This window comes from Microbacterium sp. R1 (assembly GCF_015159725.1).
Taxonomy (GTDB): domain Bacteria; phylum Actinomycetota; class Actinomycetes; order Actinomycetales; family Microbacteriaceae; genus Microbacterium; species Microbacterium oxydans.
The window spans coordinates 836,734-893,998 of sequence record NZ_JADDUD010000001.1; the positions used below are offsets into that span (position 1 = coordinate 836,734).

Below are 57,265 nucleotides of genomic sequence, written 5' to 3' on the forward strand. Positions count from 1 at the left end.
TCGCGGCTGGTACGCGGATTCAGTGGAGTGGGAGCAGCTCTGGGACGAGAGTCGTCATCTGTTGAAGGTGCTCGCCGTGCACCGGGAATCCGCCGGTGGCCGTGCCACATTCTGCTTCGCTTCGGCGGCCGTCATCCACGGGCTTCCGCTCTATCGGACCTCGCCGACCCACGTTCACGCTGTTCTCGGTCCGACGAGTCGCAGCAGAGTGAAGTGGGGTGTCGCGAGGCACGATCTCACTCTCCGCGATAGCGACCTCGTGGAAGTCGAAGGCATCAGATGCACCTCGCTCGAGAGGACCGTGCTCGATCTGGCATGCCGGCTCACGCCCGAAGCGGCGATCTCCGTCGCTGACGCGGCGCTACGGCGCATCGCGGTCCGGCGACACGACCAGGACCATGCGGCTGCCGCAGAGTGGCGGAGTGAACTCGGGAGGCGGGCGCAAACCCTCTCGAACCGTGGCATCCGTCAGGCCCGAGAGGTGATCGCGTTCTCAGATGGCCGCGCTCAGCTGCCCGGAGAGAGCGTGAGTCGTCTGCACCTTCACCGTCTCGGGTTCACCGAGGTCGATCTGCAGTCGCGCGTCACCGGACCGCACGGCGAGGAGTACTCGCTCGACTTCGCCTTTCGGGGAGCGCGGACGTTCGGCGAGTTCGACGGGCGAGGAAAGTACCTCGATCCGACGTTGCGCACAGGGATGTCGGCGGAGGCCGTGGTGCTCGCGGAGAAGCGTCGGGAGGATGCGATCCGCGGAGTCACAGGGTGGCGGATCGTCCGCTGGGGATCCGAGGACATCGTCACGTCGGATGCTCTCGGTGCGCGGCTCCGTGCGTTCGGCCTCCACCCCTGACGCGCGCTGCACCCATGCTCGCCGAGCCCCCTGGTGTCATCGAGACCCGCCAGTCCTCACGCCATCTCATCGCCCAGACCCACGCTCATCGCCCAGACCCACGCTCTAACGCGCATCCGACGGTGGGTCTCGATACGGAACGTGGGTCTCGGCGGAGACGAGGGGGTGAGGAGGGAGAGGGAGGGGGACGGGGGACGGGGGAGGGGGGATTTGGGGGGATTTGGGGGGAGAGACTGGGGTGGGGTAGAGTTGTGGGGAACCGAAGACCGCTGGTCATCGTGTGCGCGTGAGTGCACAGGATCGAAGCTCTGCATCGCAGGGGCCCGCGCAGGACACGAACTTTCGAAAGCTCCGTGCGCTTGCGCCGGAGCTTTTCTCTTTGCAGGTGGTCCAGGTCGGCGCCTCACCACCGTGCGGCGCCTCGTACACACCAAGGAGTGACCATGGCGCAGAAGGATGCATCGGTCGCCGAGCTCACGAAGTCATTCGAGAACTCGACTGCCGTTCTGCTGACCGAGTACCGCGGTCTGACGGTTGCCCAGCTCAAGGAGCTGCGCAACAGCATCCGTCAGGACGCTGAGTACGCCGTGGTGAAGAACACGCTGACCAAGATCGCCGCCAACAAGGCTGGCATCTCCGCGCTGGACGACGACCTCAAGGGTCCGTCGGCCGTCGCGTTCGTGCACGGTGACTTCGTCGCCACCGCCAAGGCTCTGCGTGACTTCGCCAAGGCCAACCCGCTTCTCGTGATCAAGTCCGGCATCTTCGAGGGCAACGCCCTCACCGCGGACGAGGTCAACAAGTACGCCGCGCTGGAGAGCCGTGAGGTTCTGCTGGCGAAGGCTGCGGGCATGATGAAGGCGACGATGGGCAAGGCTGCCGCCACCATCGATGCTCTTCGCGAAAAGCTGGAGACCGCAGAGGCCGCGTAAGCGACCGGCGATCTCGTCTACAAACCCCATCTATCTAGGAGATACATCATGGCGAAGCTTTCCACCGAGGAACTGCTCGAGCAGTTCGCCGGCCTGACCCTCATCGAGCTCAACGAGTTCGTGAAGGCGTTCGAGGAGAAGTTCGAGGTCACCGCTGCTGCTCCCGTCGCCGTCGCCGGTGCTGCGGGTGGCGCAGGCGCTGCTGAGGCTGAGGAAGAGAAGGACTCCTTCGACGTCATCCTCGAGGCCGCTGGTGACAAGAAGATCCAGGTCATCAAGACCGTCCGCGAGCTCACCTCGCTGGGTCTCGGCGAGGCCAAGGCTGTCGTCGACGGTGCCCCGAAGGCCGTCCTTGAGGGCGCCAACAAGGAGACCGCCGACAAGGCCAAGGCTGCTCTCGAAGAGGCAGGCGCAACGGTTACCCTCAAGTAATCGCGACGCTCACGCGTTTCTGATCGAAGGCCCCGGGTTCGCTCGGGGCCTTCGTGCGTGCCCGGGGCGTTCCCGATGTTCCAGGCGTCCCAGACTGCTCGCGCCGACGGCACCGAGGGATGCCGGCAACGGCACCGCCGCCGGCATCCCGGAATGTTGCGAGCTCAGCGCGGGGGAGCAGTAGAGCTGCGAACCACGAGGGCGGATGCGGCGTCGACGCGCTCGAGCGGAGCGTCCGGGTCCTCCATCTGCTGCGTCAGCAGGCGCACGGCCTCATGGCCCTGGTCGCGCGGCGACTGGCCGATCGTGGTCAGCGCGAACATGTCCGCGTGTTCGTGATCGTCGACTCCGACGACGCTGAGCTCCGTCGGAACGGCGATCCCCAGACGTCTGGCCGCGATGATCGCGCCGATCGCGGCCTCGTCGCACACTCCGACGATCGCGGTCGGGCGTCGGCGTCTGTCGCCGAGCAGTCCGGCCGCAGCCGTATAGCCGCCGGGCATGGTCGGGGCCGCGCCGGCGATGCGGGCGTGCGCCGAGAGACCAGCGGCCCGCAGGGCGCCACGATAGCCGTCGAGTCGCTGTGCATCGCCGAAGCTCAGCTCCGCGGCATCCGTCGATCCGCCGACGAAGGCGATGTCGGTGTGCCCGAGCTCGATGAGATGCTCGGTGGCGATACGCGCGGCGGCGGTGTCGTCGATGGACACGGCGCTTGACCCCTCGCTGTAGGGCCCCACGCTGACGAGGGGGCGCCCCGCCTGCTGCAGTCGCTCGAGTTCACGGGCGCTCGGTTGGATGCCGACCGCGATGATGCCGTCGAAGCGGCGCCCGGGGAGGATGCTCTCGAACAGCCGCTCCCTGGTCTTCGAGCCCTCGGGCACGCCGTACAGCGACAGGTCGTAGTCCAGAGCGAAGAGCGACTCCTGCACTCCGGCGAGCAGTTCGGCGAAGAACCATCGGTCCACCGGGGGCATGACCACTCCCACGGTGCGGGTGCGCCCCGTCGCCAGGCTTGTCGCGGACGAATGGGCGACGTAGGAGAGTTCGCGCGCAGCGTCCGCGACGCGCTGCCTGGTTGCTGTCGACACGTATCCGCGGCCGCTCAGGGCGCGGCTCGCGGTGGCCTTCGACACGCCAGCACGTGACGCGACGTCCGCGATCGTGCTCATCGGTCCTCCTCGACCTGATCACGCGGCTGCGTGGACCCGGCGCAGGGTGCGCGCCGCGTCACAGCGTAGCCGCCGGCACGCGAAAAAGGAACCGGTTCCAGGCGTTCGGCGAGGGAGCGCTCCCATGTGTGTGATGCGAGCACCGCGAATGGTTGCGAGCTTGTGACCCTAGCGTGTTGTGCGGTGATGCTGATCGCCAGTAGGTTGGCCTGGAATCGGTTCCCTAACGATGCCCCGGGGTGGCGTCGCACCAGCCGGGAACCTGTACTCGAAGAGGAGAATTCACATGACTCTGTCACAGCGTTCCCGGCGTTACGCGCCGCTCGCCCTGCTGGGGGTCGCGGGCATCGCGCTCGCCGGATGCGGGGCTCCCGGTGGAGCACCGAGCACCGGCGGAGGAGACGGAGGCGACGCCACCGTCACGATCTACGGCACGATCGTCGACGATGAGGCGAAGCTCCTCCAGGAGTCCTGGAAGGACTGGGCCGACGAGAACGGCATCACGATCAAGTACGAGGGCAGCCAGGACTTCGAGACGCAGCTCGGCACCCGCGCACAGGGCGGCAACCCGCCGGACATCGCGATCTTCCCGCAGCCGGGCCTGTTCGCCGACTTCGCCGACCGCGACTACCTGAAGCCCGCTCCGGAAGCGGTCGAGAAGAACGCCAACGAGTACTGGACCGAGGACTGGGTCAACTACGGCACGGTCGACGGCACCTTCTACGGCGCTCCGCTCATGGCCAACGTCAAGGGGTGGATCTGGTACTCGCCCGCGAAGTTCAAGGAATGGGGCGTCGAGGTTCCGACCACGCTCGATGAGATGAGCGCCCTCACCGACAAGATCCAGGCTGCGACGGGCACGCCCGCCTGGTGCGCCGGCTTCGAGTCGGGCACCGCGACCGGATGGCCGGGAACGGACTGGGTCGAGGACTACGTGCTGCGTCAGTCCGGTCCGGAGGTCTACGACCAGTGGGTCACCAACGAGGTCAAGTTCACCGACCCGCAGATCAAGCAGGCGTTCGACTCGGTCGGCGAGGTCCTGCTGAACCCGGCCAACGTCAACGCCGGCTTCGGTGACGTCCGCTCGATCAACTCCACCGCGTTCGGTGACGTCGCTCCCAAGCTCGCCGCCGGCGAGTGCGCGCTGACGCACCAGGCCTCGTTCCTCTCGGGCTTCTTCCCCGACGGCACGACGGTCGCAGAGGACGGCGACGTCTGGGCGTTCATGCTCCCGGGTGAGAGCGCCGACGACAAGGCCGTGACCGGTGCCGGTGAGATCGTCGGAGCGTTCACCGACTCCGAGGCCACCCAGAAGGTGCTCGAGTACCTCTCGAGCCCTGAGTGGGCGAACAGCCGCGTCAGCCTCGGCGGCGTGACCTCGGCCAACAACGGCCTCGACCCGGCGAACGCGAAGGACCCGATCCTGCAGGAGACCATCAAGATCCTTCAGGACCCGGACACCACCTTCCGCTTCGACGCGTCCGACCTGATGCCGGGTGCCGTCGGCGCCGGCACGTTCTGGAAGGGCATCGTGGCCTGGGTCAACGGCACGCCGACGGACGACGTCCTCACGCAGATCCAGACGGGCTGGCCCGCCAGCTGATAGACGAGGAGGGCTGCCCTCTGGGAGGCAGCCCTCCTCATCTCTCGACGCCGCACGCCGATGCGCGGTCGTCGTTACGCTCCGCGTGATGAAGGGGAATCCGTGAACGCGACTATTTTCTTCCAGTGGATCGGCTCGCTCCCGCCGATCCTGCAGGCGGTCGCCGTCGTCATCGCTTTCGCGGTGGTCGTGGCGTTCATCCTGTTCCTCGTGGACATCGCTCCACGCAGGGGAGCGCTCTACACCGGCATCCGGCTGGCGATGTGCCTGCTCATCCCGTTCGCCGTGATGTGGTTCTTCAACTCCTACTACTGGGCGATGGGAGTGGCGGTCGCGGTCGGGGCGCTGTTCTTCTGGCTCGACTATCGATCACGCGACGGCGCCGGCTATCTGATCCAGCTCGTCGCCTTCATGGCACCAGCCATCCTGCTGCTGCTGGTCGGCCTGATCCTGCCGTCCATCCAGACGATGTACTCGTCGTTCCTGAACTCGTCGGGGAAGGACTTCGTCGGGTTCGCCAACTACCTGTGGATCTTCACGCAGTCCGATGGCATCACCTCGGTCGTCAACACGATCATCTGGGTGCTGCTCGTCCCGACCGTGTCGACCATCGTCGGTCTCGCCTACGCGGTGTTCATCGACCGCACCCGCGGCGAGAAGATCTATAAGGTCCTCGTGTTCATGCCCATGGCGATCTCCTTCGTCGGGGCTGGCATCATCTGGCGGTTCATGTACGAGTACCGCGGCCCCCAGTTCGAGCAGATCGGTCTGCTCAACCAGATCATGGTGTGGTTCGGCGGTGAGCCGCAGCAGTGGCTGCTGAACGAGCCGTGGAACACGCTGTTCCTGATCGTGGTGCTCATCTGGGTGCAGACCGGTTTCGCCATGGTGCTGCTGTCCGCGTCGATCAAGGGCGTGCCGCAGGAACTGCTCGAAGCGGCGGAGCTCGACGGTGCGAATGCCTGGGAGCGCTTCATCTCGGTGACGATCCCCTCCATCCGCCCCGCACTGATCGTGGTGCTGACGACGATCTCGATCGCCTCGCTGAAGGTGTTCGACATCGTCAGGACGATGACCGCCGGCAACTACGGCACCTCGGTGCTCGCGAACGAGATGTACACCCAGTTCTCGAAGTTCGAGGCCGGACGCAGTGCCGCGCTCTCCGTGATCCTGTTCATCCTGGTGCTGCCGATCGTCATCTACAACGCACGCCAGATCAAGAAGCAGCGGGAGATCCGATGACCGACACCGTGAAGTCCGAAACCGCTGTCAGCACCCGCGCCATCACGACCGGAGGCGGCATCGAAGGCTCCGCGGGACGCGCTCGCAAGAAGCTGTCGCGCCCCTGGGCGTCCGTCGCCTCCATCGTGATCGCGGTGCTCTGGACGATCCCGACGCTCGGGCTGTTCATCTCCTCGTTCCGGCCGCGCGATCAGATCCAGTCGAGCGGATGGTGGACGTTCTTCGCCGATCCGCAGGTGACGATCGAGAACTATGTCGACGTGCTGCAGTCCGGCACGACGCAGCTCACGATCCTCGAGTCGTTCGTCAACTCGATCGCAATCACGATCCCGGCCACGCTCGTACCGCTGATGATCGCCTCGATGGCGGCCTACGCCTTCGCGTGGATCGACTTCAAGGGCCGCAACGCGCTGTTCATCTTCGTGTTCGCCCTGCAGATCGTGCCGATCCAGATGGCCCTGGTGCCGCTGCTGAGTTCGTTCTCGCGAGGGATCAATCTCTTCGGCCTCCAGGTGACGCAGCCGCTCGGCGCGTCGGACGGCTACGCGCAGGTGTGGATCGCGCACACCATGTTCGCGCTGCCGCTGGCGATCTACCTGCTGCACAACTTCATGTCGGAGATCCCGGGGGAGATCATCGAGGCGGCCCGCGTCGACGGTGCGTCCCGCGGCCAGATCTTCTTCCGCGTGGTGCTGCCGCTGACGATGCCGGCGATCGCATCCGTCGCGATCTTCCAGTTCCTGTGGGTCTGGAACGACCTGCTCGTCGGACTGGTGTTCGCCGATGGAGCTGCCGCGCCGATCACGAAGCTGCTGGCCGAGATCACCGGAACCAGAGGAAACGACTGGTATCTGCTCACGGCGGGCGCCTTCGTGTCGATCATCGTGCCGCTGATCGTGTTCTTCGCTCTGCAGCGCTACTTCGTCCGCGGCCTGCTGGCCGGATCGACGAAGGGCTGACCTTCGAGAGACACCGGGGGCCTTTCGAGAGGACGGATGCCGCGGTCGGGTGCAACACAGCCCCGGTCGCGGCATCCGCGCGTCTACCCTGAAGTCATGAAGTACGCAGACTCGATCGTCGACCTCGTCGGCGACACGCCCCTCGTGAAGCTGAATCGCGTCACCGAGGGTGTGGCGTGCACAGTGCTCGTGAAGCTGGAGTATCTGAACCCCGGCGGGTCGTCGAAGGATCGCATCGCCGCGCGGATCATCGATGCCGCGGAGGCGTCGGGCGACCTGAAGCCCGGGGGCACGATCGTCGAAGCGACCAGCGGCAACACCGGAGTGGGGTTGGCGCTCGTCGCTCAGCAGCGCGGCTACAGCTGCGTCTTCGTGCTGCCGGACAAGGTCGGCGAGGACAAGATCGACGTGTTGCGGGCCTACGGCGCCGAGATCGTCGTGACGCCGACCTCGGTGGCCCCCGACAGTCCCGAGTCGTACTACAGCGTGAGCGACCGGCTCGCGCGCGAGATCCCCGGTGCCTTCAAGCCCAACCAGTACGAGAACCCGAACGGCCCGCGTAGCCACTACGAGACGACGGGGCCGGAGATCTGGCGCGACACCGACGGCGAGGTCACGCACTTCGTCGCCGGCGTCGGTACCGGTGGCACGATCACGGGCACGGGTCGCTACCTGCGTGAAGTCTCCGACGGACGGGTGCGCATCGTCGGAGTCGACCCCGAGGGGAGCGTCTACAGCGGCGGGACCGGTCGTCCGTACTTGGTGGAGGGCGTGGGCGAGGACATCTGGCCCGGTGCCTACGATCCGACCGTGCCGCACGAGATCGTCGCGGTCGGAGACGCAGAGGCCTTCGCCATGACGCGGCGGCTTGCCCGCGAGGAGGGCATCCTCGTCGGCGGATCGAGCGGCATGGCCGTGGTCGGTGCGCTGCGCGTCGCGCGGGATCTGCCCGCGGATGCCGTGATGGTGGTGCTGCTCCCCGACGGCGGGCGCGGCTACCTGGGCAAGATCTTCAACGACGGATGGATGCGCTCCTACGGCTTCAGCGAGCTGGAGGAGGGAGAGACCGTCGCCGACGTGCTCGCCGCTCGTCCGTCGCGACAGGGCGCGGGCATCCCCGACCTGGTTCACGCCCATCCCACCGACACCGTGCTCGAGGCCATCGGGATGATGACCGAGTACGACGTCTCGCAGCTGGTCGTGCTGAGCGCCGAGCCGCCCGTGATGATGGGCGAGGTGGTCGGCACCGTCGACGAGAAGGGGCTGCTCGACCTGCTGTTCCGTGGTGAGGCGAACGCGACGGACGCCGTGGGGGCGCACGTGGGGGAGAGGCTGCCGCTCGTCGGCATCCACGCTCCCGTCGCTCAGGCCAAGGCAGCGCTCGCCGATGCCGACGCGCTGCTGGTGACCGAAGACGGCAAGCCGCACACGGTGCTGACGCGTCAGGATCTGCTCGCCTATCTGTCGCGCTGAGGATGTCGGGATATCGGCCGACCCGGGGCGTAACCGGACGGCCGTCCGTGCGAGCGCGGACGTAGGCTGAGGAGCATGTCCGATCACGCCTTCGCCACCCGAGCCATCCACGCAGGACAAGCGCCAGACCCCGTCACGGGCGCGATCATCCCGCCGATCTATCAGTCCTCCACGCACGTGCAGGACAGCGTCGGGGGCCTGCGCTCAGGGTACGAGTACAACCGTGCGGGGAACCCCACACGTTCTTCGCTCGAGACGCAGCTCGCGGCTCTCGAGGGAGGTACGAGCGCGCTGTCCTTCGCCTCGGGGCTCGCGGCGGAGGACGCGCTGCTGCGCGGGATCCTGAAGCCGGGAGACCACGTCCTGCTCGGCAACGACGTCTACGGCGGAACGTACCGGCTCCTCACCCGGGTGCTGGCGCCCTGGGGTATCGAGACGACGACGGTCGAGCTCGCAGACATCGACGCGCTCCGAGCCGCCATCCGCCCCGAGACGAAGATCGTCTGGCTGGAGACGCCGAGCAACCCGCTCCTGAAGATCGTCGACATCGCGCAGATCGCCGAGATCGCGCATGCGGCGGGTCTCACGGTCGTCGTCGACAACACCTTCGCCTCGCCGGCGCTGCAGCAGCCGCTCGCGCTCGGCGCCGACTTGGTCGTGCACTCCACGACCAAGTACCTCGGCGGCCACTCGGACGTGCTCGGCGGTGCGGTCGTGTTCGCGGACGATCGGTTCTTCGAGCAGGTGAAGTTCCAGCAGTTCGCGGTCGGCGCGGTCTCCGCACCGCTGGATGCCTGGCTGACGACCCGCGGCATCAAGACGCTCGCGCTGCGGATGCGCCAGCACTCCGAGAACGCTCAGGCCATCGCCGAGTGGGCGCAGGCCCGCCCGGAGTTCGCCCAGGTGTACTTCCCCGGTCTCGCCTCGCACCCCGGCCACGACATCGCGGCGAAGCAGATGAGCGCCTTCGGCGGGATGTTGTCGTTCGGTCTCGCGGCCGGCGCCGACGCGGCGCGCGCCTTCGTCGAGAGCACCTCGGTGTTCCAGCTCGCAGAGTCGCTCGGCGGTGTCGAGTCGCTCATCGGATACCCGCCGGACATGACGCACGCGTCCGTACGAGGTACCGAGCTCGCCGTCCCGGAGAACATCGTGCGGCTCTCGGTGGGCATCGAAGACGTGGGCGACCTGATCGCCGACCTCGAGCAGGGACTCGACCGCATCTCGCGCTGATCGAGGCGCCTTCTGAGACGCACCTCCGCGGATCCGCGGGGGTGCGTTCTCCGTTCTCGTCCGTGTGGAAGCGGGCCGGGCGGCGGTAACATGGGGGCTTCCCCTGATCGAATCGATTCGACCATTGCATCCCCTGAACTCTGGAAGGACGTCGTGTCCGACGCTCCCCGCACTGATTCCCTCCCCGTCGTGAAGGCGGAGGATTCCGCCGATGACGCACCGAAGATCTCGCCGCCGGAACGCACCGCGACGGGAAGCATCCGCATCCCGACCGCGACCGGCGCCATCCGCACCCTCGGCGCGAACCCCGCGACCGCGCCGATCATGCTGCACCCGGGCGATGCCATCTCCCTCGGCCGTCGCACGCTGTACATCATCCTGCTCGGCGCGCTCACGGCCCTCGGCCCGTTCACGATCGACCTCTACCTTCCCGCCTTCCCGGTTCTGGAGCAGGACTTCCAGACCACGGCAGCCGCCATCCAGCTGACCCTGACCGGAACGATGATCGGCTTCGCGCTCGGTCAACTGGTGGTCGGTCCGCTCAGCGACAAGGTCGGGCGCCGTGTGCCGCTCATCGCGGTGACCGCTCTGCACGTGCTGGCCAGTGTGGGCGCAGCCTTCGCCCCGGATCTCGCGCTGCTCAGCGTGGCACGCGTGCTCATGGGTATCGGCGCTGCGGCCGGAGGAGTCGTGGCCATGGCGATCGTGCGCGACCTCTTCGGCGGGCGTCGACTCGTCGTCATGCTCTCGCGCCTCGCCCTGGTCTCCGGTGTGGCTCCGGTCATCGCGCCGCTCATCGGCTCCTGGCTCCTCACGCTCATGCCGTGGCGCGGCATCTTCGGGGTGCTCGCGGCCTACGGCATCGTGATGCTGCTGTCGACGATCCTGTTCATTCCGGAGACCCTTCCCGTCGCGCGGCGTCAGGACCGTGGCGGTGCCACCATGCTGCAGCGGTACCGTTCGGTGCTGTCCGATCGGGTGTTCCTGGGCGTGCTCGTGATCGGCGGAATGACGTTCTCCGGTCTGTTCTCGTACCTGTCGGCATCGCCCTTCCTGTTCCAGGTGACGCACGGGCTCGACGCGCAGCAGTACGGTCTGCTGTTCGCGGTGAACTCGCTCGGCGTCGTCGTCGGAGTCCAGACCGCGTCACGTCTGGCCGCGCGCTTCGGGCCGCAGTGGGTCATGGCCTACTCCACCGCCGTGCTGCTCATCGCCGGAACGGCCATCATCGTCACCGACCAGCTCGGTCTCGGGCTGTGGGGTACGGTCATCCCGCTGTTCGTCTTCATGACGGCCTGCGGATTCACGTTCCCCAACGTGCAGGTCCTCGCGCTCGACCGTCATGGGAAGGCCGCAGGGACCGCCGCATCGATCATCGGTGCGACCAACTTCGGTGTCGCCGGGCTCATCTCGCCGGTCGTGGGCTGGCTCTCGCATGACGCGGGTATCACCGCGACCACCATGGCCTCCGTCATGGTCGGCTGCGCCGCGATCGGCATCCTGTCGCTCTGGTTCGTGGTGCGCCCGCGCACGGTCGGGATGCTCGCTCCCTGAGCGTTCAGGCATCGTCCGACAGAATGGGACGATGAACAGGCGGATGCTGCTGTGGTGGGGAGTGGGCCTCCTCGCGCTCGCGACGATTCTCGGCGCCGTGGTGGTGTTCGCCTACCCGCAGACGCCGGGCTTCGACAACTGGTGGAACGACACCATCGCGGGAGCGAGGGCCGACTGGATGGTCGACTTCGCCCTCGTCCTGAACTGGGTCGGCGGGGGATGGGTCGCGATCTTCGGGGTGCCCTTGCTGGTGATCTTGGCGCTCGTGCTGGCGCGTCGGTGGCGCAGTGCGCTGTTCGCCGCGCTGTGTTTCGCCGCGAGCGCCGCCGGTGTGCAGGTGCTCAAGCAGCTGTTCGGCCGCGCTCGGCCGGACGACATGCTGGTGGTGAGCGACTACGGTTCCTTCCCCTCAGGGCATACTGCGAACGCCGCGACCATCGCCCTCGTGCTCTGGGTACTGTTCCCGCGGGTCTGGGTGGCGATCGTCGGTGCGGCGTGGATCCTCGCAATGGCGCTCTCGCGCACCTTCCTGTCGGTGCACTGGGCCAGCGACACCCTCGGCGGCGCTCTGGTCGGTGCCGGCGTCGTGCTGGTGCTCGCCGCCTGGCTGCTTCCCTGGGTGCAGCAGAACGGGAAGCCGGCGGTCGAGGCGCCGATAGGCTGAGAGGCCCCGTTCCCTCCAGAGGAGTCGTCTTGTCTCGCATCCGTCCGTACCGCCCCACCGATCGTGCCGCGCTGTACGAGATCTGCGTGAAGACGGCCGATGCCGGAGCGGATGCCACCGGCGTCCTCTCCGACGACTCGTTGTGGGGCGACCTGTTCGCCGTGCCCTACGCCGAGCGTCATCCGGACCTCGCGTGGGTGGTCGAGAGCGACGACGAGCGGACGATCGGCTACATCGTGGCGACCGACGACACCGACGACTTCTACACGTGGTTCCGAGAGGAGTGGTGGCCCGCCCTCGAGGCCCGCTACCCGCGACCGGCCGAGATCGTCACCCGCGAGGACAGGATGATCGACTACGGCTACAGCCGCGCGGCCGGCATCGAGCCGAACGTCGTCGACCACCCCGCCCACCTGCACATCGATCTGCTTCCGGAGACCCAGGGGCAGGGACTCGGGCGCCTACTCATCGAGACGCTGTTCGCCGAGCTGACCCGACGCGGAGTGCGCGGCCTGCACCTCGGCATCGACCCGGACAACACGGGCGCAGCCGCCTTCTACGAGCGCCTCGGCATGACGCGACTACCGGCGGAACCGGGCGGACAGATCTACGGCGTGCGCTTCGACGACTGAGCGGAGGACCGCGCCCGACACGAACGAGAAAAGCCCCCGCTGGCGCGGAGGCTTTTCTCGTTTTCGGCGGTGACGGCGGGACTCCGGTGCTCGCTGCGCTCGCGCCTCCCCGAATCCCCAGCGCTCGATGAATACGAGAAAAGCCCCCGCTGGCGCGGAGGCTTTTCTCGTTTTCGGCGGTGACGGCGGGATTCGAACCCGCGGTTGCTTGCACAACACACGCTTTCCAAGCGTGCTCCTTCGGCCGCTCGGACACGTCACCAAGGAACAACCTGTCCATCCTATCCGATGCGGGGAGGGCTGCGTGACAGGGCGGGAGTCCGCGCGCGAACGTCCATCGATGTGAAATATTGCACGTCACCCGTCACGTGTATAGCCTCATGTGAGGACGTATCGTCTTCGATCGCGATACGACGTTTCTCTGGGGGAAGCATGCAGGCGAGTTCGACGATGACGAGACGCAGCCACCGCACCGTGACGGCTTTCGAGCAATACGTGAGCGGACGGCGTGCTCTCGGCGATGGGGCGGTGTTCTTCCTCGAGACGGCGACGCATCTGGCCGATGTGCTCCGGGAGGCGGAGCGGAACGACGTCGTGTTCACGCCGTCGCGTTCGACCTCGTTCGCGCAGGAGAACGTCATGGAGTACGGCGGTCGTTTCCGCGAGCCGGGTGACCGGCTGGTGCTCGACGCTCATCACGTGGTCGAGCTGCAGGAGTACGTCGCCGCGCCGTTCCTCTCGATCGTCTCGCCCACCGTCATCCGTCAGGGAAGTGCCGAAGGGCTTGCTGCCTTCCTCAGCGATGCCGACACGGCCAGAGACGACGGGATCTTCGTCGGCCAGCTGCTGAGCCCCATGGCGACTCTGGAATCCCGCGCGTCGTTCCTCGCCAGCCCTGCGTGCGGTGGCGGCCTCGTCCGCGTGCACGTGACGGCGGACGGAGAGTATCGCGACGGCCGGGACGGAGCGCTACTCGGCCAGGTGGGCGACGCGAGAGCGGAAGTGCGGGTCGCCGCCGACGGAGTCGGCGGACGCGGAAGGCCGTTCGCCCGCATCATGGATCCTCGCGTGCTCGATGCCGACCTCGACGACCGTCCGTGGTTCGGGCGCTACCTGGCAGCGCTCGAGGCGCTGCGGGATTGGCGCGGGAGCCGTGGCCGTCCGACCATCTCCGGCTTCGGGGGACACCTCATCAGAGCCCTGGACGAGAGTGCGGCGTTTCCCGTCGTCGTGTCGGCCGACGCTCCTCTGCTCATGACGGACGACGGAGAGGAGTATGTCCTGGTCGATCCGCATCGCCGCATACATCTCCGACTCGGAATCGATGCTGCGCGGGCAACCGAATGCCTGCTGGCCACCGGAGACGAGTCATCGGCGACAGGGTTGCTGGCCTTCGAACTCGGCGTGCGGCCGACGGGCATCGCGCCGCTGATACACAGACTCGGCGACCAGCTGCGCGATGCGGGGATCGATCTCGGCGCGAGTCGGCGGGCCGCCTCCTGATGCCCGGGCAGAACGCGACGGATCCGCACCTCCTCGGAGCGCGAGCATTCCGGGAGTGGATCACCGGAGAGCGGGAGCATCACTCACGGATCTTCTTCGTGGAGCGCGGTGCTGAGACGGATGCCGTCCGCCACGTGGCGGGCAGCGACGACCTGGTCCTGCTGCCCGAGGGCACCCCGTCGTGGGAGGGCGTCGCCGGCGTCGGCAGGTACGACGGCGCCGTGAGTGAGCCCGGGGACGAGGTGTTCTTCGGTGAGCGCGGCGTCGAGCTCCAGGACTACGTCGCCGCGGCGTTCATCCAGATCATCGGGCCCACGGCGGTCCGATTCTTCGATGCCTCCAGCTGGCAGGCCTTCATCGACGACGCGGAACTCGCTCGGGACACCGGGGTGTTCCCGACGGCGTTGATCGATCCGCGCGTGCTGTTGGCCGATCGACACACGCTGTCAGCGCCCGACGGCTTCGATGTCCCGAGCGCGTTGCGCATCGGTGACGACGGATCGGTCAGAGCGGGCGTGCAGGGCGAGGTGCTCGGAGAGGTCGGCGACCTGCCTGCGATCCTCGCCACCCCGTTGCCGCGCGCGGCCTCCCTGTCCGGCATCGCGCCGAGGGAGCGGATCGCCGGCGACCTCGGAGCTCACGAGTGGATCGGGCGCTACCTCCGGGCCACCGACCTCATCAAGATGCTCGGGCTCGGGAACGGGACGGCGCGGATCTCGGGCTTCGGCTGGCTGCTCGTCGACGACGACCTCGCCGACGCCGAGCCCCGCTCATCGGACCCCTTCCTCCTCGACACCCCGGAAGACTTCGTGCTCGCGGACACGACGACTCTGCGTCGTCAGCTGCTCTCACCGCAGACGGCCCGCGTCGTGGCCCTCGTCCAGACCTCGAGCACACCCGACCGCGCGACGGAACGCGTGGCCCGCGCGCTCGGCATTCCGGACGACCACGCCAGAGCGCTGTGCCGCGAGGCGGTCATCGCGCTGGGGATCCACGGCGGCAGACCTCTCTCCGGACGGCTTACGGAGGAGGCGCCACGATGACCGCACCGCACGCCCTGTGGACGTCGATGCTCCCCGCGGACACGACCTTCGCGCCGGATCGCGTCGCCGTCGGCGCCACCGGACACCGGATCGCGTTCGCCGACGGCTCCACGCGCCTGTGCGCCACGAGCGGACTCTGGAACGTGCCGCTCGGTTTCGGGAACCCGGCCATCGGCGAGGCCGTCGCCAGGGTCACGCGTGACGCGTCGTACCTGTCGCTGTTCCGGGCGCCGCATCGCTACGCCGAAGACGCGGCGGATGCCCTCATCGAGCTCGCCGGTCCTGGCCGGTACGACCGGGTCATCTTCTCCACCTCGGGTGGTGCGGCGAACGACGCGGCCATGAAGCTCGCACGGCAGTACTGGGCGCAGACCGGCTCGGCGGCTCGGTCGCTGGTCGTGGGGTTGAAGGGCAGCTATCACGGCACCATGTACGGCAGCCACGTCCTCAGCGGGGACGACCTGCTGCAGTCCGTCTACGGCGTCGACCGTCGCGCGGTCCGCCACGTCTCCCACGCCGACGACGGCGAGGAGCTGGCTGCGCTGTTGCAGCGGGAAGGCGCCAGAGTGGCCTCGGTGGTCGTGGAGCCCGTGCTCGGCAGCGGCGCATATGCGCTGTCCCGTGCGTTCGTCGAGCGCCTTCTCGCACTGCGCGAACAGTACGGATTCCTGATCGTCGCGGACGAGGTCGCGACGGGATTCGGGCGCACCGGGACCATGTTCGCCACCGACAGGTGGGCCGCGCCGCCCGACGTGCTCATCCTCTCGAAAGCGCTGACGAACGGCGTGATGGGCGCCGCCGCCCTCCTGATCGGTCCGCGTATCGCCACGGCATTCGTCCGAGGCGGGTGGACGTTCGTCCACGGTGAGACGCAGGCCGGAACCCCGGCGTGTGCCGCGGCCATCGTCGCGGTGATCGAGGAACTGCGGCGCATCGACGTGGAGACCGTCACCCAGGCGCTCGCGACCGAGGTGCAGGACCTGGCCGCGCGGCTGAAAGCGGACGGCGTGGTGACCGAGATCACCGGGAGCGGATGCTTCGTCGGTCTGGGTCTGCGACACCCCGACGAGACGGGGCTGTCCGGCCCGGAGGTGCTGGAGGTCGTCTCGGCCATCGCCCGCTGCGGTGTGCTGGTGCAGCCGGGCCCGAGCTCCATCGAGCTGATACCCGCGTACGGATTCGACGCGGCGGAGCTCCGCGAGACCGAGACCGCGGTGCGAGCGGGGCTCGCCCACACGCGGGGTGCAGCGGCATGATCACGGACTTCTCGGCGCGTGTGCCCACGCTGTGGCACGGAGACGGGAGCGCATCGCGCACGATCACGCGCCTCACCGCCGGACACGACACCCTCGTGATCGCGGACACGGCCGTCCCGTCGTCGCACCTGGCCGGATGCGCGGCACAGCGGATCGACGTCGACGCGCAACGGGCGGACGTGACGACCGTGCGGGAGATCGCGCGGCAGATCATCCGCCGTCCGCCGCGGAGGGTCGTGGCCGTCGGGGGCGGGAGCATTCTCGATGCGAGCAAGATCGCCGCGCTCGTGCTCGTGTCTCGACGGATGTTCGACTACGCCATCGGCCACGCGTCGCGATCGGCCCTCACCGTACTGCCCGATGCGGCGCCGGCTGTCGACCTCCTGGCTGTGCCGACCACGCTCGGCACCTCGTCGGAGACGAACTGCGTGGCCGTTCTCGAGAACGACCAGGGCTACCGTCTCATCGTCGGCCGTGCTCTGCGACCGCGGCATGCCGTGCTCGATCCGCGCCAGCTGAGCTCCCTCCCCTCCGCGGCGGTGACCGAGGGGGCGCTGGAGGCGTTCCTCCGTGTCGCCGGTGCCTCGACGAGTCCTCGGCGAACGGACAGAGCGCGCAGAGACGCCAGCGTCCTCGGCAGGGCCCTCCTCGCGGCGGCGTCGCACGACACCGTCTCGACTGCGGGACGATCGCGTCTGGCACGTCTCAGCGCCGCCACGCAGCGCACATCGGCGCTGCGTGGGGGCGATCCCTTCAGCGCGCGGCACTGGTACCTCGCGAACGAGGTGGCGTTCCGACTGGGTGTTCGCAAGATGGTCGCCACGGCGGCGGTCTGCGGCGCCGTCTGGCGCCGCATCGGCGCCGGGGACTCACGATGGGGCGATGCGCGCAGCCTGGAGCGCTTCTGGACCGAGGTCGCCGGCGTGATCGACCTGCCCGTCGATCCCGCCACCGGCATCGAGGCACTCGTCGAGCGATGGCGGATCCCGCTTCCGTCACGCCCCGCGGCCCCTGAGATGCGCCACATCGCACTCACCACGGAGCGCGCATGGGGAAACCGTCAGCCGATGCTGCCCGGCCTGGTCGAAGGCGACTTCCACGACGTGCTCCGCGAATCCCGCTGGAGCAGCCACGCGGTCGGTGCAGGTGACCGACCGTCGATGTTCGAGCCGAAGGAGGTGAAGTGAATGAAGGAGAACACGCAGAAGACGATCCAGTTCCAGGAGCTGGACGCGATGGAGGCGCCGAGCTGGGACAGCTTCTATCAGGGCGTGATCGGTGCTCTGGTCCTCATCGGGATCGGCGCGGCCGCTGCCACCTGACGCGATCCCGACGAGGTGGTCGACATCGGAAAGGAGGAAACATGCAAGCCGCAATGCCGACGCTCGAATTCACAGAGCTCGAAGCCATGGACGCGCTGAACGACACCGATGACTACATGCGGGGATTCGCCGTGGGCGTCATCATCGGAATTCTCGCTCTGACCTAGACAGCTGCCGAACGGACCAATCGAAGGAGGTGCACTGTGCAGACGACGTCGCTGGAGTTCTCGGAACTCGAACAGATCGACGCGCCCACCGAATGGTGGGAGCACGCGAGCTACATCATCGCCATCATCGGCGGGGCGGCAGCCATCGCGACCTGACCGGAGTGCGGGCGGGTCCTCTCGCCCGCACTTCCCCTCCGATCCCAGAGAGGCCATGAACCGAAATGCCAGACCTGATCACCGACACCGTGTCGGCACTTCTCGACAGCGCCGATGCCGTGGCGCAGCCGCTCGACCTGTACACCGGGGCGGGGACGGACTTCTACGAGCGGCTCGTCGGCCCTGATCGCGTGGAGGTCCGCGAGGTGCTGGGGCTCGCGAGAGTCACCGCCGACCCCGTGCTCGACATCGCGGCGGGGAGCGGGCGACTGACGATCCCGCTGCTGCGATCCGGCAAGCAGGTGACCGCGATCGACACCTCGCGAGACATGCTCTCGCACCTCCGCCGTGCGATGCCCGACCACCCGAGGCTCGACTGCGTCGTCGCGGACATGCGCGATTTCCACCTCGGACGCCGCTACGGGCTCATCGTGCTCGGAGCCACATCCGTGACCCTGCTCGACCGCGAGGATCGATCGCTGCTGTTCGCGCGCGTGCATGAGCACCTCACCCCGGACGGGGTCTTCGCCCTGACCGTCGCGGGTGGCGCCGCCGCGGAGAGCCTGGCGTCGGCGAGAGACGAGGAGATCACGGTCCCCGGAACCGCCGGAACGGACACCTATCTCTTCTCGCAGCAGATCGAGGAAGGCGGCGCCGTCCGCGTGGTCAACTGGGTTCGAGCGTCCGACATCGACGCCGGTGCATCGGTGCCCGTGCTCACCAGCCGCTTGCACGTGCTCGGTCACGAGGTCCTGTCGAGCGAACTCGTCGAGGCGGGATTCGCCGCGCCCGATGTCGCTCCCGTCCGTTCGCCGGGGGGAACGGACATCCTCCTGCTCACGACATCGCGAGGTCGCTCCCCGGGAGGCACGGGATGACGGCGGTTCTTCGGAAGCTCTCCCGTAGGCGGGCATCCCCGGCGACGGAGCCGCTGGGAGCCGACACCTGCCCGCTGCTGGCCCACGGTGTCGTCTTCGAGAGCACGGGCGAGGACGCGGCGTGGATCGCCGTCGTCGACGGGGTGCCATCGTCGAGGGTGTCGCCCGCGGTCATCGAACTGCTGACGGCGATGGACGGCGGGACCACGGTGCAGGCACTGCACCGACGGTTCGCCGCGTCGGAATCGCCGGAGAGCTTTCTGCGACTGGTCGGACGGTTCCGGGACAACGGACTGCTCGAGGGCGGTGCGAAGCGCGCACCCGGGCGCATCAGCTACCGGCCGCCGTTCACCCTGCAATTCGCGACCGTTCGCGCGCCCACCCTCTTCGCACGTCTCGACGGCGCAGTCTTCCGCCCGTCCTCTCGCGTGCTTGTGGCATCTGTGGCCGTGCTCCTCTGCGCCGGGTTGGTGGCCGCGATCCTGCAGGCCGGCGACCTGCGAGACGTCCTCACCCGGCCGTTGCCGCTGGGGGCGGTGCTGACGCTGATCGTCCTGCTCTCGCTCATCACCCTGCTCCACGAGGGTGCTCACGGGCTCACCCTCACCAGGTTCGGCGGCAGTCCCCGACGAGCCGGGTTCATGATCTTCTATCTCACACCCGCGTTCTTCGTCGACGTCACGGACGGATGGCGTCTCGCCGACCGACGACACCGCGTGGCCGTCGCGCTCGCAGGTCCGGCGGTGCACGCCGTCGTGGCGGCGGCCGCGGTGCTGCTCGCGCTCGCCGCGCCCCGGTCCACGGTCAGAGACGTGCTGCTGCTTCTGGCCACGTCCTGCGTCGTCATCGTGCTCGTGAACCTCATCCCGTTCGTGCGATTCGACGGCTACATCGCCCTGGTGAACGCCCTCGACACGCCGAACCTCCGTGGCAGGACCATCAGCGACGGTGCGAACGCGCTGAGCCGCCGGCTGTTCGGCGGAGCGCCGGTGAACCGGAGCGTGCAGACGTGGTGGAGCGTGCCGTTCGGTCTCGCGAGCCTGCTCGCCCCGGTCGTGATGGTCGTGCTCGTGGTGACCAGGACGGTGCACGCGTTCGCCGACGGGGGACCGGTGCTCGGTCTGTTCGTGGTCGCGCTCGAAGCCGTCGTCGTCCTGGTGGGCTGCGGCCTGCTGGTGCGCGCGCTCTCCCGCGTGCTGCGCTCCGGTGTCTCCCGAGTCCGCTTCGTCGGAGTGTGTGTCGCCCTGGCTGCGGCGGTCGTGATCACCGGCACGCTGCTGCCCGTTCCCGCCACGGCGACGTTCGGGTTCGTCGCCGACGACGGTCGGGTGAGCCTCGTCCAGGGAGGCGAAAGGACCGCGGTCGAGGTGCCCGACGGCGCCCGCGTGCTGTTGAGCAGTCGCGGCATCCTCATGAACGAACCGCTGGGGGTGGGCAGTGTCCGCCCCCAGCCGCCGCAACCGATCACGGTTCCCGTGGACGCCCTGTTCCCCGTCAGGGCCGAGGGACTGACTGTTCCCGCCGTGGTCGTCGGGACCGTCGACGTGGAGATGCCGGAGCGGAGACTCCCGTCGACCGGCCAGGCCCGTATCGACCTCGGAACGACCAACGTGTGGCAGATGCTCTGGACGCGGGGTGTGATGGCGCCGCTGTCGCCCCTGTGGGCAGAAGAGGAGGAGAGGCAATGAAGACGAACCAGCCTGCGATCGAGGTGCGAGCGCTCACCAAGAGGTTCGGGCATCGGGCGGCGGTCGAGGACCTGTCGTTCGCCGTGCCGCGCGGTTCGATCGTCGGTCTGCTCGGGCCGAACGGCGCGGGCAAATCGACGACCCTGCGGGCCATCGTCGGTCTGCTCAGGCCCACGAGCGGCGACTGTCTGATCGACGGGGAGCCTTTCGCGGCGCGGCGCGATCCGGCGTCGCGCGTCGGAGTGCATATGGACGGCTTCGGGTTCGAACCGGGCATCACCGCGCGGCGGCATCTGGAGATCTGCCGACTCGCAGCCGGAGCGCCCCGTCGACGCGTGGACGAGGTGCTCGAAGAGGTCGGGCTCGCGGATGATGCCCGTCGTCGGGTGAAGGCCTTCTCGACGGGCATGACGCAGCGACTCGGTCTGGCGGCCGCACTGATCGGCTCTCCACGCACCCTCATCCTCGACGAGCCGGCGAACGGCCTCGATCCCGACGGCATCCGCTGGCTCCGCCGCTTCCTCCGTGACTTCGTCGCGCGGGGAGGGACGGTCCTGGTCTCCAGCCATCAGCTCCCGGAACTCGAACAGGTCGTCGACCAGGTCGTGGTCATCAAGCGTCGCGCGCTCTTCGCCGGCCCGCTCAGCGAGCTCGTGGCGGGAGACGTCGACTCGCTCGAGAGCAGGTATTTCGATCTCGTCGAGGGAGCATCGGCATGAGGGGTGTCATCCGCGGGGAGATGCTGCGGTCCGTGAGCGGTCCCTCGGTTCTCGCCGTCTACCTCGTCGCGGTGCTCATGCCGCTGTTCGTGCTCTTCTCCGACGGGTCGCGCTTCGACCTCGAGGGTGTCGCCGCCGGCGTGGCGACCTCTCGTCTCCTCGAGCCGCTGGCGTGGTCGGTGATCTCCGCCGCGTTCGTCAGCGCCTACGCGGTGACCAGGGAGTACTACTACGCGTCGATGGACAGGACGCTCACGGCAGTGGGGTTCCCGCGAACCTTCGGCGGAAAACTCGTGGCAGGCGTGGCAGTGGCCGTCGCCTTGTCGCTCGGTGTCTTCGCGCTGTGGACCGCGGGCGTCTTCGTCTTCCTCGTTCAGGACGGTGTGGCTCCGACCCTCACCCAGGAAGCCTGGCGCATCTACGCGGGGGCTCTCGTCGGCACGATTCTCGGTGCGCTCATCGGCGGCGCGATCGGCTGGATCACGCAGAACTACTACGCCACGGCGATCATCGTCCTCGTGTTCCCGATGGCGCTGGAGTCCGCACTGCTGCGCACGGCGCCGGAGGTCGCGAAGTTCTCGCCCGGCCTGGCCATCGCCGCCATCGGTGTGCCCGGGTATCAGGGCAGGCTGCTGGAGCTCGCCCCTGCCGTCGCCGTCGGGCTCGCGTGGACGTTCGGGCTGCTCGCGATCGCCTGGGTGCGAGGGCGCCGGAGCGCTGCGTGATCGGTCGGGCTCTGCGGGCTCAGGCGCGCAGCCTCGCGGGCGATGTCGTCCTCCTCGGGGTCGCGGTCGCGGCGTTCGCGATGTCGCTCACCCTGGCGGCGAGCATCCCGTCCGAGGTCGCGAACGCCTCCGTCGACGCCCACGCGGAGCTCGCAGCCCCGCTCAGCACCGTCCTCGCGACCTACGCGGGGATCCTCGCCGCCGTCTACGGCTCGTTCCGGTACACGATCGACCGTCGGGACGGGGTGGTCGCGCAACGTCTGACGATGCAGCGACGGTGGGTGATGCTCCTGGTCAGGACGATCACGTGCGCGGTGGGCGGTGCCGTGGTCGCGCTCGCGGCCGTGCTCGGCGGACACTCGGCGCTGACGATCGTCATGGGAGGACTCCCGGTGGAGTGGTCGGTGCTTCTCTCCACCCTCGTGCTCGGCGCGCTCGCCTCCCTCTGGGGGATGGGGATCGGACTCATCGTGCAAGCCCACCTCGCGGCACTCTTCGTCTCGGCTCTCTCGATGGGGGTGGCGGTCATCGTCGCGACGTTCTGGAGCACCGGTGCCGCGTATCTGCCGCTTCTCGCATTGCTCGAAGGCTTCCGGTTCGACGTGGGCGCAGTGGGGATCCCACCGCATCAGGAGCTGACCGGGCCTGTCGCTCTCCTGGTCTCCGCCGAATGGGTGCTCGCCGCACTGATCGCGGGAGGAGCCGCTTTCCTTTCCCGCGACGTGAGATGATCGCGCGACGGGGGATACGGGTGGCGCAGGCGGACGACGTAAAATCCCTAGGTGGCAACACCAAAGATCGTCCTCTTCTACGCGTTCACCCCTCTGGCCGACCCGGATGCCGTGCGCGTCTGGCAGCGTGACCTCGGCGAGGCACTCGGCCTGCGCGGACGCCTGCTCATCTCGAAGGACGGCATCAACGGCACGCTCGGCGGCGACATCACCGCGCTCAAGAAGTGGCTGCGTTCGTTCCGCTCATACCGCCCGTTCGCCGGTGCCGACATCAAATGGAGCGAGGGGACCGGTCTGGACGCCGAGGGTCGCAGCCTCGACTTCCCGAAGCTCAGCGTCAAGGTGCGTGACGAGATCGTGTCGTTCGGCGCACCGGGGGAGCTTCGCGTCGACGAGGACGGTGTGGTCGGCGGCGGCACCCGGCTGACCCCGGAGGAACTGCACGGCCTCGTGGAAGAGCGCGGCGACGACGTGGTGTTCTTCGACGGGAGGAACGCCCTCGAGGCGCAGATCGGGCGCTTCCGCGGGGCCGTCGTGCCCGACACCGAGACCACCAGGGACTTCGTCGAGCTCCTCGACTCCGGCGTCTACGACGACTTGAAGGGCAAGCCCGTCGTCACGTACTGCACCGGTGGCATCCGCTGCGAGGTGCTTTCCAGCCTGATGACGGCCCGCGGGTTCGGTGAGGTGTATCAGCTCGAAGGCGGCATCGTCCGATACGGCGAGAAGTTCGGCGACGACGGGCTCTGGGACGGATCGCTCTACGTGTTCGATGGTCGAGGGTCCGTCGACTTCTCCGACCACGCAGCCGTCATCGGGGAATGCGTCGGGTGCGGCGCGCCGACCAAGCGCACCGCGAACTGCCCCGATCTGTCGTGTCGATCGCAGTTCGTGGTCTGCGAAGGCTGCGACGCCGTGCGCTGCACCGCTCACGCCGCCTGAGCGGTCGGCACCGCGGCACTGCTCAGGCCGTCGTCACGCCCGGCTCGGCGGCTCGCGGAGCGTACAGGGAACGCGGCAGCACCACCGCCTGCACCCTCGTCCTGCGGTCGGCGCTCCGACGCAATCCGGTCAGCACCTCCTTCAGGGGCTCGGAGAGATCGTCGGCCCTCTCGTCGGCGCGGGCGTAGTTCGAGCGCTCGACCGCGTCCGTGAGCTGCCGCATCGCCTCGGCAGGGACCTGATGCTGTGCCACCAGGCCGGCTGCGCGCACTCGGGGGGTGTCGGCGTCCGAGACGGGGATCTGCAGGTCGATCAGCGTATCCCGCAACTCGGCCCATGCAGCCGCGGAGTCCCCTCGGCGCGCTCTGCTCAGGCGCATGCGGTGTTCCACGAGGCGGATCATCGCAGGAAGCAGGAGCACCACGGCGACGCCGAACGCAGTGAAGACGACCGGCGTCGGGTCGAGGCGACGCAGCTCGTCGCTGCTGGCCGAGTCGCCTCCGGCGTCGTTGCGATCGATCTCCGGACCGGACGTCTCCTCGGCCTGCGGCGCCGTGGTCGGAGCGGGTGTCGACGGGGTTCCGGCGCTGCCGCCCTGCGTCGCTCCGGGACGGAACGCGGTGGGCACGCCCAGGGAGGCGGTGGGCTCGAAGGGCACCCATCCGATGCCGGGGAACAGCACCTCCGGCCAGGAGTGCAGCCGGTCGCTGGTCACGGAGAACACCGACTCGCTGCCGCGCTTCTCGTCGGTGAGGGAGCCGGGGAGGTACCCCACGACGATGCGCACCTGCATGTCGAGGCTCTCCGCCATCAGAGCGAACGCCCCGGCGAAATGCACGCAGTATCCGGAGCGGACGTCGAGGAACTCCGCGACGGCGTCGGCTCCCGTCCCGTCGAAGCCCTCTTCCACCGGCGTCTCGAGTGAATAGGTGAACTGCGAGCGGAACCAGTTCTGCAGCGCGACGAGCCGGTCGTAGTCCGTGCTCGCGGCCGCGGTCACATCGTCGGCGAGCTCGCTGATGATGCCCGGCAGCTCGACCGGTTCGGCGTCGGGTTCGACCACCGGCGACGCGGCATCGACCGCCCTGATCTGTTCGAGGGTGGGGATGAGCCGCGTGGAGGTGACCGTGTAGTCGTTGCCGACGGCGTCCGCGCCCCGGGAGTAGAGCGTGCGATTGTCCGGAGCGATCCGCCACGCGTCGCTGAGGCCCTGCACGGCGGTTGCGGGATAGGGCACGGGTAGCCAGGAGCTCGACATCCGCAGCACCCTGATCGAGGTGTTCTGTTCCTCCGTCGCGATGTCCTCTGCCCATTCCGGGGGCCCGAACCCGTCGTCCTGCGCCTGCAGATCGCTGTCGTCGGGCTGCCAGACGCGGCCGTCGAAGCGGGAGAGGGTGGTCAGGCGCAGGTAGGGCGCGGTCTCGCCCTCGGCGGCCACCGTGAGCACCTCGACCGGGTTCGGCTGTCGCAGATCGTCACCGAGGCGCAGCGAGGCGTCCACGGTCACCCCGGTTCCGTTGCCGGCAAGGCTCGCGGTGACGGGAAGCAGTGGGGCGATGGCCACGGTCGTCGCAAGCGCGGCAGCCCCCACCGCCACAGCCAGAGACGTCGACGAACGGCGAGGGGACTCGGGATGCTTCCTGGCCGTGTAGCGGAGCAGCAGCAGTGCGATCACGCCGAACAGCACGAACCAGGCGACGTTGGTGTCGCCGAGCGTGACGATCATCGGCACCGCGCCGACGACTCCGGTCAGGAGCACCGCCAGCACGGCCGACCGGTGCGCCACGAGGTGGTCGAGCAGGATGGCGACCCCCGCGAAGCCGACGCCCATCGCGGCCGCGAGGCCGGGGGACGGGTCCAGAGGAGCGGACCCGAACACGACCGCTTCGACCGCGGAGGCGCCCAGCACGCCGAACAGCGTCGCGGTCTCCGATGTCGGGATGATGCCGAAGAGAGCCGTATCGCCGGCGATGAGCAGCGTCACCACGGCGACGGCGACCACGATCTGCACAGCGAGCGTGGCGAGGTCCTGCACCCAGGCAGCCCGGCGACGCAGCAGGTGCCGGGCGAGCATTCCCGACCCGGCCACGGCGACGATGACCGCGATCACGGTGAACGACCACGCCCCGGGGGCGATCACCGAGGTGAACGGCCACATGGCCACGAGTGCCGCCGTCGCCGCGAGCGCGCCGGGACCGACGGCCCCGGGGGGATCGTCGTGGTCGCGGTGCCAGAACGCCGGCCTGCGCTCGACGGCGGCGGGGCTCGGCGGGGCGTGCTCAGCGCGGAACATCGCCGACTCCGATCCGTGCGGAGACGGCATCCTCCCACGCGGCCGAGATGTCCTCGCCGAGGGGCGCGACGGTCCACCCATGACGTGCCGCCGCTTCGGTGGCCCCCGGAAGAAGCTCGGTGCTGAACAGCATCGGCGCTGCGGCGCCCGCCGACCTCAGCAGTGTGGCGTCCTCCTCATCGAGGCGCCCGGTGATGTAGACGAGCGGTCCGGGAGGCGTGCCTCCGATGAGTGCCATCAGGTCGCGGCTCTCCCCGCGAGGCGTGACCATCGCGAGCGCTGCGAGCAGGCTGTCGCGGTCGTCCTCGTGCCCGCGGAGGGCGCCGAGCAACGTGCCTGCGCTGTCGATCACGTCGACGCTGTACCCCTCGGAGGCCAGATGCACGGCCGCGGAAGCGCACAGCGAGACGGCGGATTCGAAGGCAGGATCAACGTCGCTCCCCTGGGTATCCCAGCGGCGCCCGCTCCGGTCCAGCACGACCACCGCGTCGGGGCTGGACTCCTCCTCTTCCTGGCGAACCATGAGCTGACCGCGGTGTGCCGTGGCACGCCAGTGGATGCGCCGCATCGAATCCCCCGGGATGTAGCCGCGCGGCGAGAGGTTGTCACTGCCCTGTCCGAGCCTGGTCGATGAGGTGTGCGCTGTCCCCCCGGCCGCCCCGACCCGCACGGCGAGCGGGGCGAGGGCGAACACCTCTGGCACCACGGTGACGCTCCGGGTCTCGCCGAACGCCTGCTCACGCTGGGCCAGCCCGAACGGGTCGACGGTGCGCAGCATCAGAGGACCCAACGGCCAGACGCCTCTTCTGACGCCGGTGATCAGGTAGCTGAGCTGGCCGTTCTCCGGAGGATACTCGCCGCCGGAGTCGCCCGACACCGCGTCGGGGAGCACGTCGTGCCAGAGCCCGCGGGGGACGCGGATCGCGCGCAGCGAGAAGCGCACGGTCACGCGGGACGTCTCGGACACCGTCAGCAGATCGGTGGAGATCTGCCGCGTGACGGTGCCGGATCGTCGGGGCAGCCTGACGGCGAGGAGGGAGAAGAGCGTGACCGCCGCCAGCAGCACGCCGAGGTACAGCAGGATGCGGGTGCCCAGCAGGTTCGCGGCGATCATGCAGCAGAGCGCGGCGACGAGCGCTCCGGCGCCGCGACCGGTGAGGGCTCGTCGTCGTCGCATGATCGGTGTGTCAGGAACGGGTCGCGACGGGTACGCGCACCCGCTCGACGATCTGGGTGAGAGCGGCCTCGACGGGCTGGGCTCCCGTGCGATGTGCGCCGCGCGCCGGAAGCAGACGGTGCGCGAGGACCGGGATGAGCAGGGCAGTGATGTCATCGGGGATCACGTAGTCGCGGCCGTCGAGCGCCGCCCACACCTTCGCCGCCCTGACCAGCTGCAGCGTGGCCCTGGGGCTGGCGCCGAGGTGGAGGTTCGGGTCGTTGCGCGTCGCCTGCGCGAGGGCGACCGTGTACTCCTCGAGGGCCGGCGCGACGTGCACGGACCGTGCCCATGCGATGAGCTGCGAGATCGAGGACGCATCGGCGACGGGCGAGACGGCGGCGAGCGGGCTCACCACGTCACGCTGGCGCAGCATGAGGGCCTCGGCCGCGGCGTCGGGGTATCCCATCGAGATGCGCATCATGAACCGATCGCGCTGCGCTTCGGGGAGGGCGTACGTGCCCTCCATCTCCAGGGGGTTCTGGGTCGCGACGACCAGGAACGGCTGGGGGAGCTGGTGGGTGGAGCCGTCGACCGTGACCTGGCCCTCCTCCATCGCCTCCAGCAGGGCGGACTGCGTCTTGGGGGAGGAGCGGTTGATCTCGTCGGCGATCACGATGTGCGCGAACACGGCACCGCGCTTGAACTCGAACTCGCGGTCGACCGGGTTGTAGACCGAGACGCCCGTGACGTCGCCCGGCAGCAGATCCGGCGTGAACTGGATGCGTCGCACCGTCGCGTCCACGCTGGCGGCGAGAGCCCTGGCGAGCATCGTCTTCCCCACGCCGGGAACGTCCTCGATGAGCAGGTGCCCTTCGGCGAGCAGGCATACGAGAGCGCTGCGCACCGCATCCGGTTTCCCGTCGATGACCTGGCCGATCGAACCGAGGATGGCCGACGTCTGCGCGGCGAAGCGTTCGGCGTCGATCGTCACCGGCATCAGGGGGGCGTTCTCTGGCATGCGTTCCCTCTCACATCGCGGCGCTGCGGTGCGCGTCACTCGATCGTAACCCTGCGCACGATGCGCCGCTCTGGCAGGTTCCCCTGAGGATGCGTGCACCGGATAGGCGCGCAGGGGAGCGCGGTTCGAAACGCGGCGCCGGTCGGGTTAGGATGGTTGACGGCTCTCCGCGTGGCGGCATCCAGGCCAATTCCCCCAGGGCGGAAACGCAGCAAGGGTAACCGGGCTCTGCTGGGTGCGCGGAGGGTCACTTTCATTTCCGGCGGGCGGGTCCGTCCGACGCTCAGTCGTCTCCTGGCTGCACCTGCGACAATCGTCCGGTGACCGTCACCCCGCCTCAGGCGCAGCACCCGCTCGGCCGATTCGCCTCACCGGTGCTGCTGCTCGTCGCCATGTGGGTCGTGCAGTTCGCCGACGCGATCCTCCCCGGCTCCTTCACCGGCTTCGGGTTGCGCTCCTGGGACGCCTCCGGACTCGGGGGCGTCGTGCTCGGGCCACTCCTGCACGCGAACTGGCAGCATCTCATCGCGAACTCGGTGCCGTTCCTGGTGCTCGGGTGCCTCGTCGCCGTGGAGGGCACCCGCCGGTTCTGGGCCGTCACGGCCGTCGTCGCGCTCGTCGGCGGCATCGGCACCTGGGTGTTCAACGCGCCGGGCACACTCACGGTCGGCGCATCGGGGCTGGTGTTCGGCTACTTCGGCTATGTCGTCATGCGGGTGTTCGCCCCCGGCCGCGTCGCGCACCGCATCCTGTACGCCGTGATCGCCGTGGTCGTGATCGGGGTGTACGGGGGATCGATGTTCGCCGGCGTCTTCGGTGTCGCCGAGGGCATCTCCTGGCAGGGGCACCTGTTCGGCGCCATCGGCGGCGGCGTGGCCGCCTTCGTCGGTCGCCGCCCGAGAGCCGAGCGCGGAGCCCTGCCCGTATGAGTGCCGCACCGGCGTCGCGGGCGAAGCGCAAGCCGGCGGCGAGGAAGACGACGCGGCGAGGAACCGCGAAGCGTCGGCGCAAGCCCGGTGCTCGACGCCAGGCGGCGAATCGCCTCCGGCGCCGGAAGATCGCGCAGCGCCTTCTGCTTTCCGCCGGTGCGCTCATCGTGGCCGTCGGCCTCTTCGTCCTGATCCCGCTCGGTCTCGCGCGCGATCCCGCACCGATCTGCATCGACGATCCACAGACGTTCCCCGCGGCGGGGATCGAGGGCTGGAGCGGCGAGCAGCTCGAGAACGCCGCCACGATCATCCGCACGGCGGGAGCGCTCGGCTTCGGACGGGACGGGCAGATCCTCGGTGTGATGACGGCGATGGGCGAGAGCAGCCTGCGCAACATCGACTACGGCGACTGGGAGACGCGCGGATTCACGAACCCCGACGGTTCGCGCACCACCAGCATCGGACTGTTCCAGCAGCAGGAGTGGTGGGGCAGCGCCGAGCAGAGGATGGATCCCGCGACGGCGACGACGCTGTTCTTCGAGCGGCTCGGACGGCTCCCCGACTGGCAGACGATGGAGCCGTCGCACGCGATCCATCGGGTGCAGATCAACACCGATCGCGACTACTACTCCCGGTTCGGCGCTGATGCCACGGCCGTCGTCGACGCCCTGTCCGGACCGTGCGAGTGACGGCAGGCAATTGATCCGGTGCGACGCTCGGTGCGTTCATCGACGCCGCGCCTAAGCTGAAGCCGTGGCGCAGAGCATCTACATCACCTCGGCCGAAGGCCATACCGGCAAGTCGACGATCGCCCTCGGGGCTCTCGATGCCCTGATGCGCGTCTCGCCGCGGGTCGGCGTGTTCCGGCCCATCGCCCGGTCGGTCACGGAACGAGACGAGATCCTGGAGCTCCTGCTCGCCCACGACGGGGTGAACCTCGACTACGACGACTGCATCGGCGTCACCTACGACGATGTGCGCGCCGACCCCGAGGCCGCGCTGTCGACGATCGTGGCGCGATTCAAGGCCGTCGAGGCGCAGTGCGACGCCGTGGTCGTGGTCGGCAGCGACTACACCGATGTGGCGAGTCCCGCCGAGCTCGGCTTCAACGCCAGGATGGCGGCGAACCTCGGTGCGCCGGTGCTGCTCGTGCTCAGCGGCCGCGACCAACAGCGTCAGGCCGAGCAGCTGGGCACGACGACGGCTCGTCCGGCTGCGGCGATCGCGCAGATCGCCGCTCTCGCCCTGTCCGAGCTCGCGGAGGAGCGTGCAGAGCTGTTCGCCGTCGCCGTGAACCGCGCCGATCCCGCAGCGCTCGACGACATCGTCGCTGCCGTGCACGCAGCCCTGCCGGCCGAGAGCACACCCGTGTGGGCGATCCCCGAGGACCGCGCACTGGTCGCGCCCTCGATCCGCGGCATCCTCGCCGCCGTCGACGGCACCCTGCTCAAAGGCGATGACGACCGGCTGACGCGAGAGGCGCTGACGATCGTCGTCGCCGGCATGTCGATGGTCAATGTGCTGCCGCGGCTCACCGAAGAGGCCGTGGTGGTGATCCCCGCCGACCGTACCGAGGTGCTGCTCGCCGCGCTGCTGGCCGATTCGTCCGGCACCTTCCCGCGCATCGCCGGCATCATCCTGAACGGACCGTTCCCGCTGCCTGAGCCCATCGTGCAGCTGCTCGACGGCTTCGCGTCGTCGGTGCCGATCATCACCACCGATCTGGGCACCTACGACACGGCGGTCCGGGTGATGAGCACTCGAGGACGCATCTCCGCCGACTCGCGAACACGGTATGACCGCGCGCTCGCCCTCTTCCAGGCCCACGTCGACATCACGGAACTGACGGAGCAGCTCGGGCTCGCGGAAGCGCACGTGGTGACGCCGCTGATGTTCCAGTACGGACTCATCGAGCGCGCCCGCGCGGACCGCCGTCGCATCGTGCTGCCGGAAGGGGACGACGACCGCATCCTCCGCGCCGCGGCGACGCTGCTGGCGAGAGAGGTGGCCGATCTGACGATCCTCGGCGACGAGGCGGCCATCCGTGGTCGGGCGGCCGAGCTGGGGATCGACATCGCTGCGGCTCAGGTGCTCAGTCCCAACGACCCCGGCCTCGTCGAGCGCTTCGCCGCGGAGTACGCACGGCTACGGGCGCACAAGGGGATCACCATCGCTCAGGCCGCCGACACCGTGACCGACGTGTCGTACTTCGGCACCATGATGGTGCATCTCGGACTCGCCGACGGCATGGTGTCCGGCGCCGCGCACACCACGGCGCACACGATCCGCCCGTCGTTCGAGATCATCAAGACCAAGCCGGGTGTGAACGTGGTCTCCAGCGTGTTCCTGATGGCGCTCGCCGACCGCGTGCTCGTCTACGGCGACTGCGCCGTGATCCCCGACCCCACCAGCGAGCAGCTCGCCGACATCGCGGTCTCGTCGGCGACGACCGCCCGGCAGTTCGGCATCGATCCACGGGTGGCGATGCTCTCGTACTCGACGGGGGAGTCCGGCTCCGGTGCCGATGTCGACAAGGTGCGCGCGGCCACGGCTCTCGTGCGCGAGCGCGCCCCCGAGCTTCCCGTCGAGGGCCCGATCCAGTACGACGCGGCGGCGGACGCGGCAGTGGCCAAGGCCAAGCTCCCCGACTCTGCCGTGGCGGGCAGGGCGACCGTGTTCGTGTTCCCCGACCTCAACACCGGCAACAACACGTACAAGGCCGTGCAGCGCTCGGCCGGCGCCGTCGCGATCGGACCGGTGCTGCAGGGCCTCAACAAGCCCATCAACGATCTCTCCCGTGGTGCGCTCGTCGCCGACATCGTCAACACGGTGGCGATCACGGCCATCCAGGCGCAGGGAGCAGCGCGGACGACAGAGCAGACGGAGGACCCGGCATGAGCGCCATCCTGGTCATCAACAGCGGATCCTCGTCACTGAAGTACAGCCTGATCGACATCGAGCAGGAGAACCTGCTCGCGAGCGGACTGATCGAGCGCATCGGTCAGCAGGCCAGCCCGGTCGCCCACACCGTGCGCCCCGTCGTCGACGGCGATGCCGTGCCGACGATGCTCGATGCCACCTTCCGCAGCGAGCGGCCGATCGCCGACCACGCTGAGGCGTTCGAGGTGATGCGAGAGCAGTTCGCCGCGCACGGCCCCTCGCTCGACGACCACCGCCCCGTCGCGGTCGGGCATCGCGTCGTCCACGGTGGTGCGCGCTTCTACGCCCCGACCCTCATCGACGCCGACGTGGAACGTCAGATCGACGAGCTCGCGGTGCTCGCGCCGCTGCACAACCCCGCGAACCTCGCCGGTATCCGTGCCGCGCGGGCGGTGTTCGACGAAGTGCCGCACGTCGCGGTGTTCGACACCGCCTTCCACCAGACGCTCCCGCCCGCCGCCTACACCTATGCGATCGACGCCGCGCTCGCCGCGGAGCATCGGGTGCGACGCTACGGCTTCCACGGCACGAGCCACCAGTACGTGAGCGAGTCGGCCGCCGCGTTCCTCGGCCGCGACATCTCCGAGCTCCGTCAGCTGGTGTTCCACCTCGGCAACGGCGCGTCGGTGACCGCGATCGACGGCGGCAGGTCGGTGGAGACCTCGATGGGCCTCACGCCGCTCGAGGGCCTGGTCATGGGCACACGCTCCGGAGACATCGACCCGGCGGCGCTCGTGCACCTGTCGCGCCGCGCCGGCCTGTCGATCGACGACCTCGATTCCCTGCTCAACACCCGCAGCGGGCTCGCCGGCCTCGCGGGGCGCAGTGACATGCGCGACATCCTCGCCGGTGTCGAGGCCGAGGACGACGCGGCGATCCTCGCCTTCGACGTCTACGTGCACCGCCTGCGTGCGTACGCAGGTGCCTACATCGCACAGCTCGGGGGAGTGGACGTCATCGCCTTCACGGCCGGTGTGGGCGAGAACGCGGCCCCGGTGCGCGCTGCGGCCATGGCGACGCTCGGGTTCGCCGGTGTGGAGATCGACGGGGCGAGGAACGAGGCGCGCGAGCGGGGCATCCGGCGCATCTCCACGGATGCGTCTCGCGTCGCGGTGCTGGTGGTGCCCACCGACGAGGAACTGCAGATCGCCAGGCAGACGGCCGAGCTGCTCTGATCCGCTCTCGGGGGTTACCCCGTGGCGCGTCACCGCATTACGCTTGCACAGTGGCACGGAGAGGTGCCGGCCCGACGATCGCCCTTCTCCTGGAGGCTCTGTGCCCGAAGCACTGCCCGACCTGTTCCACGCTGACGGCGTGCTGTTCGACCTCGACGGCGTGCTGACCCCCACGGCCGAGGTGCACATGCGTGCGTGGAAGGCCGTCTTCGACGACGTCTTCGCCCGATGGGGCATCACTCCGCCGTACACCGATGCCGATTACTACGACTACGTCGACGGCAAGAAGCGCTACGACGGCGTGGCGAGCCTGATGCGCAGTCGCAACGTCGAGCTGCCATGGGGCGACGTCGACGACGACCCCTCAGCCGAGACCGTGTGCGGTATCGGCAACCGCAAGAACGCCGCGTTCGCCGCATCGCTGCGCGGTCAGGGCATCGCCGCGTATCCCGGCTCGCTCGCCCTCGTCGAGGCTCTGCACGAGGCCGGCATCCCGCTCGGGGTGGTCTCGAGCTCCAAGAACGCCGAAGAGGTCCTCGGCGCCGCCGGCATCCGCTCCTTCTTCCGCATCGTGGTCGATGGCGTCGTCGCCGAGCGCGATGGTCTGGCCTCCAAGCCCGCAGCCGACATGTTCGCCGCCGGTGCCGCCGCCCTCGGCGTCGACCCGGCCCGCGCCGTAGCCGTCGAAGACGCCACGTCCGGCGCCGCTTCCGCCGCCGCAGCCGGTTTCGCGACCGTCGTCGGCGTCGACCGGGGCACGGGCGCAGACGCCCTCCGGGCCGCCGGTGCGACCGTCGTCGTCGACGACCTCGCCGTCTTCCTTCCCGCCTCCCGCACCGAGACCCCGGAGTCCGCATGATCGATCGCGACCGCTTCCCCGTCGACCCGTGGCGTCTGATCGACACGCATTACTCGGAGGAAGGCGTCGGCGAGACGCTGTTCTCGGTCGGCAACGGCTACCTGGGTCTGCGCGGCAACCACATCGAGGGTCGCGGCGCCCAGGAGCACGGCACCTTCATCAACGGGCTGCACGAGACGTGGCCGATCCGCCATGCCGAACAGGCCTACGGCTTCGCCGAGGTCGGGCAGACGATCGTCAACGCACCGGATGCCAAGGTCATGCGGGTGTACGTCGACGACGAGCCGATCTCGCTCGACGACGCCGACGTGCGCGAGTACCGTCGCACCCTCGACCTGCGCACCGGCGTGCTCGAGCGCTTCGTCGTGTGGGAGACGCCGTCGGGCAAGCGGGTGCGGATGCGTGACGAGCGGATCGTGAGCTTCGAGGAGCGCCACCTCGCGGTACTGCGACTCGAGGTGGTGGTCGAGAACGCGGATGCGCCGGTCACGATCAGCTGCCAGCTGCTGAACAGGCAGGACGGCGCCGGTGTCTACGCCGGTACGCCGATCGGCACCAAGGCCGCGGCGTTCGACCCCCGCAAGGCCGAGAAGATCGCCGATCGCGTGCTGGAACCCGCCGAGCACTGGCAGGACGGGCTGCGCTCTGCGCTCTCCTACCGCGTCGCCGATTCGGGGATGACGGTCGCGGTGGTCGCCGACCACGTGGTGGAGACCGAGAACGAGTTCAACGCCCGCACGCTCGTCGAGCCCGACATCGCGAAGAACGTCTTCCGCGTGCAGGCGAAGGCCGGTGTGCCGATCACCGTGACCAAGCTCGTCAGCTACCACACGTCGCGTGGCGTGCCCCCGAGGGAGCTGGTCGACCGGTGCCGGCGCACGCTCGATCGGGCTGCGGACGAGGGCGTCGAGACGGTGTTCCGTCGTCAGAGGGAGTGGCTGGACGCGTTCTGGGACCGCAGCGACGTGCAGATCGGAGGAAGGGACGACCTGCAGCAGGCCACCCGCTGGTGCCTCTTCCAGCTCGCTCAGGCATCGGCGCGCGCCGACGGCGCCGGAGTGCCGGCCAAGGGCGTCTCGGGTTCGGGATACAGCGGCCACTACTTCTGGGACACCGAGATCTACGTGCTCCCCTTCCTCACCTACACGTCGCCCCGGTGGGCCTACAACGCCCTCCGCGCACGGGTGGGGATGCTGCCGGCCGCACGGCGCAGGGCGGCCCAGCTCAACGAGGCGGGAGCCCTGTTCCCGTGGCGCACGATCAACGGCGAGGAGGCCTCCGCCTACTACGCCGCCGGCACCGCGCAGTACCACATCAACGCCGACATCAGCTTCGCGCTCGGCAAGTATGTGCGTGCCACCGGGGACGAGGAGTTCCTGCGCCGCGAGGGCGCGGACATCGCGATCGAGACCGCGCGGCTGTGGGCGACGCTCGGGTTCTGGCGTGCTTCGCGTCTGGTCGAGGAGACCGGGGCGGGCGACGGGATCGACACGTTCCACATCCATGGCGTCACCGGCCCTGACGAGTACACGACGGTCGTCAACGACAACCTGTACACGAACGTCATGGCGCGCTACAACCTCCGCTACGCGGCCAAGGTTGTGCGCGAGATCCGCGAGAGCTATCCCGAGGACTACGTGAAGCTCGTCGATCGCACGGGACTCGGACCAGGAGAGGCCGAGGCCTGGGACCGCGCGGCCGAGGCGATGTACATCCCCTACAGCGAGGGGCTCGGCATCCACCCGCAGGACTCGCTGTTCCTCGAGCGCGAGGTCTGGGACCTCGCCAACACCCCGGCCGAACAGCGTCCGCTCCTGCTGCACTTCCACCCTCTGGTGATCTACCGGTTCCAGGTGCTCAAGCAGGCGGATGTCGTGCTCGCGCTGTTCCTGCAGGGCAATCACTTCACGCCGGAGGAGAAGAAGGCCGACTTCGACTACTACGACCCGCTGACCACCGGCGACTCGACGCTGTCGGCCGTCGTGCAGTCGATCCTGGCGGCCGAGGTGGGGTACCAGGACCTCGCGCAGAAGTACTTCGAGCAGTCGCTGTTCGTCGACCTGCACGACCTGCACCACAACGCGGCTGACGGCGTGCACGTGGCGTCGGCGGGCGGGGTGTGGACAGCGCTGGTGTGCGGTTTCGGCGGTATGCGCGACTATGCCGGCGACCTCAGCTTCGACCCGAGGCTCCCTGCCGGATGGCCGTCGCTGTCGTTCCCGCTGCAGTGGCAGGGGTCGACCTTGAGGGTGACGGTGACGAAGGACGAGCTCCGCGTGGAAGTGCGCAACGGGCCGCCCGTGCCCTTCAGCGTGCGGGACACGGCCTACATCGCGACGGTGGAGGATGAGGTCGTCGTGCCGCTCGCCGATCAGGGTCCGCTGATCCCCGGACGGCCGACCCTCCGGCAGTTCGCCGACGCCCGACGCGAGGACGGGACGCGCATGTCGGCGTCCGTTCCCGTGATCACCACGGCGATCCCGGTGATCGAACCGATCGACTGACCGCTCGGCCCGCCGAAGGTCGGTGGCACGCCGTAGGCTGTTGTGGTGACCACAGCCCTCTACCGCCGCTACCGCCCCGAAGCATTCGGCGAGATGATCGGGCAGTCCCAGGTAACCGATCCGCTGATGACGGCGCTGCGAGGCGACCGGGTCGGCCACGCCTACCTGTTCTCCGGTCCTCGCGGGTGCGGGAAGACGACGTCTGCGCGCATCCTGGCGCGGTGCCTGAACTGCGCCGAGGGGCCGACCGACGTGCCCTGCGGAGTGTGCCCGAGCTGCGTCGAGCTGTCGCGCGCCGGCGGTGGATCGCTCGACGTGGTCGAGATCGACGCCGCGAGCCACAACGGCGTCGACGACGCGCGCGACCTGCGTGAGCGGGCCACCTTCGCCCCGAGCCGCGACCGCTACAAGATCTTCATCCTCGACGAGGCGCACATGGTGACGCCCCAGGGGTTCAACGCGCTGCTCAAGCTCGTCGAAGAGCCGCCGGAGCACGTCAAGTTCATCTTCGCGACCACCGAGCCCGAGAAGGTGCTCGGCACCATCCGCTCGCGCACCCACCACTATCCGTTCCGACTCGTGCCGCCTGCCGCGATGCTCGAGTACGTCGCCAAGCTGTGCGCCGAGGAGGGCGTGATCGTCGAGCAGGGTGTGCTCCCGCTCGTGGTCCGCGCGGGTGGCGGTTCGCCGCGTGATACCCTCTCGCTCCTCGACCAGCTGATCGCCGGGTCGGACGCTCCGGCCGGGTCCGAGACGGTCACGGTGGGCTACGCGCGCGCTGTCGCCCTGCTCGGATACACGCACGCTGCGCTGCTCGACGAGATCGTCGACGCGCTCGCGGCCGGCGACGCCGCATCCGCCTTCCCCGCGATCGACCGTGTGGTGCAGACCGGCCAGGACCCTCGCCGCTTCGTCGACGACCTGCTCGAGCGTCTGCGCGACCTCATCGTGATCGCGGCGGTCGGGCCCGGAGCCTCCGCCGTCCTGCGCGGGGTCGCGGAAGACGACCTGGAGCGCATGCGGGCTCAGGCCGACGCATTCGGCTCCGCCCGGCTCTCGCGCACGGCCGATGTGGTCAGCGCCGCCCTCGACGACATGTCCGGTGCCACCTCGCCACGGCTGCACCTCGAGCTCATGGTCGCGCGCGTCCTCGCCGGAGCGACCGACACCGCCGCGTCGGCGCCCGTGGCTGGAGGCGAGCGCGCGGCCACGGCTTCGGCCCGTCCGACTGCTGCTCCGGCCGCGGCAGCCCCAGCCCCGGCAACTCCAGCCCCGGCAACTCCGGCCCCGGCAGCGGTAGCACCGTCTGCACCCCCGGCAGCCCCAGCTCCAGCGCCAACTGCGTCGGTTCCGTCCGCCGCTCCTTCGGGGGCGCCCGCCGCTGCTGCAGCGGAGTCCGCCCCTGCCGATCAGCGCCCGGCAGACGAGCAGGGAGAAGGCGCGCGAGGCGCAGACGAGACCGCCGGCGTCGCTCCCGAAGCAGCAGCCCCCGAGGTCGCCGCACCGCAGGGGCCGGTCACCTTCGAGCGGATCCGTGCAGCGTGGCCGGCGGTGCTCACGCGTCTCGAGAGCATCAGCCGCACGTCCTGGTTGCTGGCCACGGCCGTGCAGCCGCTTGCCTACGTCACCGAGACCGAGGTGTTGACCCTCGGGTTCACCAGCCAGCACGATGTGGCGAAGTTCAAGGGCACGACCCCCGGCTCCGGTCCCTCCGATCACCTGCGGTCGGCGATCGAGAACGAGCTCGGCGTGCGCGTGAAGTACCTGCCGGCGCCCATGCCGGCGGGAGGTGCTCCGCGTCAGCCCTCGCCGTCAGGGGCGTCGACGCCGGCGGATGCCGCTCCCGCATCGGAGCCTGCGTCAGCGGGTTCCCCCCGTCCGCAGTCCCGCAGCGCCTCCGCCTCGGCGGTGACGGAATGGGCTGTCGCGCCGATCCCGACCGCGACCGAGCGGCCGGTGAACCAGGCTCCGGTTCCGACGGCGCCCCTCGCCGTCGACGACGAGCCCGAAGAGGTCGAGGCTGCCGCTTCGGCTCCCGCGCCCCCCTCCGACGGTGCCGTGGACCGAGACGAGCCCCCGCTGCCCGGCGATGACGAGGCTCCGGCCTTCGACGATGAGCCGCCGTACGACCCTTCGTACGAGCCGCCCGCAGAGTCGCCGCTCCCGCGGCAGGCGTCTCCTGCGCGGTCCGCGCCGCAGACGCAGCGCACCGCTGTCGCCGCCGCCCCGCCGGTCGTCGTCGAGCGCCAGCCCTCCGCCGGGGGAGTGCAGCGCTACGGTGAGGCCGTGATCCGCCAGGTGCTCGGCGCGACGTTCGTGCGCGAAGAGCCCTACGAGCCCCCGACGAGGTTCTCCTGATGTATGACGGCATCGTCCAAGAGCTGATCGACGAGTTCGGACGGCTTCCCGGTATCGGGCCCAAGTCCGCCCAGCGCATCGCATTCCATATCCTGCAGACGCCGACGTTCGATGTCGCGCGTCTCGCCGAGCTGCTCGGCGAGATCCGTACCCGCGTGCGGTTCTGCGAGGTCTGCGGCAACGTCGCCGAGCAGGAGCGCTGCGCCATCTGCCGCGATCCGCGCCGCAGTCAGGCGCTGATCTGCGTGGTCGAAGACGCGAAAGACGTCGCGGCGATCGAGCGCACCAGGGAGTTCCGCGGGCTCTACCACGTGCTCGGCGGAGCGATCAGCCCCATCGCCGGCATCGGTCCGGACGATCTGCGCATCGCCCAGCTGATGACACGCCTCGCCGACGGCACGGTGCAGGAGGTCATCCTCGCCACCAACCCGAACCTCGAGGGGGAGGCGACCGCGAGCTACCTCAGCCGTCTGCTCACGACGATGCAGATCACGGTCTCCCGCCTCGCTTCCGGGCTGCCCGTCGGCGGAGACCTCGAGTACGCCGACGAGGTCACCCTCGGTCGTGCCTTCGAGGGCCGGCGCATCCTGTGAGCCCGAACGCGGGCTTCTCGCGGCGCGGCTGGCTCCTCTTCGGTGCCATGGCGCTGCTGTGGGGAGTGCCGTATCTGTTCATCAGCGTCGCGGTCGAGTCGTTCTCCCCGCCGGCGATCGTGGCGGGGCGCACTCTCATCGCGGCTCTCCTGCTGCTGCCCTTCGCGATCCGCAGCGGAGCGCTGCGAGCCGCTCTGAAGCACTGGCCCTGGGTGCTCGCCTTCGGTGCCGTCGAGATGGCAGGGCCTTTCGTGCTGCTCGGGCATGCCGAGATGACGCTGCCCTCGGGCATGACCGGTCTGCTCGTGGCGACGGTGCCGCTGTTCGCCGCCCTGATCGCCCTGGGCGGCGGTGACCGCGGAGTGCTGAGGCCCGCCCGCGGCATCGGACTGCTGGTCGGCTTCGTCGGCGTGGCGGTCGTGGTCGCCGGTCCTGGACTCTTCGGCGGCGAGGTCAGCCTTCTCGCCGCTGGTGAGGTGCTCCTGGTCGCCGTGCTGTACGCGATCGCGCCGTTCATCGTGGCGCGCAAGCTCAACGACGTCCCCTCGCTCGGCACCATCACCCTGTCCCTGCTGATGATCGGGATCTTCTATCTGCCGATCGGAGCGCTCACCCAGCACGAGGTGCCCACGCTGCCGTCGATCGCCGCGCTTCTCGCACTCGCAGTGATCTGCACGGCGGTGGCGTTCCTGGCGTTCTTCGCGCTCATCCGTGAGGTCGGACCGGTGCGCGCCCCGCTGTTCACCTACGTGAATCCGGTGGTCGCGATCATCCTCGGTGCCATCGTCCTCGCCGAACCCCTGACTCCCGGTCTGCTGCTCGGCTTCCCGCTGATCATCGTCGGATGCTGGTTCGCTGCCACCGGCGGCCGCCTCCGTCCGGTCTCGCCCCAGGCGCTCCCGCCCTCGCTCTGACGCCTGCTCGCCGCGCACCCGGCAGGCGTCACATGCGCGGCGGGGCATGCGCGCCGATCGTAGAATGAGCGTGGGCGGATCCGCCCATCATCCCAGGGAGTGATCGTGGCCCTCATCGTGCAGAAGTACGGCGGCTCATCCGTCGCCGACGCAGAGAGCATCAAGCGCGTCGCCAAGCGCATCGTCGACACGCGTCGCGCAGGACACGACGTCGTGGTCGCCGTGAGCGCCATGGGCGACACCACCGACGAGCTGCTCGACCTCGCGAACGAGGTCGCACCGATCCCTGCTCCGCGCGAGCTGGACATGCTGCTCTCCAGCGGAGAGCGCATCTCGATGGCGCTGCTGGCCATGGCGATCCACTCGATGGGCTTCGAGGCGCGCTCCTTCACCGGCAGCCAGGCGGGCATGATCACCGACTCGCAGCACGGTGCCGCCCGCATCGTCGACGTGACGCCGGTGCGCCTGCGTGAAGCCCTCGACGAAGGGGCGATCGTGATCGTGGCCGGGTTCCAGGGCTTCAACCGCGACACCCGCGACATCACGACCCTCGGTCGTGGAGGATCCGACACCACCGCCGTCGCGCTCGCCGCCGCGCTCGACGCCGACGTGTGCGAGATCTACAGCGACGTCGACGGCATCTTCACCGCCGATCCGCGTGTGATCCCGAAGGCGCAGAAGCTCGACCACGTCTCGAGCGAGGAGATGCTCGAGCTCGCAGCCAACGGGGCCAAGGTGCTGTACATCCGCGCCGTTGAGTACGCACGCCGCCACGGGGTCCTCATTCACGCCCGGTCGACCTTCTCGTCGTCCGAGGGTACGTACGTTCTGGGCGAGGGCATGAAGAACCCTCGCGAAGCCGAGGGAGCAGTCATGGAAGAACCGATCGTCGCCGGCGTCGCCACCGACTTCAGCCAGGCCAAGATCACGGTCGCGGGCGTGCCCGACGTGCCGGGCAAGGCCGCCGAGATCTTCAAGATCGTCGCGAAGTCGGGCGCCAACGTCGACATGATCGTGCAGAACGTGTCGGCGACCGGACGCACCGACATCTCCTTCACGGTGCCGAAGGCGGATGCCGCCGGTGCCCTCAAGGCCCTCGCGGGGGAGCAGACCGAGGTCGGGTTCCAGAACCTGATCCACGACGACCAGATCGGCAAGCTCTCGGTCGTCGGGGCGGGCATGCGCACGCACTCGGGCGTCTCCGCGACGCTCTTCGAGGCGCTCTCCGCCGGAGGAATCAACATCGAGATGATCTCGACCTCCGAGATCCGCATCTCCGTGGTGCTCCGCGACACCGACCTCACCGAGGCCGCTCGCACCGTGCACACCGCCTATGGGCTCGACGGCGACGCCGAGGCCACGGTCCACGCCGGCACCGGCCGCTGATCTCTGCCGTTCCCCCTCGTTTTCCTGCCGACGACTCGAGTGCGGGGAGCGGAGGGCCGGCACTCCTTCCGGTCGCGGTAGACTCACCGCAACCCTGACACCGGCGCCAGGCGCAGCCTCAGCACCCCGACGCCGCGCCCGAAGCCTCGTACGCAGTACCGCACGACGCCAAGGAACATCATGACCCGCATCTCCGATTCAGGACTCTCCGTCGCCATCGTCGGCGCCACCGGCCAGGTGGGCACCGTGATGCGCGAGATTCTCGCCGAGCGGTCGTTCCCGATCCGCGATCTGCGGCTGTTCTCGTCCTCGCGCTCTGCCGGCACGGCGATCGAGTTCGGCGGCGCCACCGTCATCGTGGAAGACGTCGAGACCGCGGACGCTGCGGGGATCGATATCGCCCTGTTCTCGGCCGGTGCCACGGCGAGCCGTGCCTACGCACCCCGATTCGCCGCAGCCGGCGCCGTGGTCGTCGACAACTCCAGCGCCTGGCGCATGGACCCCGAGGTGCCGCTCGTGGTCAGCGAGGTCAACCCGCACGCGATCGACGAGCGCCCCAAGGGCATCATCGCGAACCCGAACTGCACCACGATGGCCGCGATGCCCGTGCTGAAGGCGCTGCACGCGGAGGCCGGTCTCGAGCGTCTGATCGTCTCCACCTACCAGGCCGTCTCCGGGTCCGGTCTCGCCGGTGCCCAGGAGCTCCTCGGTCAGGTCGAGGGAGTGCTGGCCCAGGGCGACACCCTGCGCCTCGTGCACGACGGATCCGCGGTCGACTTCCCCGAGCCGGAGAAGTACATCGCGCCCATCGCGTTCGATGTCATCCCGTTCGCCGGCAACCTCGTCGACGATGGCGACAACGAGACGGACGAGGAGAAGAAGCTCCGCAACGAGAGCCGCAAGATCCTCGAGCTCCCCGATCTCCGCGTCGCGGGCACCTGCGTGCGCGTCCCGGTCTTCACCGGTCACTCGCTCTCGATCAACGTCGAGTTCGCTGACGACATCACGCCCGAGCGTGCACGCGAGGTCTTGAGCGCTGCGCCCGGCGTCGTGCTCGACGAGGTGCCGACGCCGCTGCAGGCTGCGGGGCAGGACCCGAGCTTCGTGGGTCGCATCCGTGCCGACCAGTCCGCCCCCGAGGGCAAGGGGCTCGTGCTGTTCCTCAGCAACGACAACCTGCGCAAGGGTGCCGCGCTGAACGCGGTGCAGATCGCCGAGATCCTGGCCGAGCGCCTGGCGGTCATAGCCTGACTGCATCCCCGTCATGTGGAAGCGGTCTGGTGGAACCCGCCGCATGGTCGGCGGCAGCGCGCCCGCGAACTAGACTGGCTCGGTGACTGAAAACGTCGATGTCGTCCTGATCGGCGGTGGCATCATGAGCGCCACCCTGGGTACTCTCCTGCACGAGCTGCAGCCGGAGTGGAAGATCGTCGCCTTCGAGCGACTCTCCGAGGTGGCTCAGGAGAGCTCCAACCCGTGGAACAACGCCGGCACGGGCCACGCCGCCCTGTGCGAGCTGAACTACATGCCCCAGCAGGGCGACGCTCCCCTCGACCCCGCCAAGGCGGTGTCGATCAACGAGCAGTTCCAGCAGAGCCGTCAGTTCTGGTCGTCTCTGGTGGAGCGGGGCGTGCTCGACGAGCCGTCGACCTTCATCAACGCGACACCGCACATGACGTTCGTGCGGGGCGAGAAGGACGTCGCCTACCTCAAGAACCGCTACGAGGTGCTGAAGAAGCAGCCGCTGTTCGCGGGCATCGAGTACAGCGAGGACTCTCGCGTCATCAACAAGTGGGCGCCGCTGCTCATGCAGCAGCGGCGCAAGGGCGAGCCCTTCGCTGCGACGCGTGTGCCCGCCGGTACCGATGTCGACTTCGGCTCCCTCACGCACCAGCTCTTCGACCACCTGACCGACGCTGGCGTGTCGTTGCGCACGAATCACGAGGTGCGCAGCCTGAAGAAGCAGAAGGACGGAACCTGGCTGGTCAAGTACCGCAACAGCATCGGTCACACCCCGAGCGAGGTTAGGGCCCGCTTCGTGTTCGTCGGTGCGGGTGGCTGGGCGCTCAAGCTGCTGCAGAATTCCGGCATCCCCGAGATCAAGGGCTACGGCGTCTTCCCGATCGGCGGGCAGTTCCTCAAGACCACGAACCCGACCATCGTCGCTCAGCACAAGGCGAAGGTGTACTCGCAGGCGTCGGTCGGCGCTCCGCCCATGTCGGTCCCGCACCTCGACACCCGTGTCGTCGATGGCGAGGCCTCGCTCATGTTCGGACCGTTCGCGACCTTCAGCCCGAAGTTCCTGAAGAACGGCTCGATGCTCGACATCGTCACCCAGGTGCGTGCGCACAATCTGCTGCCGATGCTGCAGGTCGCGGTGAAGAACCCCGACCTCATCACGTATCTCGTGAGCGAGCTGCTGAAGAACCACGCCAAGAAGGTCGACAGCCTCCGCACCTTCATGCCCACGGCCAAGGATGAGGACTGGACCCTCATCGATGCCGGTCAGCGCGCCCAGGTGATGAAGAAGGACCCGAAGAAGGGTGGCATCCTGCAGTTCGGCACCGAGGTCGTCGCGGCGGCCGACGGTTCCATCGCGGGCCTGCTGGGGGCGTCGCCCGGAGCATCCACCGCCGTCCCGATCATGCTCGACCTGCTCAAGAAGTGCTTCCCGGCCGAGTACCCGGGGTGGGAGCCGGAGCTGCGTGCCCTGATCCCCACATTCGGTGAGAAGCTGAACGAGAACCCGGAGCTCGCGGAGAAGTCGACCGAAGCCACGGCAGCCGTCCTCGGCATCAACGTCTGAGATAGTCCCGTGGCGAAGCTCTACTTCCGCTACGGCGCGATGAACTCGGGCAAGTCGACTGCTCTGCTGCAGGCTGCCTACAACTACGAGGAGCGTGGGCAGCGGGTGCTGCTCGCGAAGCCGGCGATCGATACCAAGGGTGCGTCCGAGATCGAGAGTCGGCTGGGCGTCACACGCCTGGTCGACTTCCTCATCGCCCCCGACGACGATGCACGCAGGGTGTTCGCGAAGCATCGTGACCGCATGCAGCATGCGGCCGACGACGAGCTGCTTCCCGAAGGCGCGCGCGACGTCGCGTGCCTGCTGATCGACGAGGCGCAGTTCCTCACCCCGACTCAGGTCGACGACCTCTTCCGTATCGCCGTCGTCGACGGCATCCCGGTGATCGCCTACGGCATCCGGAACGACTTCCTCACGCACGCCTTTCCCGGTTCCGCGCGCCTGCTCGCGATCGCGCACTCGCTGGAGGAGCTCAAGACCATCTGCCGGTGCGGACGGAAGGCCGTGTTCAACGGCCGCGTCGTGGGCGGGCGCTTCGTGTTCGACGGCGACCAGGTCGCCATCGACGAGGGCGCGACCGGGTCGGCGTCGCCCGAGCTGACCACTTACGAGTCGCTGTGTGGCACCTGCTATCTCGAGGAATCCGGCGGACGCCTGGGCTGAGCTCGCCGCCCTCCACCCGCGCCCGGCGCAGCGGGTGTGTCGGCGACCCTGTTTGCGTGGTCTGACCACACGCGGTACTCTGTGGTCAGACCACAGGAGGATCGATGGCGGACCAGCCGGCACGCGCTTGGCGCCTCGTGCTCGAGCACATCGAACGCGACCTGCTCGACGCGCGCCTCGGCCCGGGTGACCGACTGCCGTCCGAGCGGGATCTCGCCACCGAGCTCGGCGTCGGGCGCTCGAGCGTCCGTGAGGCGTTCCGCGTGCTCGAGGTGATGGGGCTCATCCGCACCGCGACCGGTTCCGGCCCGCAGTCGGGGGCCATCGTGATCGCGACGCCCACGGGAGGCATGTCAGCGCTGCTGAGGCTTCAGGTCGCGGCGCAGGGCTTCCCCCTCGACGATGTCGTGCGGACTCGTCTGGTGCTCGAGGATGCGGTGGTGGTGGCGATGGCCGGCGCACCGGAGCGTGACACGAGCCGCGCGCGGGAACTGCTCGCCGCGATGGACGAACCCCTGCTCTCGCCATCGGAGTTCCTCGCCCTCGACGCTCAGCTGCACCTCTCGCTCGCCGAGGCCAGCGGCAACACGGTCATCGCCGCGATGATGGCTGGCCTGCGTTCCTCGATCGAGTCCTACGTGCAGGCGGGTGTCGCCACCATCCCGGACTGGGAGGCGATGTCGGCCCGGCTCCGTGCCGAGCACCGCGCGCTGGTCGCCGCGATCGATGCCGGCGACGTGGATGCCGCGCGGTCCCTGATCCACACGCACATCACCGGCTACTACACGTCCACGGGCCTCACCCGTGAGATCCACCCCCAGATCTGAGAGGCACATCATGGTGCAGCGCCAGTTCCCGAACCCCGCCGAACTCCTCGAGCTGATGAAGTTCAAGAAGCCGGAGCTCGACGGCCGCAAGCGACGGCTGGAGGGGGCCCTCACCATCGACGACCTGCGCCTGATCGCCAAGCGACGCACGCCCAAGGCGGCCTTCGACTACACCGACGGAGCCGCGGAGGGCGAGCTGTCCCTCACCCGGGCCCGTCAGGCTTTCCGGGACGTGGAGTTCCATCCCGGCATCCTGCGTCCGGCTCCCACGGTCGACACGACCGTCGACATCCTCGGCGGTCCGTCCGCTCTGCCTTTCGGGATCGCGCCCACCGGCTTCACGCGCCTGATGCAGACCGAGGGGGAGACCGCCGGTGCCGGAGCTGCCGCGGCCGCCGGCATCCCGTTCACGCTCTCCACGCTCGGCACCACCTCGATCGAGGGTGTCAAGGCTGCCAACCCGCAGGGGCGCAACTGGTTCCAGCTCTACGTCATGCGCGACCGCGAGATCTCCTACGAACTCACCCGTCGTGCGGCGGCGGCGGGCTTCGACACCCTCCAGTTCACGGTCGACACCCCGGTCGCCGGTGCGCGCCTTCGTGACAAGCGCAACGGTTTCAGCATCCCGCCTCAGCTCACGCTCGGCACGATCATCAACGCGATTCCGCGGCCGTGGTGGTGGTATGACTTCCTCACCACGCCGAAGCTCGAGTTCGCCTCCCTCAGCACCACAGGGGGCACGGTGGGGGAGCTGCTGGATGCGGCGATGGACCCGACGATCAGCTACGACGATCTCGCGGTGATCCGCGACATCTGGCCGGGCAAGATCGTCATCAAGGGCGTGCAGAACGTCGAGGACTCGGTGCGCCTGCGTGACGCCGGAGTCGACGGCATCGTCCTCTCGAACCACGGAGGGCGTCAGCTCGACCGCGCGCCGATCCCCTTCCATCTGCTGCCGGAGGTGCGTCGGGCGGTCGGCGACGACTTCACGGTCATGATCGACACCGGCATCATGAACGGCGCCGACATCGTCGCCGCGGTGGCGCTCGGCGCGGACTTCACGCTGATCGGGCGGGCCTACCTCTACGGTCTGATGGCGGGTGGACGTCAGGGCGTCGACCGCACGATCGCGATCCTGCGCAGCGAGATCGAGCGCACGATGCGCCTGCTGGGTGTCGCGTCCCTCGCCGAGCTCGAGCCCGCGCACGTGACCCAGCTGACCAGGCTGGTTCCCGTCGCACGCGCCGCCGCGGAGGCCCGCGTGAGCTGAGATCCTGCCTGAGCGTCAGCACCCGGTGGGCGCCGGCTTCAGGACTGCGTGGCCACGGATCGCGTGCGTGGAGGCCACGGCACGAGCATCGATGTCGTGCGGCGGTAGTCGGCGTATGCCGGGTACTTCGACGCGGTGATCGACTCGGTGAAGATCGTCGAGCCGATGAACAGCACGGTGAGGAGCGCGGGTCCGATGATCGTCGGGTTCAGCACGCCGCCGATGACTCCGGCGCCACCCGCGACCGCTGCCGTCGCACCGATCGCGTAGAAGGCCCACCACTGCGCCTGCTCGAAGAAGAAGTTGGGGTGCCTGCTGTACCGGAACAGTCCGGTCGTGGCGAAGCCGGGAGGGAGGGTGCCGCCCGCCTTCTTCTTCCGCTGATGGAACACCCACTGCTGCTGGTCGGCGATCGTCTCGCCGACCAGGAACGCGAGGAACGCGGCGATGAACAGCGCATCCCATCCGGTGAGCGCAGACGGATTCCGGGCGGCGAGGGCAGCGGGCAGCGTGATGAGCACGAGCAGCGCCATCTGGTAGCAGATGATGAACAGCAGGTTGAAGATCTGGAACTGCCAGGGACGCATGCGTCCTCGGAGGATCGCCCAGCGGTAGTCCTCCATCCCGGTGTAGCCGCCCTTGCGGGCGAAGTTGAAGGTCAGCCGGGCTCCCCACGCCGTCGCCAGGACACCCATCAGGACGACGCGTGCCGAACCCTCGCCGTTCACGAAGGCCCCGGCGACGAAGATCCACACATAGGCGACGGGGACGATCGACCAGGCGCGATCGACCCAGGAGGTGTCACGGGTGATCAGGGAGAGCACCCAGCAGGCCGCACTGGAGACCGCGGCGACGACGATGACGATCAGCAGGGCATCCATGACGCCATGCTAGGACCATGCGGCGGTGGCGTGCCGCACGACACCATGTGGATCAGAGGGTCAGCAGGAGTGCGTCGAGTCTGTCGGCGGTGTCTTCCCAACCCTCCACGGCGATGGAGGGCACGCCGATCGCGAGCACCGGATAGTCGTTCCCGCCCTCATCGAGCCGGTCGCCGTAGAACAGCATGTCGGTGAGGGCGATGCCGGTGTGTTCGGCGAGCTGCCGCATGCCGAAGGCCTTGTCGATGCCTGCCTGGGTGATGTCGATGGAGGTCGATCCACCGGAGCGGACCTCGAGGCCGGGCAGACGTGCGGCGACGGCGTCCCGCAGAGCGCTCCGCTTGGCGCCCGTCGGGTCCCAGTCGTGCTTCGCCTCGCGCGGTGCGCGCTGCCCGAGTGCCGAGAACGTGATCTGGGATCCGCGGTCTTCCAGGATGTCGCCCCACGGCTCGGCTTCCCACAGCCCGAGGCGCTCGGCCTCCTCGCGCAGAGCCGTGAGAGCCGCCTGCTTGTCTGCGTCGCTGAGATCGTGCGCGTAGACCGGTGCGAAGTCCGTGCCGTCGTGGCGGAGGTAGCGGGTGCCGCAGGTGGGCAGCAGGTGCAGGCGCGCGAGGTCAGCGGCATCCGCATCGCCGAGTCGGGCGACGACCTGCGAGCGGAACTGCGCCTCGTTGCCGCCGGAGATGATGGCGACGTCGACGGTGCGCAGGAGCGCGCGCAGCAGATCGGCGATCCTCGGGTCGATCAGACCCTTCGAAGGGGCGAGCGTGTCATCGAGATCGAAGGCGACGAGCGTGGGCGTGGTCATGATGTCTCCAGCCTAGAACGTGGACGCTGAGAAGATCTCGGGGCGAGCAGCAGGGTGAAGACGACCGCGACGGCGACGCCGAGGATCGCGCCCGTCGAGTTGGCCACGACATCGTTCACGGTCGCTGCGCGGTGGGGAAGAGCCACGCGCTGAGCGGTCTCGATCATCGCGGACAGCAGCGGTCCCACCAACAGTGCGAGGAACCACACGCGACGGGGGAGGAGCAGGAAGGCGAGGATGCCGACCGGCACGAAGACCAGCACGTTCGCGATGATCTCGAGCCGCGTGAAGTCGAGCCACTCCCAGCCGAGACGGTGTGTGGTCGTGAGGATGACGTCGAGCAGATTCGGCATCGAGTCCTCGACCTTCGACGGCGTGAGGGTGAGGGCGGCGAGGCCGATCAGGAAGGGGACGCTGAGGGCGAGCGCCCATACCCGGGTGAAACGGCGCGGCGGCGGGAGCAGAGAGCTCATGCGTTCCCTTCGTGCACGGTCCCGGTACAGAGAAGGCCGCCCCTGAGGGCGGCCTTCCGGTGTTACTGGTCGGGGTGACAGGATTTGAACCTGCGACCTCTTCGTCCCGAACGAAGCGCGCTACCAAGCTGCGCCACACCCCGTTTGCAACCCTCCGAGTCTACAGGGAAATGCTCCCCGCGCCGAATCGAGGCCGGATCACACCTGTGCGGTGATGCGTACGGTGATGAGCGCGACGATCAGGAGCAGGAGCCCTCCGCCCGTGGATGCCGCGAGCGTGATGAGGCGCGCACGCCCGCGTGGCAGAGCCATGCAACCGGCTGTGACCAGGATGGGCCAGACATTCGACGTCGTCAACACCCACACGGACAGCATCCCGACGGCACTTTCGCTGTTCCCTCCGCTGGCGCCCAGACCGATGGCCCACGCGACGATCACACCCCAGATCAGCGTGAACAGAAATGCGAGAGCGGCGAGAAGCACGCGCGCAGGGGGACGCACGAGCGAGCGGATTCCACGGAGGAGAGCCATCGCGGGCAGCAGGACACCGATGATGGACACCGCGAGCAGAGTGAGGGCGGATCGAGGCCAATCCGCCAGTCCGAGCGGTGGGCGCGTGGCCTCACTGACGAGGGGCAGAGCGAGCACCGAGAAGGTCAGTGGGATCAGGAGGTACATCGCGCTCGCCCCGAAGGCTGCGGTCCGTGCCGTCTTCGCCTCGCCGGGCGGAAGCAACTGCGTCACCCGGCGCGCTCAGCGCCGAGGCTGTGCCGTGAGCGTGAGAAGCGTCGCCTCGGGTCGACAGGCGAAGCGGACCGGCGCGTAGATGGAGTGTCCGCACCCCGCGCTGACGTTGAGCGGCACGGTGCGTCCGCCGTGCGACCAGGTGCTGAGCCCCTTGGCCTGCTTGAGCGGGATGTCGCAGTTCGCCACGAGAGCCCCGTACCCGGGAATGCACACCTGACCGCCGTGCGTGTGGCCTCCGAGGATCGCATCGGCGCCGAGATCGGTGAAGCCGTTGAGCACCCGCTGATATGGCGCGTGCGTGACGCCGAGGACGGGCGTCGCCGCGTCACGAGCGCCGAGTGCCGAGATCGCGTCGGGAAGCTCGTCCAGCCGATCCCAGTCACGGTGGGCGTCGTCGACGCCGAAGAGATCGACGTCGGTGCCTGCGATGCGCAGCCGTGCTGCGGCATTGTTCAGGTCGGTCCAGCCCAACTCATCCGTGAAGTACCGGTCCATCGCGTCGGTGTCGAGCAGCTCCGGTTTGTGGTTCTTCTTGGAAGGGCCGAGGAAGTAGCGGAAGGGGTTCCGCGGAGACGGCGCTGCCACGTCGTTCGAGCCGTGCACGAACACGCCGGGGATGCCGGCGAACGGAGCGAAGGCACGCCGGATGCCGTCGAGTCCGTTCTCATGGCCGAGGTTGTCCCCGGTGTTCACGATGAGGTCGGGCTTCAGTTCGGCGAGGGAGGCGAGCCAGTCCTGTTTGCGATGCTGCCACGGCGCCATGTGCGCATCGGAGATGTGCAGGATGCGCAGCGGTGCTGCGCCCGACGGGAGGGCCACTGCTGAGGCCTCGCGCACGGTGAACAAGTACCGCTCGATGCCGATGCCCCAGATGGCAGCGCCGGCACCCACGGCCCCCACCGCGCCGAGCGCGATGAGGGCCGGGTGCGCGCCGCGTCGTGCCGCTACTGGCACGTCACACGCACGGCGGTGGACTTGCTGGCCGCAGTGCCCGGCGCAGGGTCGGAGTTGCCCACGACGGATGTCGGCGGATTGCACGAGTTGTCGAACTCGATGTCCGTGAAGCCGGCCGCCCCGAGCGCAGCGGTCGCCTGAGCTCTCGACATCCCCACGAGGTTCGCGGGGACGGTCGTCCCCTGGCCGTTACTGGTCGTGAGCGTGACCGTCGCGCCGTTCGGAGCTTCCCCTGTGGGGTCCTGACCGGCGACCAGACCGGCGGCGAGATCGCTGTCGACCGCCCCTCCGACGGAGACCTGGAAGCCGGCGTCGGTGAGGATGCCGGTCGCCTCCTCGACGGACTTGCCCACGACGCTCGGAACCGTCGTTAGCTGCTGTCGGGTCAGCTTGCCGTCGGGCTTCGGGAAGGCGTCTCCGCCGTACGCGGCGTTGGCTGCCCCCTGCGCGGCCTTGGCCAGGGGGTATCGCATGTCGTTGAGGTTCCAGCCGTTGGCCCGCTTCTGGTAGATGTTGGCCTGACCCTGCCAGCGACCCGCCCAGACCGCGGTGGTGACCTTGGTGCTGGACTCGATCATCATGGTCGACCAGCGGTCGTGCGTACCGGTCTTGCCGATGAGGGGAGTGCCGTCGTTCGGGTTGGCGCGGGATCCGGTGCCACCGCCGCTCATCACGCTCTGCAGCGCGAAGGCGGCAGTCGCCGCGATCTCGGGCTGCAGCACGCCGTCGGTGCAGGACGACGCGGGCAACTCGCGGTCTTTACCGTCGGCGCCGACCACGCGATCGATCGCGCGAGGCGTGCAGTACTTTCCGCCGCTCGCGACGGTCGCATAGGCGTTTGCCATGGCGAGAGGAGAGATGTTCTTCGGTCCCAGCACATCGAAGGGGACGTTCTCGTCGGTGACCTTGCCACCGTTCGCGAGCGTCACACCCATGCGGTCGGCAACCTTGTTGATGTCGCAGACATCGAGCTTCGACGCCATCGCGAAGTACCCACTGTTGAGGGAGTTCCTCGTGAAGTTCAGCACCGAGCTCGTCCCGCCGCCGCCGCCGCCGAAGTTGCCGATCTTCTTCGTGTCGGTGCTCTGCTTGGCGCCGCACACGGGGATCCTCAGATTCGTCTGGACGCTTCCGTTGAGCACCTCGTTGACGGAGTGGCCCTTCTCGAGCCAGTCGATCAGCGTGAACAGCTTGTAGGTCGATCCGACCTGGAAGCCCCCAGAGTTGCCGTGGTCCTTGTCACCGGCGAACACCAGCGATGTGTAGGCCTGGTCGTCGGTGGGCGTCTCGGTGAACATGGTGTTCTGCGTCATCGAGAGAATTCGTCCGGTGCCGACCTCGACCGAGACGCCGGCGGCGCCGAAGTTCTGGTTGTCGGCGTTGGCGGGAACGATCTCGGACATGCTCTCGGCGGCCGGGTTCTGGATGCGGTAGTCCAGCGTGGTGTAGATCTTCAGGCCACCGCGGCGGAGCAGATCCGTGCGCTCCTGCTGCGTCTTCCCGAAGGCCTCGTCGTTCAGGACGATCGACTTCACGTACTGGCAGAAGTACGCGCTGGTTCCGGCGGATGCACACCCCTGCGTCGGGGGGTTGAGCGCGGGCGCGATCTCGGATGCGTCGGCCTCGTCGTACTGTGCCTGCGTGATCTTGCCGTCGGCGAGCATGCGACCCAGCACGTAGTGACGGCGGTCCTTCGTGAGTGCGTACCCATCCGCGGCCGTGTTCAGCGCCACGCCCTCGGAGTTCGTGATCGTGCCTTCCGGCTTGTCGATCCGGTAGGTGTTCGGGTTCTGCACGATGCCGGCGAGAGTCGCCGACTGCGCGACCGTGAGGTTCGCGGCCGTCGTGGAGAAGTAGTAGTTCGCGGCCGCCTCGATGCCGTACACGGTTCCACCGAAGTTGGCGATGTTCAGGTAGCCGAGGAGGATGTCGTTCTTGGAGAAGTCCTTCTCGATCTGGATCGCGTAGCGCATCTCCTGCAGCTTGCGCTCGATGCCCTTCGCCCCTGTCGCGTTGGTGGCGTCGAGCCAGCACTGCTGGAGGTCTTCCGAGTAGGTGTCAGACGTGGTGTCGACGTCCTGCTCGCACTTCTGGATCAGCACGTTCTTCACGTACTGCTGGCTGATCGTCGACGCACCACGGCTGGAGGTGCCTCGTACGTTGTCGACCAGGGCCTTCACGGTCGCGCCGATGTTGACGCCGCCGTGACTGTAGAAGTTCTTGTCCTCACTCGACAGGATCGCGTCGTAGAGGGTGGGGGAGACCTGCTCGTAGGTCACCGGCACGCGGTTCTGCTCGTAGAACGACGCGAGCTCGACCTGCGAACCGTCGGGGGCGGTCGCGTAGATGGTCGACTGCTCCATCGGCGTGCTCGGGTCGAGGCTCTCGGGGAGCTGATCGAAGAGGGTGAGAGCCTGGGTGCCTGCGAGGCCGGTCATCGCGAGCACCGGGGTGACGCTGGCCGTGACGAGGAGACCGGCGACGGCGCTCAGGCCGACGAGCCCGACGAGACCGCCGAGCACGCCTCTCACCGTGCGATTCTTTTGGGGCATACGCTTGATCGTAGGGGAGTTCCCTGAATACCGCCTTTGACGAGCCCGCCCCGGATTTCCGGTGCCGCGCCCCGATCGACAGGAGTGCCATGACCACGTGGGAGTACCTCACCACGCCGCTGCTGATCCACAACACGGCAGCCATCCTCAACAACTGGGGCAAGCAGGGCTGGGAGCTCGTGCAGGTCGTGCAGGGGCCCGAAGGCGGGCTCGTCGCCTACCTGAAGCGCCCCGTCACGTCCGACGCGTCGACGAATGCCGGCCTCGCCGCCGCAGAGCAGGCCGCCCGTCAGTTCGAGGGAGGCCAGGCATGAGCGTCTCCGCCCGCCTCGCCGAGCTCGGCATCGAGCTGCCTCCGGTCGCCGCCCCGGTCGCCGCTTACGTCCCTGCGGTCGTGCACGGGGGCCTCGTCTACACCTCGGGCCAGCTGCCGTTCGTCGACGGTGCGCTGCCGGCCACGGGCAAGGTGGGCGCCGACGTCTCCGCCGAGGATGCGAAGACCTACGCCCGCACGTGTGCGCTGAACGCTCTGGCCGCGGCGGCGGATGCCGCGGGTGGTGTCGACTGCATCGGCGGTGTGCTCCGCGTCGGCGGGTTCGTCGGATCCGCGGACGGTTTCACGGGGCAGCCCGCCGTCATCAACGGCGCGAGCGAGGTGCTCGGTGAGATCTTCGGTGACGCGGGGCGCCACGCACGGGCGGCTGTCGGCGTCGCGGAGCTCCCGCTCGGCAGTCCGGTCGAGGTCGAGGTGACGTTCCTCCTCGCCTGAATGCGTCCCGGCGGCGTCCTCCGTCGTGTCCGCAAGAGAAACGCGCCTCCCCGAGATGGGGAGGCGCGTTTCTCTTGCCTGCTGCTCGTCCTACTTCACCTGCGCCGAGATGATGCTCATCACGGCCGTGTCGGCGAGCGTCGTCGTGTCTCCCACCTCGCGGCCCTCGGCCACATCGCGGAGAAGGCGACGCATGATCTTGCCGGAGCGGGTTTTCGGCAGCTCGCCGACGATGTAGACGTCGCGCGGACGGGCGATGGCGCCGATCTGCTCGCCGACCCACAGGCGCAGCTGCTGCGCGAGGCCCGCGGGCTCGTGCGCGGCGAGGTAGCTCTCCTTGATGATGACGAAGGCCACCACGGCCTGTCCTGTGGTCTCGTCCGAGGCTCCGACCACGGCGGCCTCCGCCGTCGCCTCGTGCGCGACCAGGGAGGACTCGATCTCCGCGGTCGACAGGCGGTGGCCGGAGACGTTCATCACGTCGTCGACGCGGCCCAGCAGCCACAGGTCGCCGTCGTCGTCGAGGCGCGCGCCGTCGCCCGCGAAGTAGTAGCCCTGGTCCTCGAACTTCTCCCAGTAGGTCTCGCGGTACCGTTCGGGGTCGCCCCAGATGCCGCGGAGCATGCTCGGCCACGGCTCGGTGATCACGAGCAGCCCGCCGCTGCCGTTGCCGACCTCGACGCCCTGCTCGTCCACCACGTCGATCGAGATCCCGGGGAGCGGCACCTGAGCCGAACCCGGTTTGGTCTCCGTCACGCCGGGGAGGGCGGACACCATGATCGCGCCGGTCTCGGTCTGCCACCAGGTGTCGACGATCGGCGTCTTGCCGGCGCCGATGACCTCGCGGTACCACATCCACGCCTCGGGGTTGATGGGCTCTCCCACCGAGCCGAGCAGTCGCAGCGACGAGAGATCGAACTTCGCGGGGACGCTGCGGCCGATCTTCATGAACGAGCGGATCGCGGTCGGCGCGGTGTAGAAGATCGACACCTTGTACTTCTCGATGAGCTCCCACCAGCGGCCGGGGTGCGGGGCGTCCGGCGTCCCCTCGTAGAGCACCTGGGTCGCACCGTTGGCGAGGGGTCCGTAGGCGACGTAGCTGTGCCCGGTGATCCAGCCGATGTCGGCCGTGCACCAGAACACGTCGGTCTCCGGGTGCAGGTCGAAGACGTACTTGTGCGAGTACGCCGCCTGGGTCAGATACCCGCCGGAGGTGTGCAGGATGCCCTTGGGCTTCCCGGTGGTGCCCGACGTGTAGAGGATGAAGAGGGGGTTCTCGGCGGGGAAGGCCTGTGCCGTGTGCTCGGCGGAGGCTGCGGGGACGGCGTCATGCCACCAGATGTCGCGGCCTTCGATCCAGTCGACCTCGTTCTCGCCGCGCTTGACGACCAGGACGTGCTCCACGGTCTGCTGCTCGCCGTCTCCGCGGTCGGAGAGTGCCTGGTCGACGGCGGGCTTGAGGGCGGAGACGCGGCCCTTCCGGTAGCCGCCGTCCGCCGTGATGACGAGCTTGGCGCCGGCGTCGTCGATGCGCGAGCGGAGGCTGTCGGCGCTGAATCCTCCGAACACCACGGAGTGGATGGCGCCGAGGCGGGCGACGGCCAGCATGGAGGCGATCGCCTCGGGGATCATGGGCAGGTAGATAGCGACGCGGTCGCCCTGACCGATGCCGAGTCCCTCCAGCACGTTCGCGACGCGCTTGACCTCGTCGGTCAGCTCGGCGTAGGTGATGCGGCGCGAGTCGCCGGGCTCGCCTTCCCAGTGCAGCGCCACGCGGTCGCCGTTGCCGGCCTCGACGTGGCGATCGAGGCAGTTGTACGCGACGTTCAGCTCGCCGTCGTCGAACCACTTCGCGAAGGGCGGGTTGGTCCAGTCGAGCACCTGCGTGAACGGCTTGTGCCAGTGCACCAGCTCACGGGACTGCTCGCCCCAGAAGCCCTCGCGGTCGGCGGCCGCCCGCTCGTAGAGCTCGGGCGACGAGATGGTTTGGGCGACGAACTCCTCCGACGGTGCGAACTTCCGGGTCTCGTCGAGAAGATGGTCGATCTGGCTGCTCATCGGCAGGCGCTCCTTTGCGGCATACGGGTCTTGCGAGCATGGTCGTGGGGGTGGGCGACCAGGTCAGGGCGAATCTATCCCTGCGGCCTCGCCGCGCATACTGCCGAAAGTCGGTAGTGTTGCCGGTTTTGTCAGGACGGTCGCCTTGCGTACACTCGACGACAGCCGAATTCTCATTCCGGCCTTGGCGTGCCCGATTCCCCCAATCGTGGAACGTCGTGGGCGGCATCTCATTCCCCCCGTGAGATGCCGCCCATTCCTTTGGGAGCGCTCTCTGCGTCCTCGGAGCATCCTCGGGTCCGGCCGGCAGCCAGGCACTGCACCACGGGGTGACGAACCGGCTTCTCCACAGGCGCTGGAGGATCCGGATCTCTCGGGACTTCCCCCTCCGCGACTGCGCATAACGTCGCCGTCATGCCTGATTCCTTCGTTATCCAGCCCAGGGGAGTGCGCTCGCTC

At 68.7% G+C, this 57,265-nt stretch carries 53 protein-coding genes, 2 tRNA genes and 1 other RNA gene (2 of these 56 running past the window's edge); 43 read left to right on the forward strand and 13 right to left on the reverse strand.

The genetic code is table 11. The annotated features are described in order from the left end of the window. The 3 genes from ILP86_RS04180 to rplL all read left to right on the forward strand — a co-directional run. A protein-coding gene (locus ILP86_RS04180) for a hypothetical protein (protein WP_193761418.1) crosses the window boundary here: on the forward strand, positions 1-850 show its 3' portion. Its footprint begins 128 nt before the window's first position; the window shows 850 of its 978 coding nt (coding positions 129-978); its start codon lies beyond the left edge, outside the window; its stop codon occupies positions 848-850. A gap of 443 nt (positions 851-1,293) precedes the next feature. Further along, the gene (gene rplJ / locus ILP86_RS04185; RefSeq protein WP_017829129.1) at positions 1,294-1,782 is read left to right on the forward strand and encodes a 50S ribosomal protein L10; all 489 of its coding nucleotides are present in this window, start codon (positions 1,294-1,296) and stop codon (positions 1,780-1,782) included. Between the two features lie 48 nt (positions 1,783-1,830). Continuing rightward, positions 1,831-2,214, forward strand: coding sequence for a 50S ribosomal protein L7/L12 (gene rplL / locus ILP86_RS04190; protein ID WP_046747880.1), 384 nt, complete (start codon positions 1,831-1,833; stop codon positions 2,212-2,214). 164 nt (positions 2,215-2,378) lie between these two features. Here rplL and ILP86_RS04195 read toward each other — a convergent pair whose 3' ends face one another. Then, entirely contained in the window at positions 2,379-3,383 is a 1,005-nt protein-coding gene (locus ILP86_RS04195; RefSeq protein ID WP_046747881.1) for a LacI family DNA-binding transcriptional regulator, read from the reverse strand. Positions 3,384-3,669: 286 nt separating this feature from the next. Here ILP86_RS04195 and ILP86_RS04200 point away from each other — a divergent pair, with 286 nt between their 5' ends. The 8 genes from ILP86_RS04200 to ILP86_RS04235 all read left to right on the forward strand — a co-directional run bounded on the left by ILP86_RS04200 (position 3,670) and on the right by ILP86_RS04235 (position 12,740). Continuing rightward, positions 3,670-4,986, forward strand: coding sequence for an ABC transporter substrate-binding protein (locus ILP86_RS04200; protein ID WP_113681355.1), 1,317 nt, complete (start codon positions 3,670-3,672; stop codon positions 4,984-4,986). 102 nt (positions 4,987-5,088) lie between these two features. Further along, a complete protein-coding gene (locus tag ILP86_RS04205; protein WP_308431881.1) occupies positions 5,089-6,228 on the forward strand; it encodes a sugar ABC transporter permease in 1,140 nt (379 codons plus the stop codon). After that, positions 6,225-7,187 carry a carbohydrate ABC transporter permease gene (locus ILP86_RS04210; protein ID WP_046747883.1) on the forward strand — a complete coding sequence of 321 codons (963 nt, stop codon included), beginning with the start codon at positions 6,225-6,227 and terminating at the stop codon, positions 7,185-7,187. Before ILP86_RS04205 ends, ILP86_RS04210 begins: the two co-directional genes overlap by 4 nt. Before the next feature lie 96 nt (positions 7,188-7,283). Continuing rightward, on the forward strand, positions 7,284-8,660 hold the full coding sequence (locus tag ILP86_RS04215) for a cystathionine beta-synthase (protein ID WP_046747884.1): 1,377 nt from the start codon (positions 7,284-7,286) through the stop codon (positions 8,658-8,660). Positions 8,661-8,735: 75 nt separating this feature from the next. Then, positions 8,736-9,890: a cystathionine gamma-synthase gene (locus tag ILP86_RS04220; protein WP_058632117.1), complete on the forward strand. Its 1,155-nt coding sequence runs from the start codon at positions 8,736-8,738 to the stop codon at positions 9,888-9,890. 153 nt (positions 9,891-10,043) lie between these two features. Next, positions 10,044-11,444 carry a multidrug effflux MFS transporter gene (locus ILP86_RS04225; protein WP_171011033.1) on the forward strand — a complete coding sequence of 467 codons (1,401 nt, stop codon included), beginning with the start codon at positions 10,044-10,046 and terminating at the stop codon, positions 11,442-11,444. Positions 11,445-11,475: 31 nt separating this feature from the next. Continuing rightward, positions 11,476-12,108, forward strand: a complete 633-nt coding sequence (locus ILP86_RS04230) for a phosphatase PAP2 family protein (protein WP_058632116.1) — start codon at positions 11,476-11,478, stop codon at positions 12,106-12,108. 29 nt (positions 12,109-12,137) lie between these two features. After that, positions 12,138-12,740, forward strand: coding sequence for a GNAT family N-acetyltransferase (locus tag ILP86_RS04235; protein ID WP_058632115.1), 603 nt, complete (start codon positions 12,138-12,140; stop codon positions 12,738-12,740). 177 nt (positions 12,741-12,917) lie between these two features. On the opposite strand, the gene ILP86_RS04240 is transcribed toward ILP86_RS04235, so the two are convergent. Then, positions 12,918-13,002, reverse strand: a tRNA-Ser gene (locus tag ILP86_RS04240). Between the two features lie 188 nt (positions 13,003-13,190). Between ILP86_RS04240 and mpaB (ILP86_RS04245) the strand changes: the two genes are divergently transcribed. From mpaB (ILP86_RS04245) to ILP86_RS04290, 13 genes are all read left to right on the forward strand, one after another. Next, positions 13,191-14,243, forward strand: coding sequence for a daptide biosynthesis RiPP recognition protein (mpaB, locus tag ILP86_RS04245; protein WP_227750906.1), 1,053 nt, complete (start codon positions 13,191-13,193; stop codon positions 14,241-14,243). Further along, the gene (gene mpaB / locus ILP86_RS04250) at positions 14,243-15,286 is read left to right on the forward strand and encodes a daptide biosynthesis RiPP recognition protein (protein ID WP_193761419.1); all 1,044 of its coding nucleotides are present in this window, start codon (positions 14,243-14,245) and stop codon (positions 15,284-15,286) included. The genes mpaB (ILP86_RS04245) and mpaB (ILP86_RS04250) overlap by 1 nt, the downstream gene beginning before the upstream one ends. Beyond that, positions 15,283-16,542, forward strand: coding sequence for a daptide-type RiPP biosynthesis aminotransferase (mpaD, locus tag ILP86_RS04255; RefSeq protein ID WP_193761420.1), 1,260 nt, complete (start codon positions 15,283-15,285; stop codon positions 16,540-16,542). The genes mpaB (ILP86_RS04250) and mpaD overlap by 4 nt, the downstream gene beginning before the upstream one ends. Then, positions 16,539-17,729: a daptide-type RiPP biosynthesis dehydogenase gene (gene mpaC / locus ILP86_RS04260; RefSeq protein ID WP_193761421.1), complete on the forward strand. Its 1,191-nt coding sequence runs from the start codon at positions 16,539-16,541 to the stop codon at positions 17,727-17,729. Before mpaD ends, mpaC begins: the two co-directional genes overlap by 4 nt. Continuing rightward, on the forward strand, positions 17,730-17,864 hold the full coding sequence (gene mpaA1 / locus ILP86_RS19765; RefSeq protein ID WP_257021926.1) for an MpaA1 family daptide-type RiPP: 135 nt from the start codon (positions 17,730-17,732) through the stop codon (positions 17,862-17,864). A gap of 41 nt (positions 17,865-17,905) precedes the next feature. Then, the gene (mpaA2, locus tag ILP86_RS19770) at positions 17,906-18,031 is read left to right on the forward strand and encodes an MpaA2 family daptide-type RiPP (RefSeq protein ID WP_257021928.1); all 126 of its coding nucleotides are present in this window, start codon (positions 17,906-17,908) and stop codon (positions 18,029-18,031) included. 36 nt (positions 18,032-18,067) lie between these two features. Continuing rightward, positions 18,068-18,187 (forward strand): MpaA3 family daptide-type RiPP, encoded by a 120-nt coding sequence (gene mpaA3, locus ILP86_RS19890; protein WP_307723493.1) that lies wholly within the window; start codon positions 18,068-18,070, stop codon positions 18,185-18,187. Between the two features lie 65 nt (positions 18,188-18,252). After that, positions 18,253-19,065, forward strand: a complete 813-nt coding sequence (gene mpaM, locus ILP86_RS04265) for a daptide-type RiPP biosynthesis methyltransferase (protein ID WP_113681364.1) — start codon at positions 18,253-18,255, stop codon at positions 19,063-19,065. Further along, positions 19,062-20,753 (forward strand): daptide biosynthesis intramembrane metalloprotease, encoded by a 1,692-nt coding sequence (mpaP, locus tag ILP86_RS04270; RefSeq protein WP_193761422.1) that lies wholly within the window; start codon positions 19,062-19,064, stop codon positions 20,751-20,753. Before mpaM ends, mpaP begins: the two co-directional genes overlap by 4 nt. Beyond that, positions 20,750-21,472 (forward strand): ATP-binding cassette domain-containing protein, encoded by a 723-nt coding sequence (locus ILP86_RS04275; RefSeq protein ID WP_046747893.1) that lies wholly within the window; start codon positions 20,750-20,752, stop codon positions 21,470-21,472. The genes mpaP and ILP86_RS04275 overlap by 4 nt, the downstream gene beginning before the upstream one ends. Before the next feature lie 32 nt (positions 21,473-21,504). Continuing rightward, a complete protein-coding gene (locus ILP86_RS04280; RefSeq protein WP_308431882.1) occupies positions 21,505-22,197 on the forward strand; it encodes an ABC transporter permease in 693 nt (230 codons plus the stop codon). Next, positions 22,194-22,928, forward strand: coding sequence for a hypothetical protein (locus ILP86_RS04285; RefSeq protein ID WP_193761424.1), 735 nt, complete (start codon positions 22,194-22,196; stop codon positions 22,926-22,928). Before ILP86_RS04280 ends, ILP86_RS04285 begins: the two co-directional genes overlap by 4 nt. Positions 22,929-22,979: 51 nt before the next feature. Beyond that, positions 22,980-23,870, forward strand: coding sequence for a rhodanese-related sulfurtransferase (locus tag ILP86_RS04290; RefSeq protein ID WP_046747896.1), 891 nt, complete (start codon positions 22,980-22,982; stop codon positions 23,868-23,870). Between the two features lie 22 nt (positions 23,871-23,892). Here the strand turns inward: ILP86_RS04290 and ILP86_RS04295 are convergent, their stop codons facing one another. From ILP86_RS04295 to ILP86_RS04305, 3 genes are read right to left on the reverse strand one after another with little or no spacing between them, the layout of a single operon-like run. Further along, positions 23,893-26,163, reverse strand: a complete 2,271-nt coding sequence (locus ILP86_RS04295; protein ID WP_193761425.1) for a DUF3488 and transglutaminase-like domain-containing protein — start codon at positions 26,161-26,163, stop codon at positions 23,893-23,895. Next, on the reverse strand, positions 26,150-27,340 hold the full coding sequence (locus ILP86_RS04300; RefSeq protein ID WP_058632103.1) for a DUF58 domain-containing protein: 1,191 nt from the start codon (positions 27,338-27,340) through the stop codon (positions 26,150-26,152). The genes ILP86_RS04295 and ILP86_RS04300 overlap by 14 nt, the downstream gene beginning before the upstream one ends. 10 nt (positions 27,341-27,350) lie before the next feature. Then, positions 27,351-28,340 carry a MoxR family ATPase gene (locus ILP86_RS04305; RefSeq protein ID WP_113681385.1) on the reverse strand — a complete coding sequence of 330 codons (990 nt, stop codon included), beginning with the start codon at positions 28,338-28,340 and terminating at the stop codon, positions 27,351-27,353. A 158-nt stretch (positions 28,341-28,498) separates the two neighbouring features. Here ILP86_RS04305 and ffs point away from each other — a divergent pair. The 16 genes from ffs (at position 28,499) to ILP86_RS04385 (ending at position 47,564) form a co-directional block, all read left to right on the forward strand. Continuing rightward, positions 28,499-28,595, forward strand: an RNA gene (gene ffs / locus ILP86_RS04310) — signal recognition particle sRNA small type. Positions 28,596-28,660: 65 nt separating this feature from the next. Further along, a complete protein-coding gene (locus tag ILP86_RS04315; RefSeq protein ID WP_193761426.1) occupies positions 28,661-29,269 on the forward strand; it encodes a rhomboid family intramembrane serine protease in 609 nt (202 codons plus the stop codon). Next, positions 29,266-29,958: a hypothetical protein gene (locus ILP86_RS04320; RefSeq protein WP_052748705.1), complete on the forward strand. Its 693-nt coding sequence runs from the start codon at positions 29,266-29,268 to the stop codon at positions 29,956-29,958. Before ILP86_RS04315 ends, ILP86_RS04320 begins: the two co-directional genes overlap by 4 nt. 64 nt (positions 29,959-30,022) lie before the next feature. Beyond that, complete coding sequence (gene pta / locus ILP86_RS04325) at positions 30,023-32,167, forward strand: phosphate acetyltransferase (protein WP_193761427.1); 2,145 nt, start codon at positions 30,023-30,025, stop codon at positions 32,165-32,167. Continuing rightward, positions 32,164-33,384 carry an acetate/propionate family kinase gene (locus ILP86_RS04330; protein ID WP_193761428.1) on the forward strand — a complete coding sequence of 407 codons (1,221 nt, stop codon included), beginning with the start codon at positions 32,164-32,166 and terminating at the stop codon, positions 33,382-33,384. The genes pta and ILP86_RS04330 overlap by 4 nt, the downstream gene beginning before the upstream one ends. 100 nt (positions 33,385-33,484) lie before the next feature. Next, positions 33,485-34,243 carry an HAD-IA family hydrolase gene (locus tag ILP86_RS04335; RefSeq protein ID WP_193761429.1) on the forward strand — a complete coding sequence of 253 codons (759 nt, stop codon included), beginning with the start codon at positions 33,485-33,487 and terminating at the stop codon, positions 34,241-34,243. Further along, a complete protein-coding gene (locus ILP86_RS04340) occupies positions 34,240-36,747 on the forward strand; it encodes a glycoside hydrolase family 65 protein (protein ID WP_046747903.1) in 2,508 nt (835 codons plus the stop codon). Before ILP86_RS04335 ends, ILP86_RS04340 begins: the two co-directional genes overlap by 4 nt. Positions 36,748-36,792: 45 nt before the next feature. Then, positions 36,793-39,105 (forward strand): DNA polymerase III subunit gamma and tau, encoded by a 2,313-nt coding sequence (locus ILP86_RS04345; protein WP_193761430.1) that lies wholly within the window; start codon positions 36,793-36,795, stop codon positions 39,103-39,105. After that, positions 39,105-39,698 carry a recombination mediator RecR gene (gene recR, locus ILP86_RS04350; protein WP_046747905.1) on the forward strand — a complete coding sequence of 198 codons (594 nt, stop codon included), beginning with the start codon at positions 39,105-39,107 and terminating at the stop codon, positions 39,696-39,698. Before ILP86_RS04345 ends, recR begins: the two co-directional genes overlap by 1 nt. Further along, positions 39,695-40,612, forward strand: a complete 918-nt coding sequence (locus ILP86_RS19895) for a DMT family transporter (RefSeq protein ID WP_113681260.1) — start codon at positions 39,695-39,697, stop codon at positions 40,610-40,612. The genes recR and ILP86_RS19895 overlap by 4 nt, the downstream gene beginning before the upstream one ends. Before the next feature lie 105 nt (positions 40,613-40,717). Next, positions 40,718-41,998 (forward strand): aspartate kinase, encoded by a 1,281-nt coding sequence (locus ILP86_RS04360; protein WP_046747949.1) that lies wholly within the window; start codon positions 40,718-40,720, stop codon positions 41,996-41,998. A 180-nt stretch (positions 41,999-42,178) separates the two neighbouring features. After that, entirely contained in the window at positions 42,179-43,249 is a 1,071-nt protein-coding gene (locus ILP86_RS04365) for an aspartate-semialdehyde dehydrogenase (protein WP_193761431.1), read from the forward strand. Between the two features lie 82 nt (positions 43,250-43,331). Next, positions 43,332-44,804: a malate:quinone oxidoreductase gene (locus ILP86_RS04370; RefSeq protein ID WP_046747908.1), complete on the forward strand. Its 1,473-nt coding sequence runs from the start codon at positions 43,332-43,334 to the stop codon at positions 44,802-44,804. A gap of 9 nt (positions 44,805-44,813) precedes the next feature. After that, positions 44,814-45,467, forward strand: a complete 654-nt coding sequence (locus tag ILP86_RS04375) for a thymidine kinase (protein WP_193761432.1) — start codon at positions 44,814-44,816, stop codon at positions 45,465-45,467. Between the two features lie 104 nt (positions 45,468-45,571). Continuing rightward, the gene (locus tag ILP86_RS04380) at positions 45,572-46,294 is read left to right on the forward strand and encodes a FadR/GntR family transcriptional regulator (RefSeq protein WP_046747910.1); all 723 of its coding nucleotides are present in this window, start codon (positions 45,572-45,574) and stop codon (positions 46,292-46,294) included. Positions 46,295-46,304: 10 nt separating this feature from the next. Continuing rightward, complete coding sequence (locus tag ILP86_RS04385) at positions 46,305-47,564, forward strand: alpha-hydroxy acid oxidase (RefSeq protein WP_046747911.1); 1,260 nt, start codon at positions 46,305-46,307, stop codon at positions 47,562-47,564. A gap of 38 nt (positions 47,565-47,602) precedes the next feature. Here the strand turns inward: ILP86_RS04385 and ILP86_RS04390 are convergent, their stop codons facing one another. The 7 genes from ILP86_RS04390 to ILP86_RS04420 form a co-directional block, all read right to left on the reverse strand. Continuing rightward, positions 47,603-48,445, reverse strand: coding sequence for a DUF1295 domain-containing protein (locus ILP86_RS04390; protein WP_058632092.1), 843 nt, complete (start codon positions 48,443-48,445; stop codon positions 47,603-47,605). Positions 48,446-48,497: 52 nt separating this feature from the next. Further along, the gene (locus ILP86_RS04395) at positions 48,498-49,253 is read right to left on the reverse strand and encodes an HAD-IIB family hydrolase (RefSeq protein ID WP_058632091.1); all 756 of its coding nucleotides are present in this window, start codon (positions 49,251-49,253) and stop codon (positions 48,498-48,500) included. Continuing rightward, a complete protein-coding gene (locus tag ILP86_RS04400; RefSeq protein ID WP_193761433.1) occupies positions 49,250-49,726 on the reverse strand; it encodes a VanZ family protein in 477 nt (158 codons plus the stop codon). The genes ILP86_RS04395 and ILP86_RS04400 overlap by 4 nt, the downstream gene beginning before the upstream one ends. Before the next feature lie 66 nt (positions 49,727-49,792). Beyond that, positions 49,793-49,869: transfer RNA gene (locus tag ILP86_RS04405), tRNA-Pro, on the reverse strand. A gap of 55 nt (positions 49,870-49,924) precedes the next feature. Continuing rightward, positions 49,925-50,470 (reverse strand): hypothetical protein, encoded by a 546-nt coding sequence (locus ILP86_RS04410; RefSeq protein WP_113681257.1) that lies wholly within the window; start codon positions 50,468-50,470, stop codon positions 49,925-49,927. Positions 50,471-50,479: 9 nt separating this feature from the next. Further along, the gene (locus ILP86_RS04415; protein WP_308431883.1) at positions 50,480-51,427 is read right to left on the reverse strand and encodes a metallophosphoesterase; all 948 of its coding nucleotides are present in this window, start codon (positions 51,425-51,427) and stop codon (positions 50,480-50,482) included. After that, positions 51,418-53,979 (reverse strand): transglycosylase domain-containing protein, encoded by a 2,562-nt coding sequence (locus tag ILP86_RS04420; protein WP_061016518.1) that lies wholly within the window; start codon positions 53,977-53,979, stop codon positions 51,418-51,420. Before ILP86_RS04420 ends, ILP86_RS04415 begins: the two co-directional genes overlap by 10 nt. An 89-nt stretch (positions 53,980-54,068) precedes the next feature. Between ILP86_RS04420 and ILP86_RS04425 the strand changes: the two genes are divergently transcribed. Together ILP86_RS04425 and ILP86_RS04430 are read left to right on the forward strand one after the other, a co-directional pair. Further along, positions 54,069-54,293 (forward strand): hypothetical protein, encoded by a 225-nt coding sequence (locus ILP86_RS04425; RefSeq protein WP_021199127.1) that lies wholly within the window; start codon positions 54,069-54,071, stop codon positions 54,291-54,293. Further along, entirely contained in the window at positions 54,290-54,748 is a 459-nt protein-coding gene (locus tag ILP86_RS04430) for a RidA family protein (protein ID WP_179515852.1), read from the forward strand. The genes ILP86_RS04425 and ILP86_RS04430 overlap by 4 nt, the downstream gene beginning before the upstream one ends. Before the next feature lie 90 nt (positions 54,749-54,838). On the opposite strand, the gene acs is transcribed toward ILP86_RS04430, so the two are convergent. Then, entirely contained in the window at positions 54,839-56,806 is a 1,968-nt protein-coding gene (gene acs, locus ILP86_RS04435) for an acetate--CoA ligase (RefSeq protein ID WP_113681256.1), read from the reverse strand. A gap of 414 nt (positions 56,807-57,220) precedes the next feature. Here acs and ILP86_RS04440 point away from each other — a divergent pair, with 414 nt between their 5' ends. Next, on the forward strand, positions 57,221-57,265 hold the start of the coding sequence (locus ILP86_RS04440; protein WP_227750907.1) for a TadA family conjugal transfer-associated ATPase. Its footprint extends 966 nt past the window's final position; the window shows 45 of its 1,011 coding nt (coding positions 1-45); the start codon lies at positions 57,221-57,223; its stop codon lies off the right edge, out of view.

What these genes read in the sequence shown, in the direction of transcription:
- rplJ (WP_017829129.1), top strand. Translation starts at nt 1,294, where the DNA reads ATGGCGCAGAAGGATGCATCGGTCGCCGAGCTCACGAAGTCATTCGAG.
- rplL (WP_046747880.1), top strand. Translation starts at nt 1,831, where the DNA reads ATGGCGAAGCTTTCCACCGAGGAACTGCTCGAGCAGTTCGCCGGCCTG.
- ILP86_RS04195 (WP_046747881.1), bottom strand. Translation starts at nt 3,383, where the DNA reads ATGAGCACGATCGCGGACGTCGCGTCACGTGCTGGCGTGTCGAAGGCC.
- ILP86_RS04200 (WP_113681355.1), top strand. Translation starts at nt 3,670, where the DNA reads ATGACTCTGTCACAGCGTTCCCGGCGTTACGCGCCGCTCGCCCTGCTG.
- ILP86_RS04210 (WP_046747883.1), top strand. Translation starts at nt 6,225, where the DNA reads ATGACCGACACCGTGAAGTCCGAAACCGCTGTCAGCACCCGCGCCATC.
- ILP86_RS04215 (WP_046747884.1), top strand. Translation starts at nt 7,284, where the DNA reads ATGAAGTACGCAGACTCGATCGTCGACCTCGTCGGCGACACGCCCCTC.
- ILP86_RS04220 (WP_058632117.1), top strand. Translation starts at nt 8,736, where the DNA reads ATGTCCGATCACGCCTTCGCCACCCGAGCCATCCACGCAGGACAAGCG.
- ILP86_RS04230 (WP_058632116.1), top strand. Translation starts at nt 11,476, where the DNA reads ATGAACAGGCGGATGCTGCTGTGGTGGGGAGTGGGCCTCCTCGCGCTC.
- mpaB (WP_227750906.1), top strand. Translation starts at nt 13,191, where the DNA reads ATGACGAGACGCAGCCACCGCACCGTGACGGCTTTCGAGCAATACGTG.
- mpaB (WP_193761419.1), top strand. Translation starts at nt 14,243, where the DNA reads ATGCCCGGGCAGAACGCGACGGATCCGCACCTCCTCGGAGCGCGAGCA.
- mpaD (WP_193761420.1), top strand. Translation starts at nt 15,283, where the DNA reads ATGACCGCACCGCACGCCCTGTGGACGTCGATGCTCCCCGCGGACACG.
- mpaC (WP_193761421.1), top strand. Translation starts at nt 16,539, where the DNA reads ATGATCACGGACTTCTCGGCGCGTGTGCCCACGCTGTGGCACGGAGAC.
- mpaA1 (WP_257021926.1), top strand. Translation starts at nt 17,730, where the DNA reads ATGAAGGAGAACACGCAGAAGACGATCCAGTTCCAGGAGCTGGACGCG.
- mpaA2 (WP_257021928.1), top strand. Translation starts at nt 17,906, where the DNA reads ATGCAAGCCGCAATGCCGACGCTCGAATTCACAGAGCTCGAAGCCATG.
- mpaM (WP_113681364.1), top strand. Translation starts at nt 18,253, where the DNA reads ATGCCAGACCTGATCACCGACACCGTGTCGGCACTTCTCGACAGCGCC.
- mpaP (WP_193761422.1), top strand. Translation starts at nt 19,062, where the DNA reads ATGACGGCGGTTCTTCGGAAGCTCTCCCGTAGGCGGGCATCCCCGGCG.
- ILP86_RS04275 (WP_046747893.1), top strand. Translation starts at nt 20,750, where the DNA reads ATGAAGACGAACCAGCCTGCGATCGAGGTGCGAGCGCTCACCAAGAGG.
- ILP86_RS04295 (WP_193761425.1), bottom strand. Translation starts at nt 26,163, where the DNA reads ATGTTCCGCGCTGAGCACGCCCCGCCGAGCCCCGCCGCCGTCGAGCGC.
- ILP86_RS04300 (WP_058632103.1), bottom strand. Translation starts at nt 27,340, where the DNA reads ATGCGACGACGACGAGCCCTCACCGGTCGCGGCGCCGGAGCGCTCGTC.
- ILP86_RS04305 (WP_113681385.1), bottom strand. Translation starts at nt 28,340, where the DNA reads ATGCCAGAGAACGCCCCCCTGATGCCGGTGACGATCGACGCCGAACGC.
- ILP86_RS04320 (WP_052748705.1), top strand. Translation starts at nt 29,266, where the DNA reads ATGAGTGCCGCACCGGCGTCGCGGGCGAAGCGCAAGCCGGCGGCGAGG.
- ILP86_RS04330 (WP_193761428.1), top strand. Translation starts at nt 32,164, where the DNA reads ATGAGCGCCATCCTGGTCATCAACAGCGGATCCTCGTCACTGAAGTAC.
- ILP86_RS04340 (WP_046747903.1), top strand. Translation starts at nt 34,240, where the DNA reads ATGATCGATCGCGACCGCTTCCCCGTCGACCCGTGGCGTCTGATCGAC.
- recR (WP_046747905.1), top strand. Translation starts at nt 39,105, where the DNA reads ATGTATGACGGCATCGTCCAAGAGCTGATCGACGAGTTCGGACGGCTT.
- ILP86_RS04365 (WP_193761431.1), top strand. Translation starts at nt 42,179, where the DNA reads ATGACCCGCATCTCCGATTCAGGACTCTCCGTCGCCATCGTCGGCGCC.
- ILP86_RS04380 (WP_046747910.1), top strand. Translation starts at nt 45,572, where the DNA reads ATGGCGGACCAGCCGGCACGCGCTTGGCGCCTCGTGCTCGAGCACATC.
- ILP86_RS04385 (WP_046747911.1), top strand. Translation starts at nt 46,305, where the DNA reads ATGGTGCAGCGCCAGTTCCCGAACCCCGCCGAACTCCTCGAGCTGATG.
- ILP86_RS04390 (WP_058632092.1), bottom strand. Translation starts at nt 48,445, where the DNA reads ATGGATGCCCTGCTGATCGTCATCGTCGTCGCCGCGGTCTCCAGTGCG.
- ILP86_RS04395 (WP_058632091.1), bottom strand. Translation starts at nt 49,253, where the DNA reads ATGACCACGCCCACGCTCGTCGCCTTCGATCTCGATGACACGCTCGCC.
- ILP86_RS04400 (WP_193761433.1), bottom strand. Translation starts at nt 49,726, where the DNA reads ATGAGCTCTCTGCTCCCGCCGCCGCGCCGTTTCACCCGGGTATGGGCG.
- ILP86_RS04420 (WP_061016518.1), bottom strand. Translation starts at nt 53,979, where the DNA reads ATGCCCCAAAAGAATCGCACGGTGAGAGGCGTGCTCGGCGGTCTCGTC.
- ILP86_RS04425 (WP_021199127.1), top strand. Translation starts at nt 54,069, where the DNA reads ATGACCACGTGGGAGTACCTCACCACGCCGCTGCTGATCCACAACACG.
- ILP86_RS04430 (WP_179515852.1), top strand. Translation starts at nt 54,290, where the DNA reads ATGAGCGTCTCCGCCCGCCTCGCCGAGCTCGGCATCGAGCTGCCTCCG.
- acs (WP_113681256.1), bottom strand. Translation starts at nt 56,806, where the DNA reads ATGAGCAGCCAGATCGACCATCTTCTCGACGAGACCCGGAAGTTCGCA.